Raw genomic sequence first — 57,671 nt, 5'->3', positions numbered from 1 at the left:
ATAGTTAATTTTTCAGGTAGCTCGCAAGCCTGGCTGCAGTCCGTTTTAGCGTGTTACGGAAAGTCCACGATAGTGGGGGCTTTTGAAGAACTGACTATTTTGCCTACTGTTCGCTTGAATATTGTGTTTATAGCAGATCTTTCTGATATTGAACGATTTGAAACCAGACACATGCTGTACTCTGATCATAATAGTCAGGGTGATGTGTTGGCTGATAGCCCTTTTTGTTACGAAACCTTAGCTATTCTTGCTACAGAAGATGCCGCATTGATACTCAAATCACTTAGGTCTGGCATTGATGATGTATTTATTATGTCTCAGCTAGAAACTGATGTGGCGCCATTTACTTTACGGGCTTTACAGGCGCTGCGGCGCTGTCATTTGATAAGTGAGGGACACGAGTATCGGGAAAGTTTAGAAGCAACGTTAAAAGAGCTGCAAGACGACCAGCAAGCCGCTTATCAATTACAAAAGCGTATTTTACCCGAGACCCATCAAAGTATTGATGGTTTCCAATATGATTATGCATTGTTGCCTTCGCTGGTTGCCAGTGGTGATTTTGTAGATATTATCCCTATTGATGATCATCGAACGCTCTTCTATGTTGCCGATGTATCAGGGCATGGCACATCATCAGCGCTGATAACAGTCTTACTTAAAAACCTCACTTTTAGATTACTAAGAAATCATCGTCGGGATTCAAGCCACGATATACTTTCGCCCTTGAGTACTGTTCAGCGTATGAACATTGATTTATGTGCGTTAGAATTAGATAAACATTTAACAATTTTTTGTGGCCTTATTGATTCTCAATCTAACCGCTTAACCTATACCGTAGGCGGCCATCACCCTATGCCCATTCTTAAGACAAAATCTAGTACGCGTTTTTTAGAGGGTAAAGGAATGCCAGTGGGCTTGTTGCCCAGCGCTCATTTTGAAGAGTACTCAATTACCATCGATGATGTTTTTTCATTAACTATCATGTCCGATGGTGTTTTAGAATTGCTTCCTGAAGGTACAATAGAAAAGAAAGAGTCGGATATCCTTAATTGGGTAAAAGCTCATTACCTAACATTGGATGCTTTTAGTGAATTTGTATTTGAAGAAACAGACATTGAAAATGGTTTGCCAGATGATATTACCATCATGTCTGTATCGAGAGTGTAGATGAAAGAGCAAAACGAAGGGGCTATTTTTTATGCAATGCGTGATAGCCACTATGTAATAAAGTTTATTGGTGAAATTCGTCTAACCTTGTGCGGTGCATTAGATCGCCATCTTGAGCGTGTGCTCTCTTCTGGGGAGTGTCAGCATGTATTGGTTGATTTAACAGAGTCTGACTTTTTAGACAGTACTACACTGGGTTTGATTGCCAAGATAGCCATTCGCGCAAAAGAACAGAAATTAGCCGATCCGGTGTTGGTATCTGTTAATGCCGATGTAACACGAACATTACTCAACATGGGTTTTGATCGAATTTTCGTTATCCTAGATTCGCTACCAGAGACCGTAACCGAATTGAAACAAGTGCCTATGGTGCAGGAGTCACTAGAGGCAACTCAGCAGCGCATAATCAACGCGCACAAAGTATTAATGTCTTTAAATGAAACTAATTACCAAGCGTTTTGTAATTTAGTATCTACTCTCGAAGAAAAATAGGAATTTTTCCTATATCCATCATCTCTGATTTCCGTAGAATGTACCAAGTCAGCGAGACAACAAGGAAGTGTCGTCGAAAGGATATTCGCGAGGAATTAGCGGTCTCGGACATGTTGGTTAGGATAACCAGCAGCTTATACGGAAGTAGGGTGTAGGGCTCAAAGCTGGATGCGTAATTGAGCCCTTTCTTCATTTCTCATAGTTTTACATCTTCTCTGCTATTATTTTCATTCCCTTTTAGAAATACTTTGTTCTCCAGTTCTCCAGTTCTCCAGTTCTCCAGTTCTCCAGTTCTCCAGTTCTCCAGTTCTCCAGTTCTCCAGTTCTCCAGTTCTCCAGTTCTCCAGTTCGTATTGAAGAGGATGATTTTTGGAGGCGGGATGGGTCGTATTTTCACTATATGAGTTTTGATTTTTTTGATGGGTTACAGATCAAAATAGGACTTTTTCCTATAGTCTTCATCCGGCAATTCCGTAGAATGGTCCATGTCAGCGAGACAACAAGGAAGTATCGTTCGAAAGGATGTCGCAAGGATATTGACGGTCTCGGACCTACTAATCAGGATGATTAGTAATCTACATGGAAGTAGAATGAAGGGCTCAAAGCAATGGATGCGAACTGAGCCCTTTACTTTTTTACCCGCCTATTTAATCCCTTATACAACAACAGTTATTTTTAGGTGAGCTTTTCTAGAGCGAGCTGTAAGACATCGATGCCGGCGCCTGGCTTGTGAGCATTTTCACTAATAACTCGACGGAATTGTTTACCGCCTCGTTCGCCATGAAATAGCCCGAGTAAGTGCCTTAATATATGATTCAGTGCCACGCCATTACTTAACTGCTGCTCAATGTAAGGGAAGTAAGCTTCCAGTACTTGTGCTCGTGTGAGCACGTCTTTGGGAGCGTTACCGTAAATAACAGTATCAACATCAATTAGCATGTACGGGTTGTGGTAGGCCTCGCGACCAACCATTACACCATCAATATATTTAAGATGTTCAAGACTCGTCTCTAGTGTTTTGATTCCCCCGTTCAGAATAACCTCTAACTCTGGATTGAGCTGTTTAATTGCATAAGCACGCTCATATTGTAACGGTGGAATATCGCGATTATCTTTGGGGCTAAGGCCATCGAGAATGGCTTTGCGAGCATGAATAATAAAGGTTTTGCAGCCAGATTCTTTTACTGTTGAAATAAACCCATGTAAGTGCTCGTCGCTATCAAGATCATCAATACCTAAGCGGTGTTTGACGGTGATCGGAATGCCTACAGCTTGCTGCATTTCGCCAAGACAATCTCGTACGATGGTCGGGTGAGCCATAAGGCATGCACCAATCATGTTGTTCTGGACCCGGTCACTCGGGCAGCCGACATTTAGGTTGACTTCATCGTAACCATAATCCTCTGCCATTTTAGCGCATTCTGCTAATTCTTTAGGGTTGCTTCCTCCTAGCTGCAAAGCAACAGGGTGCTCTCCATCGTTATAGCTAAGGTAGCGATCACGATCCCCATAAATTAATGCACCTGTCGTTACCATTTCGGTATACAGTACAGATTGGTTAGTCATGGTTCGGTGAAACATACGGCAATGGCGATCAGTCCACGCCATCATAGGGGCAACGGAGAAGCGACGATTTAAAGCAGTTTGTGGCAAAAGAAGTACTCGTGAAAATCAATATTAATTCAGGGTGCGCCACTAAGGGCGCAATTGCCCCTTATTATATATGGCTTCGCTTTATTCTGCCTTATTGTTTAGGTATTGGGTGAACAGATGGGCTTGGTCGCTAAAGAGGGTATCAATTCCTGATTGCCATAGTTGAATGGCTTCGTTCAGGTTATTACAAGTATACGCAGCGATTTGGTAGCCTTTCGACTTGATCGCGGTAATTGAGTCTTGCGTTAATTTCGAGTAATGGCAGTGAAGGCTCAATGGCTGGATACGGTGGGCGACGCTTTGCCAGTCTGGTTGTAAATCCTCATATAACATAGCTAGCAGTGCGTCAGGGTCGGCTTTTCGGTAGGCCAGTAATATGTCGTGGTCAAAGCTGCTTATGACGATGGGTTGGCTACTTTTCCAATATTTCTTTATGTGGCTATACGCGCAACGCACAATAGTAGCATGGCTTACATGGGGCTGAGCTTTAAGTTCTAGGTTAAGCCCCATGTGGTAAGTAGATAATAGGCTTAGCATTTCAGCCAGGGTGGGGATTGGCTCAGCAGCAAACTCATGCGAAAACCAGCTTCCTGCATCTAGCCAGGCGAGGTCTTCTCGGTTGATATCTACTAAATGACCTTGGTGTTGCGTGCAGCGTTCTAGGGTGTCGTCGTGAAATATAACTGCAGTGCCATCGCCCAGTAAGCTAAGGTCTATTTCTACCCAGCTAATGCCATGGGAATATGCGGCGTGAATAGCTGCAAAGGTGTTTTCTGGAGCCAGAGCTGATAAACCACGGTGTCCAATTACGGGCGGTAGTCTAACCATTGTTTATCGCTCCTTCGGCTATAGATTAAAAGCTAACATTTGGCACTTGACGCACCGCTTCGGCTTCCGCTGGGTCTAGCTCAAAATAGCTACGCTTTTCAAAGTTAAATTTCTGTGCCACTAAATTAGACGGGAAACTATCAACTAAAATGTTTAAATCACGTGCTGATCCGTTGTAGAAGCGGCGCGCCATTTGTATATGATCTTCTAGTTCTTGCAGTTGCTCTTGTAAATCAAGGAAGTTGGTATTGGCCTTGAGGTCAGGGTAGGCTTCGGCTAAGGCAAATAATTGACGCAGGGCACCGGTCAATTGAGATTCGGCTTGTGCTGCCGCTTCTGGGCTTCCTGTGCCTATTTGGACAGCAGAGTTACGCGCATTGATTACGTTTTCGAGTGTTTCTTGCTCGTGCTTGGCGTAACCTTTTACTGTTTCTACTAGGTTGGGAATAAGGTTGTGCCGACGTTTGAGTTGAACTTCAATGCCGCTCCATGCTTCTTCTGCGCGTGCGCGCTTATCAACGAGTTTATTGTAAAGGCTGATAATATATAGGGCGATTGCGATGATCAGCCCCACGATAATTGAAAATGTAATCACACAACGCTCCTAGGTTTGTTTGTCAGTTTTAAACTCGGTTATATGGCTGTTCTTTACCCGCTGCCTTGTTAATAACGCTAGTTTACCTGCATTGGCTTAAATAGCATGTTAATACAATGTGGTTTATGTGGTTTATATAGCTACCAGCCACCGCCACCACCGCCGCCTCCACCGCCGCCAGAAGAACCGCTGCTGCTAAAGCCGCTGCTTGAGCTAGAACTAGAACTTGGTGGTGTTGATGCAGAAGCGATGGTGCTTTCTAACTGCGAAGCCATCACCGTGGACATCGCCAACGCACGACGGCTTCCGCCAAAACGAGAGCGGCTTGCAGAAGCTGTGGTTAGCTCAGTATTGCTAAGTGTACTTTCAAAAGCCATTCCCCACTCATTTTCAACACCTAACGCTATTGCATAAGGCAGGTATTCTTCAAACAGTCCTAGCGTCATTTCTGGAGGATGTTGAAAGTTAAGCCTATCTTTTTCGGCAACGGATAAATATAGCTTAAACCCTTCAATTTGCTCGACTAGCTTTTGGCCGGCTACCGTGGGAGCTTCTAATAACCATGTAAATAGACCCAATAACGCGGTCGTGCAAAAACTATAAGTGATCATTGCGACTGCAGCAGCGCTTTCAAAGAATCCGAATTGTTGAAAGCTATTGAGCATCACGATTATAAAGAGAACAGGTACGCCGTTGGTTAGTATATTGAGTATCAAAGGTCGTGAGCGCTGAGTGACGGCTTTACGTACAGATTGGCCCAGTATAAAGGTGGCTACAATAGTAAATATGCTGCTAGCAACTGCCTCAATGTTATTACTGAGTAATATCATGGCTAATAAAGGCACGAACGCGATAAATGCCCCAAAGATGGCGTATTGTCGATTGGTAGAAAAATTTGTGCGCCCGTACTCGTTATTGAGCTTAGCTTTAAAAGCCGTAGTGGCTGATTTTAGTGAAGGATTATAAGTGCGGTTTAGTGTGAGTTTGCTATTGAGGCTTGGAAAGAGCCGAGCGGCTAAAATAGCTTCGCCGGGACTTAAGTCTGCAGACTCCTTTATGCGTGTCAGGGTAAAAACGCGTTTGCTACCTTGTTCTATAGATAAATACTCTTTTGCCACCATGTTTGTTAATGCGGCGGCCATGCCCCGTGGTCTGTATTTTCTATCCAAAATTAATTGGCAGGCCGCGGGTGAAAGATCTTTTGGCGGTGTAAAACGCGCAATGATAGTGTCTTTACTGGGATCTCTGCCAACTTTGCTCCACGCAAAATACAAATACAGACCGGTCGCTGCAAAGCCGGCTATGGCAATGAGAATCAGCATGCCATCCTTCCAGGCCCAGCGTAGTTTATCGGCTAATGTCGGCTCGGAAATAACGCCTTTATTCCAAGCAACCGCAAGCGATATACCTTCGTAGGGTGAAAGCGGCTGAGAGCTTTCCACTTCGATTGTATGATTATTTACAGGGGTTAAATTAGCGTTGTGCTCGCGGCTACCTTGACGCCCCGTATAGGCTATTGAATCAGAGATGATGGCATTTTCCGGTAACTGGATACGAGCTTTGGCACGATCAATAGGGAATACAAAGCCGGTACCAATGACATTGAAAAACAGTTCATCGGTGTTATCGCCAAATTGGATCATCCGCTTCATTTGGTAGCGTATTTGGTAGGTATAGCGTGCCGTGGGAAGTATGACATTCTGGCTACCTATATAAATACGGGTGCCATTAGCCTGTGCCTTAGTATGGAAGTTTTCCGGTTGGCCATCACGTGTGACGTCGGTGAGTATAAAGTCTACATGGTGCCTTGAGCCATCTGCATTATCGTAAGTGGTAGGAATATCCCGATAGATACCACGCTTAATTTGCTGGCCCTGCGCTTGGACTTGAATCGTTTCTGTGACTAGTAGGGTGCCGTCTTCTAGAACGGTCACATCTGTTTGATAGTCTAAGATTCGTTCCTGAGCGAAGGCAAACGTCAGCCAGCCGGAAACAAAAAATATAAATAATGTATACAGTGGAAACTTGATAAAGCGTTGCACCCAAAGCCCTTACTGTTTGTTCTATTGAGCTTGCGAGTGTAAGTCGATGGTAAAATAAAAGAAAGGCCAGGAGGGTCAACGGCTGGCCTTAGTGAGTGCATGATGCAATACGCTTAATGACGTTCTATGAATAACGGTTCTATTTGTAAGGGAGTTCCTTGTTGGCTTTTTTCGTAGTCGGGCAATACATCCATGCTGGGCCATAGTCCACTGCTTAATGCATCACAGTAACCTTCAGTAAGCAAACAATCCCGCATGGCTGTCTGGGTTTTTCGATAAGGGTAAGCAAGTCGATGCCACTGAGCATGAACGCCAGTATGGTCTGGCGTTAGGACTAAATACCAGCATTGTGTGGTGCCGTCGTTGGCTGGCATTCCTATTACGCCAGCATTTAGCCAGTAGCCATGGGCTAGGGAGTCTCCAAAAGGTAGGCCGCAATGGCCACCAATAACAACATCTTTGCCTGTGGCTGTTAATTGTTCCTCTTTGATATGGGATGCAGTGCTTTTAAAAACGAATTCGTTTATCTGTGTGGTGCTGCCGTGTACGGTGCGAAAGCTGAGTCCGTTCATCGAAAAGTCGATGGCGCTTGGTAAAGTTTGCATCCAACGGCGGTTAGTATTGGATATGTGTTGGTTGGCAAAAGCATACCAACTAATTGAAAGCAAAGAACAACTGCTACCTTCCGTAAATCCGCAGCCACAGTCAGGTGCTTGTTGAGCGATGGACTCTTCGCAATTCCCCATGACAACCGGAATACCCCATTCACGGATAATAGTGGTAGTTTCTTCTGGATTGGCGCAGTAAGCGACTACATCCCCGGTGCATATAACTCGGTCTGAAGGTATCGATAACCGGCGAGCTTCTTCTTGAATAGCTAACGTTGCTTCAGCATTGCTATAAGGGCCGCCAAAAATGAGCACCGGCCCTGTTAAGTCTCCTAAATCCTGAATCATCGGGAGCGGCCTCCCCACCAGAAACAGAAGCAGCCTAATGCGGGTACTAGCAATGACAACCACAGCAACTTGGTGTATTTGTGGGCTTCACCTAGCAACGTGGAATAGCCAGATGATTCAGTAAAATAGAGTACTGCGGCGGCTATTGCGATTACAAAGCTGGCAACATAACTCCAGACAGGAATGTCGGTGCGTTTGCCCCACAAACTGAACAGGATGACCGGCACAAGATACATAGAGGCGGTGCCACTAACGGCCACTGCGCTGAATAAATCTTTATTTCCCAAAAATACTAATGCTAACCCAAGTAGCATAAACACAGCCATAACGATACGCCCGTTACGGACAGAGGGGGCTGTCACTTTCATATCCATGACCAATAACTTAGCTGAACTGGATAAGGTGCTATCCAGGGTCGACATAGCTGAGATTATTAGTGATGCACTTAATAATAGCATTGGGTAAGTGCCTAATAACCGAGTGAGAGCTTGGTTCATATCTTCGCCTGTCATGGCGTTTGCTCCGGCAATCACCCCTAAAGATCCAAAGGCGACAATGCACAGCATGCTAATCCAACCGGCATGCATAAAGCTGCGTCGAGTCGTGTCACGGTCGGCTAAAAATCCACGGTCCATCATTACCGGGTCATGCATGGGGTAGCTCCAGACCTGCAGTAACGCGACCAGTAATAGAATAGGGCCTGGTTGTGAAATATCGAATGGTTTAAAACTAATAAGATCGAGTGTGTAGTGGCCGCCAAAAGCTACCATCAGAAGTAACAAGCCTAGTACTGCAATAAAGGCGATCATTTGAAACAAGTCGGTGCGTAAGCTGGCATGCAGGCCACCTAGCATGGAGTAGGCTAAGGTGATAACGGCGACCGCTATAATAGCCAAGGTATAAGCTTGGCTGCCCGCTGCGCCAAACAGTATGCCGATAACCAGTAAGTTAGCGAATACCTCGCTGGTTAGCCGTACACCAATAACAAGGTTGTAGCATGATGTTCCCCAGCGCCCAAATCGGTTAGCTAGAAAGGTTTGTACGCTGTCAAAACCTTCTACAAAGCGAACGTGCTCGACGATTTTAGCGCCAGTGAAAAATGATAAATAATAGGCGGTATAGGCGAGAGTCCCCCAGATACCATAATAAAACCCTAATATGGCCGCATTCAGTAGTGATCGAGCAAAGATCCACGTTGTTACCTGAGAAAAAACTAAGGTAATTAAAGAGGGGGCTTGCCCAGAAGCCGACTGGCCTAAAAAGAAGCCGCTTGAATGATTCGACTTTCTCGATAGTAGCAATGAAATGACCGCCACAAGGGCAATCACAGCAGGTAGTTGGTAGTTCATTTTAGACTCCAAGAAATAACTGGGGATTCAAAGCGTGACGGTAAGCGTGATAAATCGTTTGGGGTATCAACATCCCACAGTAATTCGCCTTCCCAGCATGACCACTGCAAATGCTTGAGGCGATTGAGTGTTATGTTAGCAACGGCATCGGTACTCCAGGGGATATCGCTAAATAGGGAAGGGTGCCATTGTTGGATACCTAACAGCGAATAGCCGCCGTCTTCAACGGGATAAATAACCGAGTCATGCTGCTCCAAAGCGGAGGCGGCAGCTAACAAACGTTGAGTGGTTAAGAGTGGGCAATCGGTTCCAGTTAGAATGACGGAGCGACCTTTATCGATGATTCGTTTGGCTGTAGCTGACATTCGTTCTCCTAAATGCCCGTCTACTTGCTGAGTTAATTGAATACGTGAATCAGCTATTAGCGATGACCAATATGGGTGCTCCATATCCGGTGTGACGCATAACTCGATTGATTCAAAGGATGTCGCAAGCGCTTCTTTAACCGCATTTTGAAGCAACAGGTCAGCCAAGTGAGCAGCGCCTTTTTTACCGAGTGCTGGTATGAGGCGAGTCTTGGCTAAACCTGGTTCGGGAGCCTTAGCGAAAATAACCAGTGTGGTGTCGCGTGTAAGGGATGGGGGTTTCATCGGTATTGCTCCGCTAGGGTTTCAGGGCTTTCTCCTCGCCAATAGGACCAACGTAACTTCCACATGAGCGCAATAGTTTTCCAGCTCCCTCGTGAGTCCCAGCGCCGACCTGACGTCGTTACTTTATGCTTAACACAATAGGGAGGGGCGCATTGTTTAAGCTGTTTTGAAATCTCGATGTCTTCCATTAAAGGTTGATCCGGGAAACAGCCAACAATCTCAAACAATGATCGAGACATAAACAGTACTTGATCGCCCGTGGCTATATGCGTCAATCGCGAACGCCAGTTCATCATAAAAGCGATGATTGGCAATAGACGAGATTGCCCTTCAATTTTTACATCAAAGCGCCCCCACGCTAGTGTTTTCTGCGAGAGTAAAGCGACCATAATGTGATCGGCGTTACTTGGTAGGCGTGTATCGGCATGCAGAAATGCTAGGTATTGTGAGCTCGTGGCGCGCGCGCCTGCATTCATTTGCTTAGCGCGGCCAGCGGCCGATGTTATGACCTTACCACCGGCAGATAGAATGGCGGCAGCGGTGCCGTCTCGGCTTCCTCCATCGACGAATAGTACCTCATTACCTCTTTCAGCGTAGGGCTTCAGATGGTTAATAAGGTCATGAATGGCGTTAACCTCATTGAGTACTGGCACTATGATGGCAAGGTTACGGCTTGTCATTGAGCCTCCAATCATAGTCTAAAAACGTGATATCGATTTCACCACTGATAACGCGCCCTTTTTGGTCGTCGGTAAGCCCAAGCGATGTGCGATAATGTGTTAGAAATTCAGCTAACGAGCGTGTGCCTTCCCAGCCTTTTTCGAAGTCTTCACGATACCATTTGAAAATGGATGACACTTCTAAGCGTCCATCGCGCAGGCGGTTGCGGCTCTGATCGGCAAGAAATAACTGTGTTTGTTCTTCTAATTGCGCATCTAACTTATCGGCTGTATAGGCTTCCGCCCTGAGCGCCGGGCAACCAATACTGGCGCAATTTACGGCAAAGTGAATACGTGGATCATTATAGCGAGAGGACCCACGAATCAAGGTATGCTCGATGCTATCTAGCGAGCGAGTTTGCTCTAAAAGCGGTATAAATTCTTGTTTCCAAGGTGATTTAAATAACCCGCCTAGGTCTTTGATTGAATCAAGGTTGGGGTACTGGCTCAAAATTAACTGAACTGTCCACGCGTTGTAAGCATTGATTAAAAAAGCGAGTTGCTGATTGTTTGACCACTGATCAAAATCACTTCGCTTAACAGCAGATAAGTGATCAAGATAGCGTTTTAGCAAAACGGCTTCTTGTTGAATGGCACGGTAATCGACTTGGGTTGCATGGCCATCATGTATGTTAATGACATGTGATTTAAGCAAGCTATTCCAAAGCTGGTGATCAGGCTCAGAGGCTTCAGCGTAAGGAATAACCCAGCTGCTGATCAATAGCGCGATAACGCCAAGTATTGGTTTGCTTGAGGATGAAAGAGTCAGCGTTATAGAGCGCATTATGAACGCCTCCAAGCATGATATTTTTCTAGCCAGTTGAGGATCGTTTGTGGGGCGTGCGCTCGTTTCCATTCGCCGGCAGCATATTTGTTGGCTTCTGCCCAAGTGGGATACGCATGAATGGTGCCTAGGATTTTATTAAGACCTAAGCCATGCTTCATGGCTAGAACAAACTCGGGCAATAAATCGCCCGCATGCGATCCGGCTATGCATACGCCTAAAATTTTATCTTTCCCCGGTTCCGTTAGTACCTTCACGAAGCCATCTGTTTCACTTTCGGTGATGGCGCGATCTAAGTCGTCTAGTTGATAGCGAGTGACTTCCACTTTAATACCTTGCTCAGCGGCCTCGGCTTCACTTAAACCAACGCGGGCTATCTCGGGATCAGTAAAGGTTGTCCAAGGAATGACGCGGTAGTCGGCTTTAAAGCGCTTAAATTGCCCAAACAGCGCGTTAACGGCGGCATACCACGCTTGATGGGCAGCGGTATGCGTAAATTGGTAGGGGCCTGCAACATCACCAACTGCATAAATATTGGGGTAGAGCGTTTCAAGATATTCATTAGTTGTGACTGTGCGCTTGGTATCAATCCCCAGTTCTTCTAGCCCATAGCCAGTTAGGCGAGGTTGGCGGCCGACAGCAATGAGTAGCTCATCAAAGGCGATTGGTAATTCAATACCGTTGTGCTCAACAATCAAGCGTTTCTCGTCGTTAATAACTTCGCAGCGGATAGCATTATGTTGCGTTAAGATTTGTACGCCATCATTAGTCATCGAACGGGCAACTAGCGAGGCAACTTCATGATCTTCGCGCGGTAAAATACGCTCTCCTCGCTCAACTTGAGTAACCTGTGAGCCCAATCGAGCAAAGCTCTGGGAAAGTTCGCAACCGATAGGGCCACCGCCTAGAACGATTAATCGTTTAGGTACTTCATCGCGTTTAGCAAATTCGTCCCATAATGTATCACTGGTCACATAGCCTGTGGTGTCTAAGCCTGGTAGAGGCGGTACAAAAGGTCTAGCTCCTGTGGCAATAACAATGCTGCGGGCGGTTAAGCGTTCTACATTGCCTTCGTGATTCGTGATTTCTACCGTCCAAGGGTCCAGCATTTTTGCATAGCCTTGCTTAACATCTACGCCTAAATCGGTGTAACGCTCAACGCTATCATGCGGCTCGATAGCGCGAATGACGTCATGGATTCTTTTCATGACCGCGCGGAATGAAAATTGAGGTGTGCTGCTTTCTAAACCGTATTTTTCTGCATGCTGGATGGTGTGAGCCAGTTTGGCGCTTTTGATAAGCGCTTTGCTGGGAACGCATCCGAAATTTAAGCAATCTCCGCCCATTTTATGCGCTTCAACCAATGTGACTTTGGCTTTAACCGCTGCCGCGATGTAAGACGACACTAAACCACCGGCACCAGCGCCAATCACAATTAAATTACGGTCAAAAGAGCTAGGTTTATTCCAGTTGGCATAGACACGGCGCTTTTGAAAAAAAGTTGCTATTTTTTTGCCGATCAAGGGAAATACACCCAATAACGCAAAAGAGAATAAAAGAGCAGGGGATAAAATGCCTGATAAAGAGTCAATATTGGCTAACTGTGTGCCTGCATTGACGTAAACAACAGTGCCCGCCAGCATACCTATTTGGCTAACCCAATAAAATTGGGTCGCTTTAATGCGCGTTAAGCCCATCAACAAATTAACGAGGAAAAACGGAAAGATTGGAACCAATCGCAACGTGAAAAGATAGAAAGCACCATCGCGCTCGATACCTTCATTGAGAGTGGATAAGCGTGACCCAAAACGTTTTTGTACCATATCTTGTAAAAGGTACCGAGATACAAGAAAGGCCAATAGTGCCCCAATACTGGAAGCGAACGAGACTAACAACAGACCCGTTGCTAAACCAAATAATGCGCCACCAGCTAAGGTTAAAATGGCGGCTCCAGGTAATGACAGGGCTGTGACTACGACATAGACACCAAAAAAAGCGCCAGCGGTTAATAGAGGGGACTCGTTACGCCATGCTTCAAATTGTGCCAAGCTGCCTTTGAGGCTCTCAAGGGTAAAGAAGTGGTGTAAATCAAAAATAAAAAATAATGCAGCTAGCACCACAATGACGCTAAACAATAAACCTTTCTTCATGGGGAAAATTCCTAAAGTGCGCCGCCGCAGCTGCTGCCTTGTCCTGCGGTGCAGGCGTAACAATGATCAGCGATACGAATGTGTGAGTCGTAGTTATCTTGTGCGAGTAAATCGTTTAAATGCTGACGCTTTCCGCCTAAATTTAGCTCGAGTTGTTGGTTGAAGTCGCAATCGTAGAGATAGCCCTGCCAATCGACACTAATCATGGAACGACACATGACGCCCGGTAAATTAGCGGCTGCAAAGTTATCTTTAAGCAGTTGCATGTAGGGCTCAAATTGACCTTTTGAAATGAGCATAGATCCAAAGCGCTTAATTGGCATATTGGCGATGGCAAACAGCTGATTAAAAACGATGCCAAAGTGAGCCATCAGCTCTCGCTTAAAATCAGCCTCTAGAGCGTTTTGATTAGGCGGTAGTGATGCGCCTTGTGGGTTGTAGACGAGATTTAAGCTAAGCCCAGAATCTGGTTTTCCGTAGCCCAAAGAGTTGAGTAGTTGTAGGCCAGCTATGCTTTTGTCAAATACACCTTTGCCACGTTGTTGATCTACGTTTTCAAGGGAGTAACAAGGAAGAGACGCCACGACTTGGACTTTATGTTGAGCTAAAAACTCGGCGAGACCTGTTTGGTCCTCTTCAAACAACACTGTGAGGTTACAACGGTCGATAACCTGCACGCCCAAAGCAGTAGCGCGAGAGACTAAATCGCGAAAGCGCCAGTGCATTTCTGGCGCGCCACCGGTTAAATCAAGAATTTTTATGTCATGCTTTTGAAGGACTTCTATGATGGTTTCGATGAGTTCATCGGAGACCATCTCTGTTCGATTGGGGCCTGCATTAACATGGCAATGCACGCACGTTTGATTGCACAGATAACCAAGATTGACCTGCAGAGTTTCCAATCTATCGCGTTGTAATGGAGGAAAATCGGTCGCTTCAAGTAATTCTATCGTGCTTAACATATCAAATGGCTCCTATTCAGTAGTCATACATCGAGCCATCAAACAGGCTTTCATGTATTAGTTATAGTAGTTAGTCGCTTGATAGTTGGATTCCTTACAATTTTTTTAAAAAATTTATTCGGCGTCATAACTAAATGAATGAATGAAGCGTTGGTCAATGCTATCTTTCCATCGCCATACCCAACGTCCTGCAACAGTAAATGGCCCCCAAGAGCCAATGGCGTGGCGTCGGCCGCTAGCAAGCAAGAAAAGTGAGTGTCGGCGAGGCTTAAAAGCTTTAAGTGTTAACGGCAGGGCTTTACCCGCAGAGCCCTCAAGCGAAGCCGCATTCGCTTTAATACAAGATAAAAGATTATGCGCGAGTATTGGACCTGCTCTTACGGCATGAACTCCAGACCGTTTAAGGGGAGAGTTAAGGCGACTACAGGTGTCGCCGGCTGCGAATATGGTTGGGTGCGAAAGGCTACGATGATACTCATCAACAGCTATATACCCATTCTCTGCAAGTTGTAGCTTTGTTTGGGTAAGCCAAGGTAGGGCACAGGCACCGGTTGCAGTGAGCACGCAATCTACACCGCGCTGTATTTTGTCATTAACCATCAAACCTTTGTCTGAGGACTTGGCATGGCCTTTCAATACGGTTATTGATTGCTCTCTGAGTTGGCGATGGGTTAGCCAGCGCGTCATCCTAGAAAAGTTAGGCAAGACTCCCTGCTGACCAGTTACCAGTGTCACTTTATTGTTTGGGCTGAGCTGCTTAAGACGAGCATTTGCAGCGAATGCCAGCTCAACACCGGCAGCTCCACCGCCTATGACCGCGAGTTTGATGGCGGTGTTTTTCGTTTGTGCAGTTGTTTCAATAAAAGTGTGCCATTGATCACAAAATCGAGCGAGCGGTTTAATGTTCATAAATTGATAAGCGCTCTGAGCACCATCGGACGCCGGTATAGACCTTACTCCGCTCCCTATATCGATAGATAGTAAATCGTAATGAACCGAGCTTGCATCGCTGAGTTGGATCGTTTTTGCATCTGGGTCGATGCCAACGGCGTCTAATTCTACGAAGCGTATATCAGATCCTTTTAGTAGATTTTTAATATTTATCCGGCACTGGTCTATGGAGTAAATGCCTTCTATCCATCCCGGTATCATCCCTGAGTAGAATTGCCATCGTTGAGGAGAAATAAGAGTCACCTTGCAGATGTCTGGCGTGTTCCGGAGTGTCGATAGTAGTTGCTGTAAAACGAATAAGTGCGCATGGCCTGCGCCAAGGAGAACGAGATGTGTCATGGCTTATTTCAAATTAAAGGTTCCATGGCAGCTTATCACGAAAAACCATTAGCAGGATAAGAGTGGTGGAATGGGCTAGCAAACGTCTGCTGTTAAGAGGTCGCTTGCGATAATAGGTACGTAGCAGCGGTGTGATAGACAAGGATGGGACCAAAAAATAGCCGCACAGATGAGCGGCTAATAGCTATTTAATAATAGTATCGATTACTGCATAGGAGAGAGTAGATCTGGGTTAGTTACTAGGTTACGAACACCGTGAGCGTGATCTTCTTCGAAGGTATTGCCTTCACACCATTTACCTACTGTGTTGATATCCACTTTAGCGACTTTTGGTCTTACGCTCCAAGTGACTTGGAAAGGGGAGCCTGCTTCGTTGTATTTCGGCCCTGTTGTTGAGCCTGCGTACTCAATTGGGGTGCCTGTGTTGTTAGGAATGTTGAGCGCTTGCTGATACCCATTGCTAACACTGTGCTGTGTTAACTCGCCAAAATCCAATGCTTTGTCGTCATTGACCAGAACAAATACTTGAGTTTCAACACGGAATTGAGGATTTTTGATTGAGTCACTAAGGCAGGCACCAAGAGTTGCTCCAGGTGTAACTTGAGCGCTAGAGTGCACATAGTGAACTTCAATCGTATCGCCTGTTTGTAAGCCGCCGTGCTCACTACGACAAACCGCTTGGTTTAACGGCTTAGACTCACTCTTAGTTAACGTCCCCGAATAGACATAACCGGTTTGGTAGCCCATACCATCGCCGTTACCTGCAAATTTAGAAAACTCACCGCCGGCATGCTCTGCATTTTTGTGCATATGGATATTACACAAGTTCATTTGGGTGTAAGCCGGGGCTTTATTGAACACTACAGGGTTTGTGCCTGCGGCCGCTTCAATATTGCGTGGTGATTGTGGGCCAAAACCTTTGCCTTGGGTGTTTTTAGCAAGGTTAGCTCGTTGTTGAGCAACAATATCGTCCGAAACGTTGGTGTGATCATTAGAGAGCGCCATGACATTCATAGATAGAGCCGCCATTGCACCTGAGAGTAAAAAAACTACCTTTTTCATAATTTTCCCTATTTAAATACTAACAAGTTATATTTTTTACTTTTTTTATTCGGAATATGGCTGGTGTAAAAACGAGAATTTAAAACTTGATTTGATAGTCAAGTAAATCCTATAGCTTCTTGATGCAGATAGGCTTTTTTAAATAAAAAGAAAAATCTGGCACATGTTTATCACTTTAAACAACCGTAAACCACTGTGCTAACACGTCCAGTGAATAACACAGGTTATTGATTATCCTAATTTTTTTGTTCTTGTCTAGATATAAATACATTATGTATGGAAGGCGCATAGGTAGGATGTTTGATGATCACGTACTTACACTCAATGGGAAAAGCAACAGGTAATTAAAAAGCTGCGCAATTGAGCAGCTTTTTAAAATAAGTTTCTATCAATGAATTTTTTTCGCTAAATTTGCTCAATGTATTTTTTATTTAATTCTTGTGGAGTATTAACACCCAATAGCCCCAGATCTGTGTGCAGTTCGGATCAAATTATTGAGAGTCATTCATCATAAGACCTCTCTGCGCTTTATTGGCCTGAAATGATAAAGAGCCACCTATTGGGGCAGCTCTTTTTCATCAAATATGATTTAACCAGTGGTTGGGTTAATCATTACTCAGCCGTGTCATAAGCTTCCATAGGCACACACGAGCAGAACAGGTTACGGTCGCCGTATACGTTGTCGATACGGTTTACCGTTGGCCATACTTTACCCATACGTACGAATGGTGCTGGGAATACTGCTTGTTCGCGGGTGTAAGGACGGTTCCAGTCTGAGTCCACTAAATCGTCCATTGTGTGTGGCGCGTGCTTGAGTGGGTTGTTTTCGGCGTCTAGCTCACCGTGTTCGACTTGGGCAATTTCGCTGCGGATTTGTGCCATGGCTTCGATAAAGCGGTCGAGTTCGGCTTTTGATTCGGACTCGGTCGGCTCGATCATGAGTGTGCCCGGTACAGGGAACGACATAGTCGGCGCGTGGAAACCGAAATCCATCAGGCGTTTAGCGACGTCTTCTTCGCTGATACCGGATGCTTCCTTCAATGGGCGCAGGTCGATGATGCACTCGTGCGCTACGCGATCATTACGGCCAGTGTAAAGAACAGGGTAGTGCTCAGCTAATTTTTTAGCTAAGTAGTTAGCATTCAAAATAGCGTATTCAGTCGCTAGGCGTTGGCCCTCGCCACCCATCATTTTGATGTACATCCATGAGATTGGTAGGATACTTGCGCTGCCCCATGGTGCTGCTGAAACGGCACCATTACCGGCTTTCGGGCCACCTGAAATGGTTTGTACGGCGTGGTTCGCAACGAAAGGCGCTAAATGTGCTTTAACACCGATAGGACCCATACCAGGGCCGCCGCCACCGTGTGGGATACAGAAAGTTTTGTGCAGGTTCATGTGTGAGACGTCTGCACCGATTTCACCCGGTTGGGAGATGCCCACTTGCGCGTTTAAGTTTGCGCCGTCCATGTACACTTGGCCACCGTTATCATGGATAATTTGGCAAATGTCGCGGATTCCTTCTTCATAAACACCGTGTGTTGATGGGTAGGTAATCATCAAGCAGCTAAGGTCATCTTTGTGTTGCTCGGCTTTAGCGCGCAGATCGTCGATATCGACGTTACCTTTTTCATCGCAGGCAACAACAATCACTTTCATATCCGCCAATGCAGCAGAAGCAGGGTTTGTGCCGTGTGCTGATGAAGGGATCAAGCAGATGTTGCGATGATGATCGCCATTGGCAAAGTGGAAGTTACGGATGGCTAGCAAGCCTGCGTATTCGCCTTGTGCGCCTGAGTTAGGTTGCATGCAGATGTGATCAAAACCGGTGATCGCTTTTAGCATGTCATCCAGTTCAGACAGCATTTGTTGGTAGCCAGCGGCTTGGTCAAGAGGTGCGAATGGGTGGATATTCGCAAACTCAGGCCATGTAACTGGGATCATCTCCGCTGTCGCGTTTAGCTTCATGGTGCAAGAGCCGAGGGCGATCATGCTATTTGCCAGAGAGATATCTTTATTTTCAAGCTGCTTTAGATAACGCAACATTTCTGTTTCGCTGTGATAGCTGTTGAAAACAGGATGCGTCAGTATGGCTGATTGGCGAACACATTCGGCTGGGATTGAGTCACGAGCTTTATCAAGGGCTTCAACCGATAGGCCATGATCTGCACCAATGATGGTAGCGAATAAGTCTAGGATAAGAGCATCGTCTGTACGCTCGTCAAACGTCATGCCTAGCTGGGTATCATTTACTTTACGTGTATTGATGCCTGCATCCAGTAGCTTGCCGTAAACTGCGTCTCGGTTAGCACCTAAATCGATGGTGAGGGTATCGAACCATGTACTGTTAACCAGCTTGATACCTTTATTTTCTAGGCCGCTTGCCAAAATATCCGTGTAACGGTGGATACGTTGCGCAATGGTTTTAAGGCCTTCAGGTCCGTGGTACGTCGCGTAAAAACCAGCCATGTTAGCTAGCAATACTTGCGCGGTACAGATGTTCGATGTCGCTTTCTCTCGGCGGATATGTTGCTCACGTGTTTGCATGGCCATACGCAATGCTTTTTTGCCACGCGTATCCACTGAGACACCAATAATACGGCCAGGAACAGAGCGCTTGTAGGCATCGCGAGTCGCGAAAAATGCGGCATGTGGACCACCATACCCCATAGGAACACCAAAGCGTTGTGCTGAGCCAAAGACTACATCGGCCCCCATTTCACCAGGTGACTTGAGCATAACTAGGCTCATAATATCCGCGGCAGCACAAAAGAGCGCTTTTTTGTCATGCGTTTTTTCAATGAGGCTGGTTAGGTCGATGACTTGACCGTGAGTGCCGGGGTATTGAGCTACAACACCAAAAGGTTCGTGCTCGTCTAATAAGGTGTTTAAGTCACCAACGATCACGTCATAACCTAGCGGCTCAGCGCGTGTTTGGATAACGTCGATGTTTTGTGGGTGTAGGTTTTCATCAACCAAAAAGAGGTTGCTGCGCTTCGCTTTAGACATGCGTTTGCACAATGTCATCGCTTCGGCCGCGGCGGTTGATTCATCAAGCAAGGAGGCGTTAGCTAAGTCTAAGCCTGTTAAATCTAATACCATCTGTTGGTAGTTTAGGATGGCTTCTAAGCGACCTTGTGATACTTCAGGTTGATAAGGTGTGTACGCTGTGTACCAACCTGGGTTTTCCAATACATTACGTAGAATGACGTTAGGTGTAATGGTGTCAGTGTAGCCCATGCCAATCAAAGAACGATTAATTACATTTTTGCTCGCGACTGCTTTAAGGTAACCCAGTGCTTCAACTTCCGTCCGTGGTGTATCTAGTGGAATAGGGGTTTTCACTCGGATACTACCGGGTACTGTCTGATCAATGAGGGTATCCAGCGTATCTACGCCTAATTCGCTTAACATGGCATCGCGTTCGTCGTGCGATGGGCCTATGTGGCGTTCGATGAAAGCAGATCGGTTCTGCAGGTCAGTTAACGGACGGGAGGTTTCGCTCATGAGTATTGAATCCTGACTGGGTCTGATAGCCGCTGATTAGCGATACGAAATTGGGCCAATGATAGCGCAAAACCGCAGGCGGATGTATGGTAAAAAAGTAGAAATTTCCTATAGGAAACTTTTGTTTCCTGGAATTTTAGAAAGGAAAAATAGATCTGAGTTTGCTTCTAGGTGCCTACTGATTGAATTTAAAGGTTTTTTGCGGCAGTTTTTGAATTATCAGCCGCAAAAAAATAGAAGGTAGTGTAGAGCGTATCTTTTCACTTAATAGGAATAAGAAACGCTAATAGAACCAAAACGTTGTGGTTTTTTCTGAGACCTGAACTCTTTTGTGCGGTGAACATGCGCGTACGATATCTTCCAACGATCATAGATTGCCGACACACCGATGGCCGCGTCGGCTACAAAATACTCTTTGTCAACTGAGTGACTATCCGTGAAGGTATTTCCATCTAAAAAGATGTTGTGTAAAACTGCGCGCGCATCAATCGATACAAAGCCATGAATACCGCGACCTTCATAACGCAGTCGAGGGTCACTGTTTCCCGGTGCGCTGTTATCGCCACCAGGACGCAAGGCTGATGTACCAAAGTCATCAGGGAGGTTCCAACCAATTCGGTATTCAGCGCCTAGGTTGCCGTAGGTTGCAACGTTACCTACACTGCCGCCCGCATGGGTAATAAAGTCGTAGCTGATATCGTTATGCAAAGTGTTTTTGTATAAGCGATGCTTGTGCTCATAAACAACTTGTATGCCTAGCTCGTTACGCAATTGGTTATCCCAACCTTGGAAGGTTTCTATGCCTCTTAGGTCGTGGATAAAATCTTGTGTTTCATGGGCGTAGGAGGCAGGGCCTACTACGCCTAAGTTGACCTCAACTGAGTTCATTTTGTTATCAGTTTTGGCGTGATAACCAAATCCAGCATAAAGCCAACCGGCAAAAGGGCGGTCGTCAGGATCGACTGTTTTGCGTTTTTTATCCGTTGGCGTATACATCTCTTGGCCAATGGTAAAAATGAGCTTTCTTTGGACATTATCTGTGTAGCTTTCTGTAACGGGGTATAGGGGGCTAAATTGTGCGTTGATGCGCCGCAGCCAAAGTGGGATACGCTCATCTAAAAGGTAGTTGTCGAGGTCGGGCGATACCCATGAAAAACGAATGCCGTTGGTATAACTTTGATCAGTACCATCAAATAGGTCGTTTTCAAAGTAGGTATTAAATGTCCATGGATCAGCGGCATAGCTAATCGCAGGTAATATGGCTAATAATCCAGCGCTAATTTGCTTTTTCATAGTCTTCCATCGCTAGGAACTGTATTTAAAACAGTGATACGCGCTGACGAGGACTTCGGAGCACAATTCGCCAGCTGATAATACACAATAGTATAAATAGCAGTAATGTAAGCTGTGGGAGCGATAAACCCAAGAAATTTGTTGTCGTTGGAAGACATTCATTCTGTTCGGTAAAAAAAGCCATCAATCCGGAATTATTGGGTAGTAAACCGAGCCAGGAGTCGAGTTGTAAGCTGCAAGAGTCCGAAGGGGTCGGCATATCCGGTGCGTACCACAGATACCGCCCGGTGAGTAACAAGCCCACGGTGGCAAGCAGGACAGTACAAAAACCCAGTAAGCGTTGGCCAAATTTCCAAGGGTTAATGATAAAGCCCAGTAAGAAAATAAACGTTAAGCACAGCAAGCAAAAGCGAATAGCAATACAAGCAGCGCATTGAATATCGCCAAGCTCATTACTGAGGGAGCTGGCAGCAACGGCAACAGAAGACCCCGACAATACTAAGCCCAAAAAATGTAATTTCCGATACGTAAAAAAGCCGGAATCTTTCTGCTTTGCCATATAAACCTCTTAATTAGTATAGGGCAGATGGAAAAAGTAATTACTGTTTGGTCCAGCGACCGTCGGGTTGTAAAAGGTACTCTCCTGACTCAGCTCTTTGGTAAAGCCGTTGAGCCATACGTTTGGCGATAATATCGGTAGCTACGCCTGCTTTGGTAGCGCTCTCTTGATAAGCCGCTTTACGTTGAGTGTTGATGCTGTCTACCAGCTGCTTAACAGAGCTGTCGGCATTAGCGATCACGGCCGCTATGTATCCTTGTGGGGTTTCCCCTACGAGCCCTTGGCTTTTTGCCGCGTCTAAGCTCAAAGCAAAAGCGGGTAATGAAAGCAGCAAAGATAAGAATAAGGTATTCGCAATGTGTTTTATCTTCATGATGATGCTTCCCTAGAATAGATCTTTTTGATTAGTGAGTAGGGTGTCGACTTCTTTATCAACTTTAACAAGAATCTCGTGCTCAATTTTAACATTGAGGTTGATAGTAATAGGCTCATTAGGGACTTCGACTTGTACCTTAGGTGAGCACCCCGCTGTCAGTAATAGCGAGGTGAGTAAAATGGTTGTAGGCACGCTGTATTTTGGTAATAACATTAGTTAGCTCCGCCGCCTTGTTATTGTTTTTTATGCTGAAGTTGCTCTGCTAATTTGTCAGCAAATTGCAGACTCTTCATAAGCTGTATCAAGTTTTCTTCTATGTTGATCGAGAAGTTAACTGGTTGTCCCTTATTCCAATCAGGGTTGCTACCCGATAGTTGCGTTTGCAGCAACAAATCACCATTGCTCTGATAATTGGCATTGGCGCTTAATGTTGTGTAATTAAAATTAGACAACGCTTTAAGTGCGATCGCCAATCCTTGATTATTTTGCCCCATTTGTCGCACATTATCCGTCGGTTCATAGCGGATATTTCCGGGTTGTACCGCTTTAATATCTCCTGCTTTAACCGCTAGTTTGCCTTGATGGTAGGTTAAGGGAATTCGCCCACTCAATAGGCCTTGACCAGTTAAGCCGGGTTGATTCTCAAGTTGGAGTAGTTGGTTTAACGAAAGTTCACTGACCTCAATATCGGTACGTATATTCATATCGTTAAACGTAGTGTAAAAAGGAGTTGCTGTTAACGTGCCGCCTAATAGCTCAGCTTGTAGGGCGTTAATGTTAATGATGGGGTCTTTAGACGTAAGTTGGTTGATGCGGTATTCGGCGTTTAGTTTTTGCAAAGAATAACCCTGCTCAACCTGTTTCACGGTCAATGTGCCTTGTTCATCGATTCGTTTGTCACGCAAAAAGGTGGTGCTCTTGGCGTTAATGCCTTCGATAGCAACCTTTTGATACATTACATGAAGATCACGCATCAGGTGATTGATCTTTCCATCCAGCGTACCGTCCCACCAACTGAGAGCGCCGTTTTGACTGTAGAACCCCTCGCCAATTTGTATGTCGATAGGCCATTTAAAGGGGAGGTAGTTGCGCCATTTAAGCGGCAGCTCATTGGTTGGTATTTCTTTAAGGTGCCAGTTGGTTTTAAGTAGCTTGTTATTGATCACATATGAAAGGTCACCTGAGAGATCGATATCTAAAGGCTCGTTAACAAAGAAGTAGCTGGTTTTCAGAGTATCTGGTGTAAAGGTGAAAAGACCCTTTGCAAAAAAGGGCGGTATAGGATCTTTACCTAACTGTACTTTAAGCTCTTTTAGAGTGTAGCCCGCGGAGAAAGTTTGCTTGGCGGCGTTAACAGATTGGATATCGAGTTCAATGGGTTCGCTAGCAAGCGTCATTACACCAAATTGAGCATCTTTATAGGCCAGGCTGATGCGAAATGGTGACACGGTAAGTTTATCAAAATAATTCACCGTAATCGGGCTTTGGGTAGTGAAGTCGAGTTTGTCGATATGCCAATCATTGTTGCCTAAGTTGAGTGCTGTTATTTTGCTTTTAGGTGTAACCTGGACTTGCAAGCCTTTGTCATTGGTCAATTGTGTTTCGGTTTCTATGTTGAGGTTCACTACTTTTATCGTTTCTAGCGGAGACAGCGCCACAATATTTGTTTTGCTACTGTCCTCAAAGCTTAATGCTTGCAGCCAGGCGGTTGTATCTTGGGTCAGCGTGCGCTGCAAACTGATTTTTGCTCGGCCCTTGAGGGCGCCGGTAAAACCAGGAATAATTTGAGCAATAGAGCCGGGAATCTGCCATAGCAGCTCGTGAGCTTTAGCTAGATTAGTTTCATGGTTGGCGGCAATCAGAATAGCTTTTTCGTCTTCGACCGCTCTACCTTCTACATCGATAACGGACTGGTTGTCGTGTAATAGCGAAAACGAGAAGCGGTCGTTGGCCGTGAAATGTAGGTCAGCACGGGCCAAAGGTTGAGCATCATAGTAGCCTTCTACACGGCTAAACAGTTGTTGGTTTTGCAGGGCAATGTTACCCACCAGTTTAATGTCTGGGCGCGATCCTAACTGCAAGGTAGTCGTCAATTGGCCAATTAAAATTTCGGCAGCCGGTGTTTGCTCTATCCAAAAAGAGGGTAAGAAGTTTGCTAATTCTACAGCGAATGCAGAAGCTTCAGTATTAGCTATATTTTCCGATTGGTTGAGATCCTTTGTCGAGATGACAAGTGAAGCCTCGGGGATAGTTATCCGCTCAAACGTCCCTGAAAACAGCAGTCTTAAAGGTCTGTAATGTAAGGTGACAGGCCCTGCTTTGAGTGTGGAATGGCGGTCCGGCGTGTTTTTGGTGACTTCTAACTGTTTGATCAGTAGCTCACGATTAGTGGGGTAAGCGACATCGAAATGCGGATCGTCAAATCCTTGTTCGCTTAACCAGCTTTCTACAGCCTTGCTCGCCAAAAAGGGTAAGGCTAAATAGAGCGCCACTGGGATAACTATCAATATTGCCAGGCTTGCTAAAATCCATTTTTTCAACCTGTTACTCCTTACTACTTATATCAACATCATAGGGGTTATTTGTTGGGGATTACCTAAGCTTTCTGACTACGTTCAAGCCATCTCTCACGGTTAAAAATACATTCTCAAAGTCAGGGTCAGCAGCAATAATACGGTTAGTTTCCACTAAGGTGTCATCTATTTCTGATTCAGGTTGTACTACCTTACCTGACCAAAGCACGTTGTCTAAAATGATCAAACCACCCGGTCGTGTCAGCTCTTTAACAGCTAACCAATAATTCAGGTAATTACGTTTGTCGGCGTCAATAAATGTAAAGTCTAATGGGCCTTCAAGTGTGGCTAATGTATCTAAGGCACGGCCGAAAATTACATCGATTTTGTGCCCGTGTTCGCTGCGATCATAAAATGTTTGGGCAAACTCAATAGCGCGAGGGTTAGTCTCGCAGCAAATTAGTTTTCCATCCTCTGGCATGCCTTCGGCAATAGACAGAGCCGAGTAGCCAGTAAACATACCAATCTCTAATGCACGCTTGGGTTGATGTATCGCACTCAGCATCTTTAACGTTCGGCCTACTAGGCGGCCAGAAAGTTTTTGAGGCCAGCCCATATTTTGGTTAGTTGCATCGATTAGCTCTTTTAGTAAAGCGGGCTCTTCGCTTGTGTTTAAAAAGGCATAATCTTCTACGGCTTCGTTAACCAAGTACTCCATTGTTGCGGGATCTCTCTTAACAGTAAGTGACTCGCAAATCAGCTTGGTGCTGAATTGCGTGTTTTGGGTTACGCGGCTGTGCGCGGCTATTGGGTAATATGATACCACTCTAAATTGTTTTAAACGCTAGCTTATCGCACCCTTATGTACGCTATATGAAGACGCATATAGGGTTGAACTGCGTTTTGATCTACAATCACCCGCTTATTCATCAGTTGTTGGAGTTTTCGTTGTGGAACCATTATTTGTTTTTTTGTTTTCGGGCTTCGTTGCAATGTCAGCTGCGCTCAGTGCTCGGGATATTAATAAACTACCTGAAGAACAAAAGACAGGACGATTAGCTAGCCGCAATGCACAGGTTGCGGTTGTATTTGCTGGTAACTTGGCGGCTCTTACGCTGGTGGGGGCGTTAGCTTACGGTATGCGACAGCTGGAGTGGTGGATTCCGCTCGTATGTGTGTTTATCAGCTTTCCGGTTGTGCATTTCGTGTTTTTTCAGCGTTTATGGAGCGATTTGATCAATCTGAGTTTGATGACTTTGCTGGTTATCGTTGCGATCGCTGCTCTCTACTATTACTGGTGAAGACATGACGTTATCGTCATTATTAGCTGATTCTTCTTTGGTGGCGGCACTGATTGTCGGCTTGTGCGTGCTTGTTGTTATGTTACTCATATTGTTAGCGCAGCGTTCGCGTTGGATGGCTGCGCAGCAGACCCTAGAAGAATCATTGCAGCAATATCGATTAAATGAAGTGCGTTACGAAGAACAAGGCCGGCAAGCTGCTAAGTTGGAAGATAAACTCGAACAGCTTGTTTATGAAAATGGTGAACTGCACGAGCAGCTGTCTATTCGACAAACTCAAATGGCTGAAATGGACGCGCGTTATCAAGCTGAGAGGGCAAGTCATGAAGAGAAAATACGCTTGCTGAGTGAGGCGCGTGACCAGCTGCGGCAGGAGTTTCAAAATCTAGCGAACCAGATCTTTGATGAAAAATCGCAGCGTTTCTCTGAAAATAGTCGAAAAGAAATGGGTATGGTACTCACGCCTTTGCGCGAGCAGCTAGGAGATTTTAAGCGCAAAGTAGAAGATGTGTATGTACAAGAGGCCAAGGAGCGCAGGGCGCTGCATGCTGAAATTCATCAGCTAAAGCAGCTGAATCAGCAGATGAGTCAAGATGCGATTAACCTTACACAAGCGCTGCGTGGCGAGAGTAAAACCCAAGGTAATTGGGGTGAGGTTATTCTTGAGCGGGTTTTAGAAGAATCGGGTTTGCGCAAAGGTCATGAATATCAGGTGCAGGTTACCTTAAAGGATCAACATCAACGTTATCAGCCGGATGTGATTGTGCATCTACCTGACGGCAAAGATGTCATTGTTGATGCTAAAGTCTCGCTAACGGCTTACGAACAATATTGCTCCAGTGATGATGAGCAGGTTAGACAGCATCACCTGAAATCGCACCAAGTTTCATTGCGCAATCATGTCAGAGGCCTGAGCAACAAGGCTTATGAAAAACTAGAAGGTGTGCGATCCCTCGATTTTGTGTTGATGTTTGTTCCAGTTGAAGGCGCATTTTTATTGGCTTTAGAAAATGACCCGGAATTATTTCGATTTGCATTTGATCGCAACATTATGTTGGTGAGCCCTGCCACTTTGTTGGTCACTCTTAGAACGATTCAAAACATCTGGCGATATGAGCACCAAAACCAAAATGCGCAAGAGATAGCGAAGCGGGGAGCTGACCTTTACGATAAGTTTGTGATTTTTGTTGAGTCGCTGGAGGATATCGGTAAGCACCTGCATCGCGCCCAAGATTCCTATGAGCAGGCTTATGGTCGATTATCGACGGGGCGCGGCAATTTGGTTCAGCAGGCGATGAAGCTGAATGAGCTGGGGGTTTCCGGTAAAAAAGAGATTCCAAAAAATTTGCAAGATAAGGCAATGGATCACTAGCTGAATATGTTGTTTGGAATATTGATAAAAAGCCGCATTCATGCGGCTTTTTAGTGGGCGTAAGACTGGATCAGCTTACGGTTTTTGAGTGCGGTGTAACTCACGATCGAATTGGTATTTTTTAGAAGTAACGTGCGTTTCCATCGCGCGAATACGTTGATCTATTGAGCTGAGTCGGTCACGTATTTCGTAAATGCGGCTGGTGGCGGCTTCTTTATGGCTAAATACTTTCTGTTTAATATTTTGCGGCCCGTTTGGATTTTTAGGGGGCGTTTCGTGGTTATAAGTCCGTCCAGCATAAGGAGCCTCGGAGCGGCTTGCTATAAGAAACCAAGCTGCAATGTAGGCTAAGAAAGCAAAAGACCCGGTAAACATAAACAGTAGTATCGCTATAATTCGTAAGCCGGTAGGTGACCAGTTCATATTCTCGGCTAAACCACCACATACTCCGGCAATCCAGCGAGAACGTCGACTTCTGAATAGGTCGATATCCCAACCGCGGTTTTTAGCATCAAACATAAAGTACTCCTTTTTCCTAGGCAGAATGGCGATCACGCCAATCAGGCTGCTCGGCATCTAAGATGGTTTCGAGGGTTTGAAGGCGTTCTTCTACGCGATCGAGTTCGTTTAATGTCGCCTCCAGTGTTTGTTTGTCCTCCTCAGAGAGCCCTTTAGAAGCCCGCCATGTAGCGGCATAGTGAAGCACCAGCCATAAAGGGAGCACTAAGCCGAGGAAAATGACCGTCGGAACAAAAAAGAACACAAAACTGGACATTATTGATCACCACTCGTTAGAGGGAGGGAGCAAGCATAACTCCCGCCCATTACCATTAAAGTGAGCCGCATTTATTTTGCTTTTTGGCTCATGCGCGCTTTTAATTGCTCGAGCGCTTGATCGACCTTTTCGTCGCGGGCTAGGTCTTGGATTTCATCGGCTAAGTCTTTGCTGCCTATATCGTAACTTTCGACTTCCGCTTCCATATCGTCCATTTTTCTTTCATAACGTTCAAATTTTTCGAACGCTTCATTCAGTTTGTCACGGTTAAAGCGGCGGCGAATCTCAAGCTTAGATCGCGCTGTTTGTTCGCGAGCTAGCATAGATTTTTGCTTAGCTTTAGCATCGTTTAGCTTTTGTTGTAGCTGCGCAACTTCGCTATTGAGGTCAAGTACATGCGAATCTAACGCAAGCAATTCTTCTTTTGCAATCTCTAAGGTCTCATTTGCAGCTGATTGCTCTGCTAATGCAGCACGCGCTAAATCTTCACGGTCTTTTAGTAAAGCTAAAGCAGCTTTTTCTTCCCAGGTGTCTGCTTCTTTTTCAAGAGCGGCCATGCGGCGTTCTAATGTTTTCTTATCGGCCAATACTTTGGCGGAAGTTGAGCGTACCTCAATCAGTGTTTCTTCCATTTCTTGAATCATGAGGCGGATCATTTTTTCCGGATCTTCAGCGCGATCCAATAAAGAGTTTATGTTCGCGTTAATGATGTCCTGAAAACGAGAAAAGATACCCATGTGAATCTCCTGTGGCTGTTATCGCCTTTTTGGTTAAACACACCCGGCAAAACAGGTGTCGGGGTAGATGTGTTGATGTTAGGTACATAGCTATAACTGTGCCATGTTTTTAAGTTGCTGATTTATATAGATTTTAGTTATTGGCAGGATGTTTTTTTGATTTATGGTTGGTTTTTATGGCTAATTTATAGCTTTTAATGCTAAATTTTAGTTTATGAGGCTAAGTGATAAGACAAAAATATTAGGTGAATCTTCCCTGATGCTTGATCTAATGGACCAAATTTCGCGATTGGCACCATTAAATAAGCCCGTGCTGGTTATTGGAGAGCGGGGAACGGGTAAGGAGTTAGTCGCAGAGCGGATTCATTTTTTGTCGGGACGCTGGGATCAAGCTTTTCTCAAACTCAATTGCGCGGCAATGAATGAGAACTTGCTTGAAAGTGAATTGTTTGGACACGAATCCGGAGCTTTTACAGGAGCCTCTAAGCGTCATGTAGGGCGGTTTGAACGGGCTGAAGGCGGAAGTTTGTTTTTGGATGAGTTAGGTACCAGCTCATTAATGGTACAAGAGAAGTTATTACGTGTTGTTGAATATGGTGAGTTTGAGCGTGTAGGCGGGCAGCAAACTTTGCAGGCCGATGTTCGGTTAATAGCGGCTACCAATGCAGACCTATTAAATATGCGAGAAGAGCAGACTTTTCGAGCGGACCTTTTAGATCGCCTAGCATTTGATGTGATTCATATCCCGCCCTTGCGCCATCGCCAAGATGATATTTTGTTATTGGCTGAGCACTTTGCCCAGCGCATGTGCATTGAGTTAGGGCGCGAGTATTTCCCCGGTTTTTCCGCCGCCGCACAAGATGACCTGTTGAGTTACGCTTGGCCCGGCAATGTAAGAGAGCTAAAAAACGCTGTAGAGCGCAGTGTGTATCGTGAGTCAAATCACGAGCGGGCAATTGAAACCATGGTGATTAACCCCTTTATCGCACCTTGGCATATCTCGTCTGCAGTAGGAGCCGATATTGATTCTTCACAACAGTCGACGGTTATCTCAGCTTCGCCCAACGGGCCGGACGCCACTGAACGTCCCAACTTAAATAAACCTCAGTGGGAGGCGCAAAAGGATGAAGCGGCAGATTTAGAAACTCAGGTTAGGGGATTGGAGCAGCGCTTGCTCATAGAAGCCCTGCAAGTGAGCGGCTATAACCAAAAAATGGCAGCTGATAGGTTGGGTTTGACATATCACCAGCTGAGATCGCAGCTTCGTAAATATAAAATGATACCTTTAAAAAGGTTTATTGAGCGGATGAATAAGCAGGGTGACTAGCGTTTACGCTTGGTTTTTGGTGAGCTATAAAACCCAAAAGTGAATGAGTTTTTGTGAGAGATTTAATCATAATTGGTTTTTGATATTTCCATGAATAATCAAAATCAAATATTGATATTTTATATATTAATCAAAATTAAGTTTTGATATGTACGTTTTTTTCAAAATAGGATTTTGATTTTGGTTAAAAAATAACCGGTGGTTTTTTGGCGGAAGTTTTTAGCTTTTTAGCAAAGTTTGAAAAATAAAGAGATCGCTATCTCATTGAAATAACAATAAAACGTTAAAGTTCTATAAATAATTGCCGATTTAGTATTGGCATATACTGGTGATTTTTTGTACATTTATACTTAATGTAAACGCTGCGGTTTCAGCTGTTTTTAAACACCAGATAGCATATAATTTACAAATTACTTATTACTAACGTACTTTCACGAGTTAATCATCGGTCGCTAAGATGGAAATTGAGCATAATATGATCGTCGCACTTGATATAGGCACTTCAAAAGTGGTGTGTCTAGTTGCGGAGGTATTGGCGGATGGCCAAGTTGAAGTAGTCGGTATCGGCTCTCATCCATCCCGTGGGCTCAAACGAGGTGTCGTTGTTAACATCGAGTCAACAGTTACATCAATTCAGCGGGCAGTAGAAGAAGCTGAATTAATGGCCGGTTGTAAGATCCATTCGGTAACAGTGGGTATCGCTGGTAGTCACATCAGCAGCATGAACTCTCACGGGATTGTTGCCGTTCGTGAACGCGAAGTAACCGAACACGATTTAGAGCGCGTAATTGATGCTGCCAGTGCAGTGGCAATTCCGGCCGATCAGAAAATCCTGCATATATTGCCGCAGGAGTATTTAATCGATCACCAAGAAGGCATTAAAGAGCCGCTTGGTATGTCTGGAGTTCGCCTAGAAGCCAAAGTGCATCTAGTAACAGGCGCGACTAATGCCATTTTGAATATTGAAAAGTGCGTGCGTCGCTGTGGCTTAGAAGTCGATGGTGTTGTGTTGGAACAGCTCGCGTCCAGTTACGCGGTGCTGACCGAAGACGAGAAAGAACTAGGCGTTTGCATGGTTGATATTGGCGGTGGCACTACCGATATCGCGGTATTTACGGCAGGCTCTATTCGGCACACGGGTGTGATTCCTATTGCTGGTGATCAAGTAACTAATGATATCGCCATGGCATTGCGAACACCTGCGCAGCACGCTGAGAAGCTTAAAATTCAGTACGCCTGTGCCTTGGCTCAACTGGCGAATGCAGATGAGACGATTAAAGTCCCTAGCGTAGGTGACAGACCGCCTCGGGATCTATCGCGCCAAGCGCTAGCCGAAGTGGTTGAGCCTCGATATGACGAATTATTTACCCTAATTCAAACTGAGCTACGTCGCAGCGGTTTTGAGGATCTTATACCCTCGGGCATTGTTTTAACTGGCGGCACCGCAAAGATGGAAGGTGTTGTTGAATTAGCAGAAGAAATCTTTCACATGCCCGTTCGTTTGGCAATGCCGCAGGGCGTTCGGGGTATGGATGATATTTTACAAAACCCAATATTTTCAACAGGGATGGGGTTGCTGCATTACGCCGCACAGGGTGGCCAAGCCAACAGTAGTGCGACCACAGCGCATGTCCCGAAAATGAATGACGACCGTTTAACAAATTTAAAAGCCGATACGCCGTCTGAAAAACGAACAGAGAAGGAACGAAAGGTAAAACCGGTTAACGAAGGGCCGGGGTTGCTAAGCCGATGTAAAGATTGGCTGAAAGGGAATTTCTGAGTCAGTAATAGTGCTGGCTTGGATTACATAACTAGAGATAACTCGCGCAGTAGACGTTGTAGGCGCGGACCTGAAGGAGATTAGATCATGTTTGAAGTAGCTGATAGTTTGCCACAAAGCGCTGTCATTAAGGTGATTGGTGTAGGTGGCGGTGGCGGTAACGCCGTGCAACACATGGTAACCGCTGATGTTGAAGGTGTTGAGTTTATCTGTGCTAATACAGACTCTCAAGCACTACAAAATATGCTGTCTAAGGCGGTTATCCAAATTGGTGGAGAGCTGACTAAAGGCTTAGGCGCAGGCGCTAACCCAGAAGTAGGTCGTGAAGCCGCGCTTGAAGACAAAGACCGTATTGCCGAAATGATTACTGGCGCTGATATGGTCTTTATCACAGCAGGTATGGGCGGTGGTACGGGCACAGGTGCTGCCCCAATCGTGGCCGAAGTTGCTAAAGAGCTTGGCATTCTTACAGTAGCGGTTGTTACTAAGCCGTTCCCGTTCGAAGGCCGTAAGCGAATGAAGATCGCTGAAGAGGGGATCAAAGAATTAAAAGAGAATGTTGATTCATTAATCATCATTCCAAACGAAAAACTCATGCAAGTAATGGGTCGTAACTGTAGCCTTATTAACGCATTCAACACAGCAAACGATGTACTGCGTGGTGCGGTTCAAGGTATCGCCGATCTAATTACCCGTCCAGGTATGATCAACGTCGACTTTGCCGATGTTCGCACTGTTATGTCTGAAATGGGCATGGCAATGATGGGTACAGGCGAAGCGCGTGGTGATGATCGCGCGACAATTGCTACGGAAGCGGCGATTAACAGCCCTCTACTTGAAGATGTTGATTTAAAAGGCGCTCGCGGTATTTTGGTTAACATTACAGCTGGCTTAGATTTAAGCTTGGGTGAGTTTTCTGAAGTGGGCAGTATTGTTGAAGAATATGCCTCTGAAAACGCGACGATTGTAGTCGGCACGGTTATTGATGCCGAGCTAAGTGATGAAATTAAAGTCACAGTCGTTGCTACAGGGCTTGGACAGGCGCAAACCGAAGAATTAAAGGTGGTTAATGGTGGAACAACATCGCGTGTTGTTTCCTCTTCGCCATCACATTCTCACTCTGCACCATCGAGCAGCCGTTCAGATTTTAACCAACTGGATCTGCCAACCGTTTTACGTAATCGAGCGGATGAGCGTCAGCGTGCTGCTGCACCAGAGCAAGAGAACGACATGATGCAATCCGGCATGAAGAAAACAGGCACTGACGATATGGATTTCCTAGATATTCCGGCCTTCCTTCGTCGTCAGGCTGACTAATCTACTGGTCTAACGACCTTTCAGGTGCTTTATTTGGGCCACTCTTTGAGTGGCCTTTTTTTGTATATGTCATATAGTCGTCACTCACCCATGGAAAAATAACAGTAAAAAAGGGGGCTCTATGCGCAGTTTGTTTTCAATTTTCTCTATCTTCTTTAGGCTAGGTTGTTGGTCTTTTGGTGGACCTGTAGCGCATTTAGGTTATTTTCAACGCGAATTCGTTGATAAAAGGCAGTGGCTTTCAGAACAAGAATATCTGGAGTTAATTGCTCTCTGTAACTTTTTGCCCGGCCCGGCTAGCTCGCAAACCGGAATGGCGATTGGCTATCAACAACGTGGTGTTCTGGGAAGCTTAGTGGCGTTTGCTGGGTTTACGTTGCCGTCCATGCTACTAATGATCGCCTTTGCATTGTTGATGACTACGCAGCTCAGTAATGACTTAGAGGCCATCTTACACGGCTTTAAACTGCTGGCCGTTGTAGTTGTGGCGGATGCTATTCTAAAAATGCTCAGAGTGTCTATTAAGAGCCATTGGCACAGTGCTTTGGTTGCCGGTACGGCTATAGCGGTCTTGCTATTACCCGGTGCGGCAGCACAGCTGATCATATTGTTATTCGCCGCTTGGCTGGGTTATTTATTTATGCAGCCTAAAATCTACAACCAAACCCACTCTGATCTATCTGAAAAAAGTACTTCTGGCGCTAAAGTGAGCCAGATGGCGGCTATTGCATTTGTGGCTGGATGGGCACTACTTCTGGTTGCTTCATGGTTGCTACCCTCTACGGCCTGGTTAGAAAGCATTTACCGCGTGGGTGCAACTGTATTCGGCGGAGGCCATGTCGTTTTGCCATTGCTCAGTGCCGAGCAAAGTATAACGAGTACTGTTATGGCCAGTGAGCTATTAGCCGGTTACAGCATTGCTCAAGCCATACCAGGGCCTATGTTTACCTTAGCCTCCTATTTAGGCGTTATGTTGGGTAGCGGTGTTTTAGGCGGTGTCATTGCAACAATCCTTATATTTTTACCAGGCTGGTTGTTGTTGCTTGCTGTACTACCTCATTGGGAAAACCTACGCAGTAACCGGACACTTCGCGGCATTTTAGGTGGTGTTCAGTTAGGTGTTATCGGCTTATTAGCAGCTACCTTGTACAGCTTTGTTTGGGTAGGCACGGTAAACGGTGCTATGGATATGGCCGTTGTTGTGGGTCTGTGGTGGTTGCTGTGTTCACTAAAATGGCCTGTGTGGCGAGTTGTTCTAGTGGCTGGTGTTAGCGGATTTGTAGCCTTTGCTGGCTAGCGGATAATCGGTTAAACCCGACCATCGATACAAGGCGCGAAGAGTAGGCGAAAAGTGCTTATTTTATTTGCAGTTAGTAGTCAGTATGCTACTATGCGCGCCTCATAACGGTGAGGTGTCCGAGTGGCCGAAGGAGCACGCCTGGAAAGTGTGTATACCGCAAGGTATCGAGGGTTCGAATCCCTCCCTCACCGCCATATTCTAAAAAATAGACGTCTGAGAGCGTCTTTTTTTATGCCTTCAGTTTGTCAAAATCAATTAGTTATGTACGTAAAGTTCCAGTGTGATTCTACGCCATCTACATTCTAGGTGTAGGTTAGATGGTATACAGTTTTTTTCATCTATCTAACCGCCTACACTTTCGACTAAGGAGGTGCTCATGGTGAACTTAAAGTAAGTTGCCAGCACTCAAGAAGTCATTGGCACAACTGTTCCAGTAATCAGCGCCGTTTTACTGGGCACCTGAATGTGAGCCGTAGTAGGCAGTTCACTTAAAGCAATCAAACTTAGGTCTACACAACATCGGGTTATTGGTGATGTTGTGTAGACCTTTTCATTTCAACAACGCCACATTAGCAAACTTGGTTTACGGTATTTGGTATATTAACACCTAAAGTGTTAAAATCCCTGTCACAATAAACTGCATGGTTTATACTGTTCGTGATATTCATACTTTTGGTGTTAAAATGTCATCTAAGATAAACTGGCTTGTTGCTCATACTTCTCCTGGTGCGCTCGTACTTCAGCAATGGCTGACTGAAAACGGCGTGAGCTACTCGTTGGCTCAAAAGTACGCGCAGAACGGTTGGCTGAAGAAGCTTAGTTCTGGTGTGTACTATCGTCCAAATGCGCAGGGCGATATAAAGCCAACTTGGGTTGATGCCATTCAAGCATTGGATGTGCAATTGGGAGTTTCAGTTCATTTGGCTGGATTGAGCAGCTTAACTCACCAGGGACTGAGTCACTATTTACAGCTGAACAAAGAGCAAGTTTGGATTTGCGTTAAAAACAAGTCGTCCTTACCAAAATGGTTTCGTGATTTCCCTTATCAGAATTGGTTTTACTGTGGAAACCATAAACTTGAATTGAATCCCGAGAAAGATTTGAAAAGAATCACGGTTAAAGAGAAAGAACTAACTGTCAGCTGTGCAGAACTTGCGGCCTATGAAGTGGTAGACGCGATTGGAAAGCTGATTTCATTTGAGCATGTCGCAGAATTATTTCAGGGTTTAGTCAATCTTAGCCCTAGAAAAGTACAAGATATTCTTGAACGAAGCAGCTCTGTTCAGGCAAATCGAATATTTCTATTTCTGGGTCGATACTACGACCACCAGTGGGTCAATCGCGTAGATGAAACAAGAATTAAATTGGGTGCAGGAAAGCGGCAGGTTGTTGAAAAAGGACGTTTTGACGAGCGATATCAAATCACAGTGCCAGAGATATTAAGCGTCAAAAAAGGTGAACAACATAATGGATAAGGATAGCCCATACTACAAACAGGTTTCCTTGCTCATAAGAATGCTGCCTGTGGTAGCAACAGAGACGGTTTTTGCACTTAAAGGTGGCACCGCCATTAATTTATTTGTGAGAGATTTTCCTCGGTTATCAGTAGATATTGATCTTGCTTATCTGCCACTTGAACCAAGAGATGAGGCTTTGATTAATGTCAGGGCTGCATTGCAACGCATTACAGACAGAATCAATACTCAACCAGGTATCCGAGCTGCATTTCAAGATAATAAAGTTGATGAACTGAGAATAGTTGTATCAAGTCCAGTTGCGACAATCAAAATTGAAGTCTCGCCCGTCGCCAGAGGTACATTGCATAATGCAGAGATAATGCCAGTTCAAGAGTCTGTTGAAGACGAGTTTGGTTATGCTGAGGTTCAGGTAGTCAGTCTTCCCGATCTGTATGGTGGGAAATTGTGTGCTGCAATGGACCGCCAACATCCTCGTGACTTATTTGATGTGCGTATGTTACTTGGCAGTGAAGGGATTTCGAGAGAGATTTTAGTGGGTTTTTTAACCTATACATTAAGTCACCCTCGGCCTATTAATGAAGTCATGTCGCCAAACTGGCAGCCTCTGAATGAGAAATTTCAGGCAGAATTTGACGGAATGACTTTTGAAAAAGTTGAATGTGAAGACTTAGCTTCTGTAAGGTCTATGATGTTAACTTCGCTGCAAAAACATTTCACAGAAAGGGATCATGCCTTCCTTATGTCATTCAAAAGAGGGCAACCTGACTGGGCATTGTTTGACTATCCTAATGCAGCAGATTTGCCAGCGATTCGTTGGAAGTTGCAGAACATTAACAAATTGGCAAAGAACCAAGTAAAACATCAAGAGCAATTAGATAAATTGAAGCAAGTGCTTGATGGTTGGCTTGTTAACGCAAAAGCCGAGTAATTCGTTCTTAACAAACTTCTACTTTTAGCGCCAGTTAAAAATGGGAGGATTACCGGTGTTTGCTCATATTTTGCTATTTTATATACTTAAATACCGTATCAAAAATGGAATTGTTCATATGAGTTTGGAACGCTATACCTTGCAAGATCGGTTAATAAGCTTTGTGGCAGGGATGGTTTTCGCGGTTCCGACGGCGGGGTTTATTTGGCTTTTCACAAATACAAAATTAGCCGTGTGGGGGCCAGACGGGGCATTTCTTGGCTCAACGGGTTTTTGGGCTGTGTTGGGAACCTTTGCGATTATTGCTTTGGTTGCTCCAGACTTATTTCCTGATTTTTTAGGAAAGGTATGGCAAACAATATTGAAAGTAGGGCATTGGTGGTAGTTGAAAGCCAGCTATACGTATTCAAACGGATAGCTGGCAAAAAGTGTCATTTAGATTGCATCCCCACAATCCAGCGTTCAGTTTCACTTTACAAGACACGCTCCGAAGAGCGCTTTGATCACTTTAGTGGCTAATCATCCACGGGCGCATGGATGGGAACATCTTGTTGCCATCGGCGGTGTAAAAGAGGTTACTTTTCTTTTTAGGTTGGCATCCGCAGTTGCTGCCGTGTTTGTGTGCGTGCCTTGCTGCTTCTTCTGCTTTTTTCTCTTTATGTTGCGCCATGGTTATGATCTCTGGCGCATGCTGGGCTTTTTCGTTGCGCTCTATGGCTTCACGCTTTTCTTTGAGCATATTCAGAAATTCTGGTGGTAGTGTTAAAACGCGGGCAGAAATTTGGCCGCATTGCGGGCAGGCGCACGGTTGGTCGTAGTCTTCTAGGGTGGCAAGCTCTTCAAATACACCGTGTTTTGCGCATTTATATTCGTACATTGGCATGGTGTGCTCCTTTGTTCCTATTACGGGCAGCCTAGTGATAGGCTGCCTTTTACACGAAGGGTGGGCTTTATTTACTCTTTGTCAGGTGCTAACGGTATGTCGATGCTGCCATCGAGGTGTTTTATTGGGCCGTCGCTGTTGGGTTTGATATCAAAGTCGAAGATATCCGTCGGTAACCATAAGGTTGCACAGGAGTTTGGAATATCAACTACGCCGCTAATGTGGCCCTGCACAGGTGCACAGCCGAGGATGGCGTAGCCTTGAGCGGGAGAGTAGCCAAACTTCGTGAGATAGTTGATCGCATTAAGACAGGCTTGACGATACGCAACGCTAGTATCCAGATAGTGTTGTTTGCCATCTTCATCCACAGAGATGCCTTCAAAGATGAGGTAATCATCGTATTTAGGCACCATTGGGCTTGGTTTGAAGATTGGGTTTTTAACATCATACTTTTTCATGCCGTCTTTGATTAAATTAACGCGCATGTGTATCCAGCCTGCCATTTCGATAGCGCCGCAGAAGGTAATTTCGCCGTCGCCTTGGCTGAAGTGGAGGTCACCTACGGATAAGCCAGCACCGTCTACATAAACAGGGAAGTATACTTTTGCACCGCGAGTTAAGTCTTTAATGTCGCAGTTACCGCCGTGCTCACGAGGAGGGACTGTTCGCGCGCCTTCGCCAGCGGCTTTGGCTTTATCATCACCTTTCATGCGTCCCATATGCGCTGTTTCAGCAAAGGGTAGGCAAGCTAACGCGGGCTCGCGTTCTGGATCGGTATCAAAGAGTTCTTTCTCGCGCGTGTTCCACATCTCTAACATGTCTTTTGAAGGCAGGCAGCCAATTAAGCCAGGATGAAGAATACCGGCAAACTCGACACCGGGAACATGGCGCGATTTTGTAAACATGCCGTTAAAGTCCCAAATCGACTTTTGGGCTTCTGGAAAATGATTGTCGAGGAAGCCACCGCCGTTTTTCTTTGAGAAAAATCCGTTAAAGCCCCACTGTTGTTCTGCGAACGCACCAATGTCGAGGATGTCGACTTCCAACAAATCACCGGGTTCTGCGCCTTCGACGGCTATAGGGCCGGAGAGAAAATGAACTTGAGTGAGGTCTACATCGCGGACGTCGGATGCGTCGTCATCGTTTTTTATTTGCCCGCCGGTCCAGTCGAAGCACTCGACAATAAAATCATCACCGGGTTTTACCGTAGCGACCATTGGGATGTCGGGATGCCAACGGTTGTGCACGTTGTCATGCTCGTAAGCGGATTTGTTCAGGTCGATTTTAATAATTGTATCGGTCATCTTCTTTCTCCTTACGAAGTCATTTTGGCTTCTTTAAAAAGTGGACTTTGGTTCTAATGGTTGATGCGTGTCTGTGGACGTTGCATCGTTTATGGGTAGTAACGTGAAAGTTAAGCGCTCACCGTTTTCGGTAGCGTGATACGTGCTGGCCGCTTCTGGGTAAGGTGGGTTTGTGATCATTGCTTCGGCTAGCGGGATAATGACAAGCTCTCGATAGCGTCGTTTGATTGATCGGGCACCAAACAATGGATCAAATCCATATTGGCGAATAAAAGCGACCGCACTGTCATCAAGCTCAATAGCCACACTTTTGCGGCGTAAACGTTGGTTTGCCGCTGCGGTTTCTAGTGCGATGAGGATATCTAGGTGCTCAGTGCTGAGCGGCTCAAATAAGGCAATGCGGTCAATGCGATTAAGGAATTCAGGATCAAAGTGTGCATGCAGTGCGTCGTGAATTACAGTGTCACGGTTAGGCTGAAAGGGACTTTGGAATATAAAGCGCCGCAAGAACCCCATTTTACCAGCACGCCGTTGTGCGCTGGCCCATGTGCGCGAGCCGATGTTGCTGGTCATGAATATCAGGCTGTTGCAGAAGTCGAGTTGATGGTTACCTGATGCAAGGCGTAAATGCCCGGTATCCAGAATATTCATCAAGCTGCGAGCAACGTCTGGGCTAGCTTTTTCGATTTCATCGAATAAGACAATACCGGGGCGGCTGGCGGTGCCGGCTATTTTGTCGGCATCAAAAAGGCTGGTGCCTTCTTTACTGCCGACGTATCCCGGAGGCGCCCCTGTAATGGCTGCGCTGTAATGGCTTTGGGATAGGGTGTTCATGTCAATGCGGCAAAACTGATTGCAGTCACCATGAATAGCTTTAGCTAATAGGCGAACAATCTCTGTTTTGCCAACGCCAGTATCGCCAATATATAAAGCAACGTAGAGCGGTCGGTCATTATCAGCCAAGTCAGCTTTAATCACTTTTAGCTGCTGATACAAGGACTCAATGACTTTGCGCTGGCCTGCAATGTGGTGCAGTAACAAGGTTTTAATTTCATCTGGGTCAAAGGCAAAACGAGACCGCAACGGCTGGTTTTTCGTTGCATGACTTTGGCTTTGTGCTAGCGGTGTTTGAACCGCTTGGGCTGCCGGGGCAGTATCATGTAGTCGATCAGTAATAAACGGCATCCCGATTCCCCTTATAGGCACGTGTGCTCGTTGCCCCGATAGTCAACATTGCTTAACCCATTTCCTTTTCAGATGCGCCTGCTGGTAAATTACCTACTGGGCAATCGACCACGCCTATGGTGTCGCGCGTCATGGCTTCTACATCAGATTGGGCTTTTTCGGCGTCCATCACCCAAGTGCGATAAAACTCAAATGGGCAGTCAGCAATACCTTTATCGCCGTCGCCTGAGTTGTGCACGCCGGTGTAGCCTCGATGGAGTAATTTGAATAAGTGGTTTTGTGATTGGTCGTTAGCGCGTGCATCCCGTATTTGCGATACCGAGAGTTGGGCGTACTGGATACCCATGTCTTCTTCACCGCACTCGCCAAGTGTGCGTCCGTCAAAACCGACAATGGCTGAGTGTCCAAAATAAGAATACACACCGTCAAAGCCGGCGGCGTTGGCTACCGCAACATAGCAGTTATTGGCCCAAGCCATGGTTTTGGCCATCATGACTTGCTGCTCTTTGGCTGGGTACATATAGCCTTGGCAACGCACGATGAGTTCAGCACCACGCATAGCGCAATCGCGCCAAATTTCCGGGTAGTTACCGTCGTCGCAAATAATTAAGCTGATTTTCATACCCTTTGGGCCGGTTGTTACATAGGTGCGATCACCTGGATACCAGCCTTCGATAGGGCACCAAGGGATGCATTTACGGTATTTTTGAACGATTTCACCCTCGTTATTGATGAGTACTAGCGTGTTGTAGGGTGATTTATGAGGGTGTTCTTCGTGCTGCTCACCGGTGAGTGAAAACACACCCCATGTGTTGGCTTTTTTACATGCCGCAGAGAAGATGGCGGTCTCTTCTCCGGGGATGGTGGTGGCTGTCGCCATCATTTCGTCTTTGTCGTACATGATCCCCATGGTGCTGTATTCGGGAAACACAATAAGATCCATGCCGGGGAGCCCTTGTTTGATACCAATGATCATGTCGGCAATCTGTTCGGCGTTGGCTAAAACGTCGGATTTAGTGTGTAGGCGTGGCATCTTGTAGTTAACTACGGCTACACCAACGGTGTCTGGGCTGCTTGATATATCACCGTGTCGCATGGCGTATTTCCTCTATCTAGTTGAAAAATCGATCATCGTTAAACGGATAAGTAACGTGCAATAGTGTCTGGGTCGGCATCGGCACAGGGCACGTCATGGACGATGTTGCCTTTTTCGATAACAAGAATTCGATCGGCAACATCCATCGCAAAGCTCAGTACCTGCTCGGATACAAGAATGGCGAGGCCGTGTTCGTCACGTATTTTGCGTAAGGTGCGTGCCATTTCTCGGATGATGGAGGGTTGGATGCCTTCGGTCGGCTCATCCAGCAACAATAATGAGGGGTTGCTGGCTAAGGCGCGCGCAATGGCAAGTTGCTGCTGTTGCCCGCCGGATAAGTTGCCTCCACGGCGGTCTTTCATCTCTTTAAGTACGGGAAACAGTTCGTAGAGATGCTCGGGAATACTGTTGCTTTTGGTAGAGGTAAGGCCGGTGCGGATATTCTCTTCAACCGTCATTGTTGAGAAAATCATACGGCCCTGCGGCACAAAGCCCAGCCCAGAGGCGACACGCTGATGGCTTTTCATGCCACTAATTTCAGTGTCTTTTAACGCGACACTGCCGCCAGCCGATGGGATCATTCCGATCAACGATTTCATTAGGGTCGTTTTACCCATGCCGTTACGGCCTAACACGGCAACAATTTCGTTGCTGCCAATGGTTAAGTTCATATCATTGATGACCTTACTTTGGCCGTAAGCGACATCATATTGATTAACAGTTAGCATGTTCGTCTCCTTAGTGGCCTAGATACACTTCAACGACTTTGGGGTCGCTTTTGACATGCTCTAATGAGCCTTCGGACAGTAATTTCCCTTGATGTAGTACGGTTACGCGATGGGCAATGTCTTCTACAAACTGCATGTCGTGCTCAATCACGAGTACGGATCGATCTTGGGTAATCCGGTTGAGTAGTTCAGCTGTTTGTTTACGTTCGGCGATCGACATGCCAGCCACCGGCTCGTCTAGCATCAGTAGGGCGGGATCTTGGATGAGCAACATGCCAATCTCTAACCATTGTTTTTGCCCGTGGCTAAGCAAGTCGGCGCGTTGATAGAGGTGCTCTTTCAAAAAGATCATGTCAGCGATTTCATGAACAGACTCGATAACAGCCTCATCTCGCTTAAACATTAAAGCGCCAAACACACCGTGGCCTTTTGGGTAGGAAAGCTCTAGGTTTTCAAAAACGGTTAAGTCTTCGTATATGGATGGGTTTTGGAATTTACGCCCGACTCCCGCATGAACTATTTCATGCTCTTTCATACGGGTTAGTTCTTGATCACGGAATTTGATAGAGCCATCAGTGGCTTTGGTACGGCCGCAAATTAAATCCAGTACGGTGGTTTTCCCAGCACCGTTAGGTCCGATAATGACGCGTATCTCTCCTTCATCCACATAGAATGAAAGGTCGTTTACCGCTTTAAAGCCATCAAAGGATACGGTTAGGCCTTCTACAGAGAGTACAAAATCTTTCTTAGACATGATTCCGGTCCTCAAGATGGGTTAGCAGGGCTAGCGTTAGGGATTGATGCATCATTGCTTTCGGTTTTTGCCGCGGGGGCTTTGGCCGGTGTTGATGAGCGGCGAGAGGCCAAAAACTTCTCTTTTAGTGTGACGTAAACGCCTGCTAATCCATTAGGGAAGGCCAGTACTACACCAATGAAGAGGGCACCCATGGCGAATAACCATAGTTCTGGGAACGCCTCTGACATAGTTGTCTTAGCGGCATTGACTAATAGCGTTCCGTAAACCGCGCCAATTAATGAAAGACGCCCGCCAACTGCACAAAAGATGACCATTTCGATGGAAGGCACGATGCCAACTAAGGTCGGTGACATAAAGCCTACTTGAAGCGTGAACATAGCTCCGCCAATGGCTGATAGCATGGCAGCAAAGCAGAACACAAAGATCTTAAAGTTGGATACGTCATAGCCTGAAAAGCGCACCCGATCTTCTCGGTCTCGAATGGCTACAAGTAGACGGCCTAGCTTACTTTTCATCACAAATTGCGATAGCAACAGCACAGCAAATAAGCAGCCTACGCATAGAAAGTAGAGGACATATTTGGCGTAATCTGAGCGGATATCCCAACCTGCTAGGGTACGCAGATCTGTTATACCGTTAACTCCACCTGTGTAACCTTGTTGACCAATAATCAGAATGGTAATAATTGCGGCGATAGCTTGTGTGATGATCGCAAAATACACACCACCAACACGGCGCTTAAACATGGCTACGGCAATAATGTAAGCAAACAACGGAGCGATAAATAAGATGGCTAAAACAGTAAAGCCTAACGAGTGGAAGGGCTCCCAAAACCAAGGCAGCTCGGTGAGCTGGTTCCAGTCCATAAAATCCGGGATACCGGGTGTAGACTGAATAGCGGTGGCTTCGGGGGTTGAGGCTTCTAGCTTCAAATACATAGCCATTGCATAGCCGCCTAAGCCGAAAAACACCCCTTGGCCTAAGCTTAGGATCCCGCCGTAACCCCAACAAAGTACAAGGCTAACAGCAACAAAAGCGTACGTAAGGTATTTACCGACCAGGTTGAGTCGAAAGATATCCATGGTCAGTGGAAGAATGACAATCAAAAGTAAAGCTAATAAGCCGTAGTGGAGTATGTCTTTCTTTTGAAAAAACGAATGCGTACTGGCTGAAGTCGTCATAGATAGCTCCTTATTTACGAATCTTCATGGCGAATAAGCCTTGTGGGCGAATCATCAAGATGCCAACAACGAACAAGAGGGTAAGCACTTTGGCCATAGAGCCACTGAGGAAGAACTCCATCGTGGATTGCGCTTGCGAGATTGTGAATGCTGAGGCAATAGTGCCTAGCAAACTGGCAGCGCCACCAAACACTACGACTAAGAAGGTATCAACAATATAGAGCTGCCCAGAGGTTGGGCCTGTTGATCCAATCATTGTAAAAGCACTACCTGCCACACCGGCGATGCCGCAGCCTAGCGCAAAGGTCATGCGGTCTACTTTTTCGGTATTGATACCGACCGCACCCGCCATCGGGCGATTTTGTACAACGGCGCGGACTTGGCCGCCCCAGTTAGAGCGGTACATCAGCAGATATAATGCAAAAGCAATGAGCAGGGTGAGGATCATGACAAACACACCGTTAATGGGTATTTCAATCATGTCAGTTACGGCGAACGAACCCATGAGCCAGTCAGGTAAAGTCACACCCACTTCGCGTGCGCCAAAAATAGAGCGGTAACACTGCTGTAAAATTAGGCTCAAACCCCAGGTCGCTAGAAGGGTATCCAGCGGGCGATGGTATAGCCGTTTAATAATGGCCCATTCCACAACGGCACCGAGGGCACCCGAAGCAAAGAAGGCGATCACCATTGCGATAATGAAATAACTGCCATACAGGCTGGGTAGATAGTTTTCAAAAACCTGGGACGTTAGGTAGGTCATGTACGCGCCCAAAATCATGAACTCGCCATGGGCCATGTTGATTACGCCCATTTGTCCGAAAATGATGGCTAAGCCTAATGCCATCAATACAAAAATAGAGAAGAGACTAAGGCCCGCAAACCCTTGCATTGCAAAGATGGCGCCTAGCTCTGATAGTGAGTATTCAGCAAACATGATGGCGTACTCCACTAACGGTTAACTGAGTGATAACAGAATAAAAAAGTAAAATTTCAGCTGAAAAGCTGCACCTCAAGAGATTGAAGTGCAGCCGATGAAATTACTGATAACCTTCTGGGAATGGGTTAGGTTCGATAAGCTCTGGGCTCTCATAAACCACTTTGTATTGGCCGTCAGGCTCGGCGACACCGATACGTGTTTTAGACCAGAGGTGGTGATTGTCATGAACGCGAACATAGCCTTCTGGAGCGGTTGTTAGCTCAATGCCAGGGGATGCTGCTTTTACTTTATCGATATCGAATGAACCTGCTTTTTCGACAGCGGCTTTCCATAACCATGGCCCGAGGTAGGCGGCCTGAGTGACATCACCAATAACGATGTCATCACCCCAGCGTTCTTTAAAGGCTTTAACAAAGGCTTGGTTGTTCTCGTTAGGTAAGCTTTGGAAATACTTCATTGATGCGTAAATGCCGTCGATGTTTTCGCCGCCAATACCTAAGATTTCATCTTCGGTAACCGAGATTGTTAAGAACAGCGGTTTCTCTTTAGTCATGTCAATACCGGCTGCTTTTAACTGCTTGTAGAAAGCAACGTTAGAGCCACCCACTACTGAGATGAATACTACATCAGGCTTTTTAAGTTTGATTTTGTTGATAACCGAGTTGAATTGAGTATGCCCTAACGGGTAGTACTCTTCCCCAACGGTTTTTAGACCCAATTTTTCAATGTGCTTACGGGCAATTTTGTTAGAGGTACGAGGCCAGATGTAGTCAGACCCTAGGAGGTAAAAAGATTTAGCGCCTTTAGTTTTTGCCGCCCAGTCAATACCCTCTAAAATTTGCTGAGTGGCTTCTTGGCCTGTGTAAACAACGTTAGGTGATTGCTCTAGCCCTTCATAAAAAGTGGGGTAATACAGCATACCGTTGTACTGCTCAAATACCGGTAAAACCGCTTTACGTGAAGCAGATGTCCAGCAACCGAACACGGCGGCGACTTTATCGTTGACTAAGAGTTTTTTCGATTTTTCAGCAAATGTAGGCCAGTCACTAGCACCGTCTTCTTGTACGTACTCAATTTGGCGGCCCAGTACGCCCCCCATAGCATTAATTTGTTCAATGGCTAGCTTTTCTGCCTGCACTGAACCTGTCTCACTAATCGCCATGGTGCCGGTGACTGAGTGAAGAATACCTACTTTAACCGTATCGTCAGTTACGGCTAGACCTGTGGTATTTACGTCTGCGGCCCATGCCATGTTGGATAGCATAATTGCGGCTGGCAGTGCCATTAACCCCTTAATGACACTGCGTCGTAGCTGTCTATTTTTGGAGATGTCTTTACGTTGCTTTCGCATGATAGAGCCCTCTGTACAGTCAATGGAAGTAAGTCGTGCTTGGTATGGATATAGAGTGAAGTTTTTCGTGGCTCAGAGGTATTCGTGAATTGCACTAGCGGGCTACGTCATTTAACGCATATCTGTTTTGTTGCTAATTCAGTATGGTCTTGAACCGATTGGCGCCAGGGCAAATGGGCGATGGTTGATCGCGGGTGGTGTGGAAATTGCTGTATTTATGTCTTTATTAGGAAACAAAATTTGGTGAGTGCCTAGAATCATCAATAATGGTGTCGTAAAAATAGGGGTAGAATTTGGCGCACGATAAAACGGCGAGAACCAAACGCAGCTATAACCGCTGGGTGGCTAACCAAACATTGGAAGACTACGCGCTGCGCTTTACGGCTAAAGATGCTCGTCGTTGGTCAACTGCACGTGTATCTAATACGGCTTTAGGCGCTATTTCTTTTTTAGCGTTAGAAGCCATTGGCGGGTCGTTAACCCTTAGTTACGGGTTTGAAAACGCATTGGCCGCTATTTTAGTCGTATGCGCTATCATCTTTTTAACGGGTTTACCTATTAGTTACTACGCGGCGCGCTATGGCGTGGATATCGACTTACTGACTCGTGGCGCGGGCTTTGGTTATATTGGATCCACTATCACCTCGCTGATTTACGCTTCTTTTACTTTTATATTTTTTGCGTTAGAGGCGGCCATTATGGCCTCAGCGCTCGAAATTTTATTTGATATCCCATTAGGTATTGCTTACGTCATTTGCGCGCTGGTTGTTATCCCTTTAGTGACGCATGGCATCACATTTATCAGCCGGTTTCAGTTATGGACTCAGCCGGTTTGGGTTGTGCTGCAACTGCTACCGTTTGTTTTTATTTTGCAGCATGAGCTATCAGTCATTGATGACTGGACTCAGTATCCACCGCAAGGGGATCCTAACCAAGCCGGTTTAGGATTGAATGTGATCTATTTTGGTGCGGCTTCAGGGATCTTGTTCGCACTAATGGCGCAGATAGGGGAGCAAGTCGATTTTCTTCGGTTTTTACCGGAAAAGACAGAGCAAACAAAGTTCCGCTGGTGGCTAGCTATGCTGTTGTCTGGCCCTGGATGGGTAATTCCCGGTCTGGTTAAGATATTGGCGGGCTCTTTCTTAGCCGTACTTGCGATTAACCACGGAGTCCGTGTGGAGGTCGCGGACGACCCTATGCAAATGTACTTAATTGCATTTTCGTATTTGGGACAGTCCCCGCAAGCTACATTGGCTCTGGCGGGTATTTTTGTCATTGTTTCGCAGCTAAAGATTAACGTAACCAATGCTTATGCTGGCTCGTTAGCATGGTCTAACTTCTTTTCGCGTTTAAGCCATAGCCATCCCGGCCGGGTGGTGTGGTTAGTCTTCAATGTCATTATAGCGCTGTTGATTATGGAGTTAGGTATTTATGAAGCGCTAGAGCAGATCTTAGGGATCTATTCAAATGTAGTGGTTGCGTGGGTTGGTGCTTTGGTCGCCGACTTAATTGTGAATAAGCCGTTGGGGTATAGCCCTAAGCATATCGAGTTTAAACGAGCGCATTTATACGATGTAAACCCTGTAGGTTTTGGCGCTATGTTGATTGCTTCAATAGTCGGCGTTGTATGTTATTTGGGGATGTTGGGGCCCATCGCAAAGGCGTTCGCACCGTTTATTGCGTTACTGTCTGCATTTGTTATTTCCCCCATTATTGCGTTTCTTACTCAAGGCAATTATTACATTGCGCGCTCTTCCATGATGGAGCCCACCACAGCGCAAAAAGGCGAGTGTGTTATTTGTGAGAATTGTTACGAAATAGAGGATCTAACGCAATGTCCTGTGAACGGCGGCATTATTTGTTCGTTATGCTGTACGTTGGATGCGCGTTGTCACGATCAATGTAAGGAGGGCGCGCGCTTTAGTGACCAACTAAGCCGGTTAGTGGTGTTCTTTTTACCTTCGAGAATGGCAGCGCGGTCAGACTCTCGGATTTTACAATTTAGCGGCTTACTATTTTTGATAGCGACTATTGTGGGCAGCTTGTTCTGGCTAGTCTACATGCAATTCCCGTTTGATGATGAAGCGGTGAGAGAAGCGGTTTATACAACGCTGTTACAAGTATTTTTGTTGCTGCTCATTATTAACGGCGTGTTGATTTGGCTGTTTGTATTAGCAAAGGACAGCCAGCAGCTCGCGCTTGAAGAGTCGCAACGTCAGACGGCCTTATTAACTAAAGAAATTGCGGCTCATGAAGAAACTGATCGCGCTTTGCAGCGAGCTAAAGAGCAAGCTGATTCTGCTAACCAAGCTAAAAGCCGCTATTTAACGGGTATTAGCCATGAATTACGGACACCACTCAACTCGCTGCTTGGTTACGCGCAATTACTTGAGCGTGACCGCAACTTTCCGGATGCTTATAAGAGTAAAGTCGGGCTCATTCGAAGAAGCGGCGAGCATTTAGAAGATTTGATCGAAGGCTTATTAGACATATCTCGAATTGAGGCGGGACGCTTAGAACTAAGTAGGGATCAGGTTTTATTACCCGAGCTCATGCAGGAGCTAGTTGAGATGTTTAGTGTTCAAGCTAGGGATAAAGGTATTGAGTTTTCCTATGCCGAGCATAGCGTCTTACCCAAAGTGGTTATTGCGGATGAAAAGCATGTACGGCAAATTCTTATCAACTTACTATCTAACGCCGTCAAATATACCGAAAGGGGTTCGGTTACTTTTAGCGTACGTTACCGCAGCCAGGTTGCTGAATTTTTGATTAAAGATACCGGTGTTGGGATTGAGAAAGAGGATCAAGAAGTTATTTTTAAGCCCTTTGAGCGCATCCGTAAACCCGGCATACCGCAGATATCAGGAACAGGTTTGGGTCTGACCATTTCGCGTTTATTAACGGATATTATGGGCGGAGACTTGTCTGTTGAGTCTATACCCAAGGAAGGTAGCCAGTTTAAGTTATCACTTATGCTGTCTCGCGTGGATAAAGCGCAGATACAAAAAAAGCCGGTTGAACGTCGTATCGAGTCATATAAAGGCGATCAAAAAACAATTATGGTCGTCGATGATGATGCCACTCACCGTGGATTAGTGAGCGAAATTTTATCCCCTTTGGGCTTTGTTGTGTTGGAGTCGCCTAATGCTGAGGTGTGCTTATCAACACTAGAATCGACAACGCCTGATCTATTTTTATTGGATATTTCAATGCCCGGAAAAACGGGGTGGGAGCTGTTAGCAACCTTGCGACAAATTGGCATGATGCAGCCGGTTATTATGGTGTCAGCTAATGCGACAGAGCGTCAGCCCTCAGAGTTAGAAGAAGGTACGCGCGGCTATTCGGCTTATCTTACTAAGCCAATGAAGGATAGCTTGCTGTTGGCCAATATAGCCTCCGCACTCAAGCTGACGTGGCAATATGAACCCCGAACACTACCTAAAAAACCTAGGCTTATTGCGCATCAAAACATCTCCTCTGCAAATGTGATAACACCTGGACAGGCGAAAGAGATTATCTCAATGGCTGAGATTGGCTTTCTTCAAGGCTTAGATCAGCTATTAAAAGAGATAGAACAAACGCATGATAAGCATCCCGATGTCTTAAAAGCGAGGGCCCTCGTTACTCAGTGCCAATTTGCTGAGCTCATAGCTTTGTGTAAACCGCTAATGTCTGAGCAGGTGGCTACATGAGCACGCATCACAATATAAGAGGTAATAAACTTCATGTCTCAAGCTAATGGTGTCATTCTGGTTGTTGATGATTCTGCCGAATCTTTAGGGATGCTCAACACGACATTAGTAATGGAAAATTACACTGTGCTAGTAGCTATGGACGGTGTGCAAGCTATCTCAATTGCTGAGAAAATTCAGCCGGATTTGGTCTTAATGGATGCCATTATGCCTAATATGGATGGGTTTGAGACGTGTAAGGCATTTAAGGCAAATACGGACTTAATGGATATTCCCATTGTGTTTATGACAGGTTTAAGCGAAACCGAACATGTTGTAAAAGCATTTGAAGCGGGTGGGGTAGATTACGTTAACAAACCTATAAAGCTTGAAGAGTTGTTAGCACGCATCAAAGTGCATTTGAATAACTCCCGTTTAACCCGCAGCGCTAGGTCTGCACTCGATGGGTTAAGCCAGGCCGCGTTAGCATGCGATCGGCATGGCACGTTAATGTGGTGTACCCACAGTGCAAGAGTTCTGTTAGATGTTTGGCACTGTGAAGAAAGCGCTAAAGTAAAAGTTGACCCTGATTTACGTAAAATAGATGTATTACCCGACGGCCTTCGCTTGCCCATCAAGCAATGGTTAGATAACGAACCTGAAAAACACAGTTTCTTAACGGTTAAATCATACCAGAATCCGATATCTATTCGGTTTCTAGGGATTGGCCTCCCCGGTGAATATTTACTTAGGTTGGTAGAAGAAGATGAACTCAGTTTACGAAATAGGATTAGGGATAGATTTGAACTAACGGACCGCGAAGCAGAAGTGCTGATGTGGTTATCACGAGGCAAAACCAACCGAGACATTGGTCAAATTTTATCCATGAGCCCAAGAACGGTTAATAAGCACCTCGAGCAAATTTTCAAAAAGTTAGGCGTTGAGAATCGCACATCGGCAGCAGCAGTGAGTTTGCAATTTCAAAGTACGTTGTAGATGGGCAAATTGAGAGTCTTTTATACACCCTAATACGAGCTACTTTTGTGCAGGTGCGTTAATTTTATCGTTATTTCTAATTCTACCAAGTCCCCCAAATAATAGGTTCTACCTAATCATTGTATGCTTTAGAGCAAGTTAAACTATTTATTTTTTGTGCAGCACAGCGTAACTTGATACATAAATTCCAAAATTGTGGCATGGTTTAATAAATGCTAGGTAACTAAACCAATCAAAACTATTTTAAGGTTGCTTAGCCGTTTGATATGAAAGGAGTTTGTATGTATCAGGGGAGTGCTGTACGCCTTCAACCACTTGATGGTGGCCTAGTTGAGTTAGTTTTAGACCTGCAAGGTGAGCCGGTTAACAAGCTAAACCAGTTAACACAAGACGAAATGCAGCAGGCGGTTACCTGGCTTAGCAGTCATGCCAGTGAAGTTAAGGGCTTATTGATATCCAGTGCTAAGTTTTTGTTTATTGCTGGTGCGGATATCACCGAGTTTTCGAGTTTATTTAATCATTCGCATGCTGAAATAGAGAAGTGGGCTTGGAAATATCACAACACGCTTTGTGAACTAGAAGCGCTGCCTTTCCCGACGGTAGCAGCAGTTAATGGTGTCGCATTAGGTGGCGGCTTAGAAACAGCGCTATCGGCAGATTATCGGGTACTGGCTGAAGATGCCAAAATTGGTTTGCCAGAAGTAACCCTAGGTATTTGCCCTGGTTGGGGCGGTTCGGTGAGGCTTACGCGTTTAGTCGGAGCTGAAACGGCTGTCGATTGGTTGCTAAGCGGTAAACCAAAACCAGCCGATGTTGCGAAATCGTTAGGTCTAGCTGATGCGGTAGTCCCGAGTGAATCAGTGCGTGAAGAAGCGTTACTGTTCCTTCAAAAAGTTATCGCCAATGGTGATGATTACCAAGCTAAACGCGACTTTAAACACGCAGCGCAAGCAGACAATGAACAATGGCAACAGACCTGCGAATCGATTAGGGAGCAGTATGGTAAAAAGTTAAGTCCGAACTATCCGGCTCCAATCGCGATACTTTCACTGGCTACTTCCCATCCTGTTCTTTCTTTTAGGGACGCCTTGGCCGCTGAAGCTCAATGTTTTGCAACACTAGCGTTGACCGACGTCGCTAAGAGCTTGACGGGCTTATTCATGAACGATCAAGTTCTCAAGCGTAAGTCTAAAGCTGCAATGAAGCTGGCTCACCGTGTTGATAAGTCTGCCGTGTTGGGTGCCGGTATTATGGGCGGTGGTATCGCTTATCAATCGGCTTCTACAGGTACGCCAATTATAATGAAAGATATCCGTGAAGAGGCGCTAGAGCTGGGATTGAGTACCGCTGGTGGTATTATGGATAAAGCGATTCAGCGAGGTCGTATGGATGAAGCGGGTAAAGATAAAGTATTGAGCAATATCAAACCATCGCTTGCATATGACGGTTTCGAGGGTGTGGGCTACGTAGTTGAAGCGGTCGTTGAAAACCCCAAAGTTAAAGCTGCCGTACTGTCAGAAACTGAAAGCCATATAAGCGACACGACGGTACTGGCCTCAAACACCTCCACCATTTCGATCACCGAGCTGGCTAATAGCCTTAAAAAGCCTGAGCGCTTTTGTGGTATGCATTTCTTTAATCCGGTTCATCAAATGCCTTTAGTGGAAGTTATTCGTGGCGAAAAAACGAATGAGGAAACCATCGCAACGACGGTGGCTTACGCTAATGCAATGCGTAAAACACCGATTATCGTGAATGATTGCCCTGGCTTTTTAGTTAACCGCGTTCTTTTCCCGTACTTTAATGGCTTTAACCGTCTGTTGTTGGACGGCGTTGGTATTGAACGTATTGATCAGGTCATGGAAGGCTTTGGTTGGCCGATGGGACCAGCGTATTTAGCCGATGTAATAGGGTTAGATACGATGGTGCATGCCGATCAAGTGTTGCAAGCAGGTTACCCACAACGGATGACACATGATGGGGATGTCATTATTGAGGTTTTGTTAGCACAGGGCGCGCTGGGGCAGAAAAACGGCACAGGCTTTTATGAGTACGGTAAAAATGAGTCCGGTAAACGTTTCAAAAAAGTCTCACCGGCTGCGCAAGCCATTATTAATGAGCGTGTTGGCTCTGGGATGGATATCAGCGACGAAGATATTATTGCCCGAATGATGATTCCAATGTGTTTGGAGTCGGTGCGTTGCTTAGATGAAGGCATTGTAGAATCTCCGGCTGAGACGGATATGGGCTTGATTCTAGGATTAGGCTTTCCGCGCTTCAGAGGGGGGCCGCTACGCTATATTGATACATTGGGTTTAGATGTATTCGCTAAGCAAGTCAGGAGGTTTGAAGGCCTTGGTGGTTTATATCAATTACCAGAGAGTTATCTTCAGCGATTAGATGCCGGACAGCGCTTTTTTTAAAGCTAGCCCTAAGGTTTTTCCAAGAACGCCTCACTACGAGTACTGGTTAGTGAGGCGATTATCTAAGACTAGCTTACTTTCCCTATTCGGTACTCTTTCACCATATCGCCATAATACTCGAGTTCATTTTGTATGCGTTGAGTAATAACGGTGTCATATGAAATAACGGACTTTAGTGAAAACTCTTTTTGGATCTCACGAAACTTGGGATCGCTCAACATTTTTTGCACTTTATAGTAGAGAGGGCGGTATAAGCTATCGGCCATGTCAGCCGGTGCGAACCACCCATACCAGCCAGAAATATTAGTGCTAGGGATACCTTGTTCGTTAAATGTCTTAACGGCCCCCCAACCTAGGCCTGGGTGACGATATTTACTGGTAACTGCTATTGCGCGTAACTCACCACTTTGGAATTTTTCGATTGCATTTCCGGTAATAACCATCCCTGCTGCTAGCGTGCCGTCCAGTAAATCTTCAATCATCATTGAAGTGCCACGATAGGCTTGCGGCCTAATAGCCACTTGTTTGCCACGTGCAAGAACCAGTTGTGCCATATGGCCTGGTGAACCATATTGAGTAAAACCTACATAACGTGATTCGGGGTTTTCTTCCACCCATTCTACAAAATCATCAATGCTTTTAACGTCCTTTGACACCAAGGGACCTAAAGTGAGGGCGATGGTGTACTCACCCAATATGCCCAAAGGCCGTAGATCTTTTAATGGATCATACGAAATATTACTGTGTATATGCGGTAACATGTTCAACGAAGGTGATTGGGTCTGCAGTATGGTTAAGCCATCAGGCGCTGCTGCTAAAAAGGAGTCCGTTGCATTGAAAGTGCTCCTGCCAGGAACATTTTCGAGTTGGTAAGGATAAATACTGTGTTTTTCAAAAATATCCAGCGCGCTAAGGGCCAGCTTGCTACCAAGTCCTGTTCTTCCATAACCAAAGAGCAGTCGGCCGCCAGCTGCCTCGGCGCTATTGGGAATGAGTGAAGCCGCCAGTAAAGCTGGAGGAATCGCTAAAAACTGTCGTCTATTCATTATAGGTGTACCTTATTTTCAGCCTCGAAGCTCGGTCATGAGTATCTTCCACACTTGCTTAAGCATCTGGTGTGCAATACTTTCGGGCTGTATTTCTAGTTCTATATGACCACGAAGTGCATTCAGTATAGTTGTAGAATCGGCCATTGTGTGATTAACGGTAAATCTAACTTTGTGCTGTGCTACGACAGGTACCGGCTGTCCGCTATCACTGTCATAACTAGCAATGGGCCCCCCAAACTGCGAGCTCAGGCTGATATCTGAGATAAATTCGGTTGCTGACTCTTCAATATCAACCAACTTAAGCGTGTAAACCGGTAGAGAAGGCTCCTCGGGAATAAAACGCGCGATTCGTGTTGGCTGTAGCCTGTTTAACACGTTTTCAGGTAGGTAGGCTGTGGCTAGAAGGGACTGGTTGCTTACAATACGCCCTAATTGATTATCGGGCCTTACCCATTGCAGAGCACCTATTTGCTCGGGAATATCAACAATAATACCGCTAGCTGGTGCTCTCCAAAGTAGTTTCTCGGCACGTTGTGCCAATCCCTCTACGTCCATTTTTGCTTGTATTTGCTGCTGCCTAATAACTACCGACTCGGTTAGTTCTTTAGCGGATCCGCTGATGCGGTTGAGACGCTCAGTGGCGACGTTATATCGCAGTATAGCCTCGGTGGTTTTGTATTCCAGCTCGGGTGAGGAGAAGGCCATGATGATTTGATCGGCAGCGATATAGTCCCCATTTTTAGCATTGATGGATAAAATTTTGGCATTTTCGGGAGGATGAATTGTCGCCAACTGCTCACGGCTCATTATGGAAGGAACCGTGGTAGAGTGGTCGAGCGGTAGTAGTAATAACAAGCTCACCCCTGCGGCGATTATGAGCAAGAATAACCGACGTACAACGCTCATGAGTTGTCTAGCTGCAAACGAATCTTTTATCAGACGGTAAACCGGAGCAACTAAGTAATGGCTGAGGGTGTAGACAAAAAACAAACAGCCGATGGTTTTATCTGCAAAACTATAGACCAAGTAGCTAATGCCCATCATTAGGGAAATTTGATAGAACCAAACAAGCATGCCGTACAGTGAGAAAAGCCAAATTTGGGGTCTGCCCATAGGTTCGGGTTGTTCTAGGGCTTGACCTACAATAAGGCGTCTTATGTACCAGCGTGAGAAGGCAAGGGCGCGAGGCTGCAAGTTTTCTATCTTTAGCCAGTCGCTTAAAAAGTAATAACCGTCAAACCGCGATAAAGGGTTTAAGTTAATTAAAATAGTCGTTAGCCAGCTGGTAGTGCATAAAATAAAAGCGATACTTCGCAGTATGCCCTCGGGCAACAAAGCCCATGCTAAGGTGGCTATGCCTGCAATGAGAGTCTCTGCAGCAACCCCACCGGTAGCTACCCACATTCGTTGATGCGAGTCTCTAATTCGGTTAATGCCAGCAAGTTCGGTGTAAAACATGGGTAATCCCATAAAGAGTGATATCCCCATTTTACCGACACTACCTCCCTTTATATGGGCTACATAGGCGTGTCCTAGTTCGTGTATAAACTTGAGTAGAATCAGTGAAACACCGTACGTTAAAAAACCTTGTACCGAAAATAAATGGGTAAAAGTTGAAACAAAAACATCCCACTGGCGGGTTGTTAGATAAACGCCAAAGAGCGTAATGAATAACCAGATACTAATAAAAACGCGGTGCCCTATAAGCTCAATGCTGGGTTGAAGAAAATGAATAAGAGGTAGCGGGGAAAATAAAGGAAATTGAACAATTTTGGGAGGACTAAAAAGCCTTGCAAGCCCAGTAGGGTTTACTCGCTTGTGTTGTTCTTGCAAATGTCGGTAATTTTTATTACCCGTTGCTTTGGTTAAGTTGTTTTCACTTAAAAAACTTAATAAGCCATCTAACTGTTGAGCATTGAGAGTCTGCCCTGTGCGTTCAAGTGCTGTTTTAAGCTTGTCGACGGTCCCTACTTGCCAAAAGGCTAATAGTTGAATGTCATCACTACAAAGCTGAAAAAAGCGGTGCTGGCAAGGATCATAAATACGCCAACGTTTATTCCCAGCACGATCGTATGAATCGGACTCTAAACGAATATCTTGGCGTAACGGCGGTAGGGCTTGATTATTGTTTAACATTTTTTACACCCCAAGATATTGCCTGACAACGGCGATAGGGCGGCGTAACAGCTGATAAGCTAAGGTCACTTGCTTGCCGTAAAGGCGCGCGGTGCCTCGCGCTCCAATACGTGGAATGTCAGTTACAACATCGAGTCCATTTTGTTCGCCTGATAGTGATGATGGTTCTGCAATGATGCGGTAACTGGTGATGTTGCTTTCTGTCGCTGCTGGGGTGTGGCTAATAGATTTAAGGCTTGCCTCGTAACCTCCCAATGGAGCGCTGTCTAAATAAATGCTGATATCAGCCCCTGTTTCTAGTTCGATCAAGTCTCCAGTGGGTAAGTCGATGCCGAATTGCACACGTAACGGGTTAGCAACTTGTAGGATCTGTTCTCCTACCTGTACTGCACGACCTTCCCAGTCCTTGCGGTCAGTATAAGTAACAAGCCCAGCCACCGGGCTAGTTACTTGCGTTTGAGACAGTAGCTCTTGAGTGTATCGGTATCTCACCTCAGCTAAATTAAGTTCGGCGCGTGCGATAGGTAATTCATAGGCAACATCTGCATCGGAAAAAATTGAAGAGTTCACACGTGATAGCCGAGCTTGGGCTACAGCAAGCTCTTGCTCTGCCAACGTTGACTCGTTTCTGAGCTTTAAATCTTCAAAGGTGACAAGCGGGGTGTTTGCATTTATGTTGGTGTTAGGCGCAACCGCGATAGACTTAATG

General features: G+C 45.7%; 49 protein-coding genes and 1 tRNA gene (2 of these 50 running past the window's edge). 15 read left to right on the top strand and 35 right to left on the bottom strand.

Going from position 1 to position 57,671, the window contains the following annotated elements:
- Together BS617_RS09945 and BS617_RS09940 are read left to right on the top strand one after the other, a co-directional pair.
- Positions 1-1,167: the 3' portion of a PP2C family protein-serine/threonine phosphatase gene (locus tag BS617_RS09945; protein ID WP_075172655.1), read on the top strand. 30 nt of this gene lie to the left of the window's left edge; only the last 1,167 of its 1,197 coding nucleotides appear in the window; the start codon falls outside the window, past its left edge; its stop codon occupies positions 1,165-1,167.
- A complete protein-coding gene (locus BS617_RS09940) occupies positions 1,168-1,659 on the top strand; it encodes an STAS domain-containing protein (RefSeq protein WP_083609992.1) in 492 nt (163 codons plus the stop codon).
- Between the two features lie 675 nt (positions 1,660-2,334).
- On the opposite strand, the gene dusA is transcribed toward BS617_RS09940, so the two are convergent.
- From dusA to BS617_RS09840, 20 genes are all read right to left on the bottom strand, one after another.
- Positions 2,335-3,270: a tRNA dihydrouridine(20/20a) synthase DusA gene (gene dusA / locus BS617_RS09935; protein WP_083610071.1), complete on the bottom strand. Its 936-nt coding sequence runs from the start codon at positions 3,268-3,270 to the stop codon at positions 2,335-2,337.
- A gap of 123 nt (positions 3,271-3,393) precedes the next feature.
- Positions 3,394-4,140 carry a glycerophosphodiester phosphodiesterase family protein gene (locus BS617_RS09930; RefSeq protein WP_075172653.1) on the bottom strand — a complete coding sequence of 249 codons (747 nt, stop codon included), beginning with the start codon at positions 4,138-4,140 and terminating at the stop codon, positions 3,394-3,396.
- Positions 4,141-4,165: 25 nt separating this feature from the next.
- The gene (locus BS617_RS09925) at positions 4,166-4,735 is read right to left on the bottom strand and encodes a LemA family protein (RefSeq protein WP_083609991.1); all 570 of its coding nucleotides are present in this window, start codon (positions 4,733-4,735) and stop codon (positions 4,166-4,168) included.
- 140 nt (positions 4,736-4,875) lie between these two features.
- Complete coding sequence (locus tag BS617_RS09920; RefSeq protein WP_075172652.1) at positions 4,876-6,777, bottom strand: DUF2207 domain-containing protein; 1,902 nt, start codon at positions 6,775-6,777, stop codon at positions 4,876-4,878.
- 113 nt (positions 6,778-6,890) lie between these two features.
- Positions 6,891-7,733, bottom strand: coding sequence for a metallophosphoesterase family protein (locus BS617_RS09915; RefSeq protein ID WP_075172651.1), 843 nt, complete (start codon positions 7,731-7,733; stop codon positions 6,891-6,893).
- The gene (locus BS617_RS09910) at positions 7,730-9,082 is read right to left on the bottom strand and encodes an SLC5/6 family protein (protein WP_075172650.1); all 1,353 of its coding nucleotides are present in this window, start codon (positions 9,080-9,082) and stop codon (positions 7,730-7,732) included. Before BS617_RS09910 ends, BS617_RS09915 begins: the two co-directional genes overlap by 4 nt.
- A complete protein-coding gene (locus BS617_RS09905) occupies positions 9,079-9,732 on the bottom strand; it encodes a TIGR04282 family arsenosugar biosynthesis glycosyltransferase (RefSeq protein ID WP_075172649.1) in 654 nt (217 codons plus the stop codon). The genes BS617_RS09910 and BS617_RS09905 overlap by 4 nt, the downstream gene beginning before the upstream one ends.
- A complete protein-coding gene (locus BS617_RS09900) occupies positions 9,729-10,412 on the bottom strand; it encodes a TIGR04283 family arsenosugar biosynthesis glycosyltransferase (protein ID WP_075172648.1) in 684 nt (227 codons plus the stop codon). The genes BS617_RS09905 and BS617_RS09900 overlap by 4 nt, the downstream gene beginning before the upstream one ends.
- Entirely contained in the window at positions 10,399-11,235 is an 837-nt protein-coding gene (locus tag BS617_RS09895; RefSeq protein WP_075172647.1) for a DUF547 domain-containing protein, read from the bottom strand. The genes BS617_RS09900 and BS617_RS09895 overlap by 14 nt, the downstream gene beginning before the upstream one ends.
- A complete protein-coding gene (locus BS617_RS09890; RefSeq protein ID WP_075172646.1) occupies positions 11,235-13,385 on the bottom strand; it encodes a dihydrolipoyl dehydrogenase family protein in 2,151 nt (716 codons plus the stop codon). The genes BS617_RS09895 and BS617_RS09890 overlap by 1 nt, the downstream gene beginning before the upstream one ends.
- An 11-nt stretch (positions 13,386-13,396) precedes the next feature.
- Entirely contained in the window at positions 13,397-14,347 is a 951-nt protein-coding gene (gene arsS, locus BS617_RS09885; protein ID WP_075172645.1) for an arsenosugar biosynthesis radical SAM (seleno)protein ArsS, read from the bottom strand.
- 114 nt (positions 14,348-14,461) lie between these two features.
- Positions 14,462-15,637, bottom strand: coding sequence for an FAD-dependent oxidoreductase (locus BS617_RS09880; protein WP_075172644.1), 1,176 nt, complete (start codon positions 15,635-15,637; stop codon positions 14,462-14,464).
- A 204-nt stretch (positions 15,638-15,841) separates the two neighbouring features.
- Complete coding sequence (locus tag BS617_RS09875) at positions 15,842-16,699, bottom strand: delta-class carbonic anhydrase (RefSeq protein ID WP_075172643.1); 858 nt, start codon at positions 16,697-16,699, stop codon at positions 15,842-15,844.
- 612 nt (positions 16,700-17,311) lie between these two features.
- The gene (gcvP, locus tag BS617_RS09870; protein ID WP_075172642.1) at positions 17,312-20,206 is read right to left on the bottom strand and encodes an aminomethyl-transferring glycine dehydrogenase; all 2,895 of its coding nucleotides are present in this window, start codon (positions 20,204-20,206) and stop codon (positions 17,312-17,314) included.
- A gap of 264 nt (positions 20,207-20,470) precedes the next feature.
- Entirely contained in the window at positions 20,471-21,499 is a 1,029-nt protein-coding gene (locus BS617_RS09865; RefSeq protein WP_075172641.1) for a lipid A deacylase LpxR family protein, read from the bottom strand.
- A 25-nt stretch (positions 21,500-21,524) separates the two neighbouring features.
- Positions 21,525-22,058 (bottom strand): disulfide bond formation protein B, encoded by a 534-nt coding sequence (locus BS617_RS09860; RefSeq protein WP_075172640.1) that lies wholly within the window; start codon positions 22,056-22,058, stop codon positions 21,525-21,527.
- A gap of 40 nt (positions 22,059-22,098) precedes the next feature.
- A complete protein-coding gene (locus tag BS617_RS09855) occupies positions 22,099-22,431 on the bottom strand; it encodes a YdbL family probable chaperone protein (RefSeq protein WP_075172639.1) in 333 nt (110 codons plus the stop codon).
- Positions 22,432-22,443: 12 nt separating this feature from the next.
- Entirely contained in the window at positions 22,444-22,647 is a 204-nt protein-coding gene (locus tag BS617_RS09850) for a YnbE family lipoprotein (RefSeq protein ID WP_075172638.1), read from the bottom strand.
- A 20-nt stretch (positions 22,648-22,667) separates the two neighbouring features.
- Positions 22,668-24,974, bottom strand: coding sequence for an intermembrane phospholipid transport YdbH family protein (locus BS617_RS09845; RefSeq protein ID WP_075172637.1), 2,307 nt, complete (start codon positions 24,972-24,974; stop codon positions 22,668-22,670).
- A 52-nt stretch (positions 24,975-25,026) separates the two neighbouring features.
- Positions 25,027-25,665: an O-methyltransferase gene (locus BS617_RS09840; protein ID WP_075172636.1), complete on the bottom strand. Its 639-nt coding sequence runs from the start codon at positions 25,663-25,665 to the stop codon at positions 25,027-25,029.
- A gap of 232 nt (positions 25,666-25,897) precedes the next feature.
- Here BS617_RS09840 and BS617_RS09835 point away from each other — a divergent pair, with 232 nt between their 5' ends.
- Positions 25,898-26,248: a hypothetical protein gene (locus BS617_RS09835; protein ID WP_075172635.1), complete on the top strand. Its 351-nt coding sequence runs from the start codon at positions 25,898-25,900 to the stop codon at positions 26,246-26,248.
- Positions 26,249-26,252: 4 nt separating this feature from the next.
- Complete coding sequence (locus BS617_RS09830) at positions 26,253-27,620, top strand: DNA recombination protein RmuC (RefSeq protein WP_075172634.1); 1,368 nt, start codon at positions 26,253-26,255, stop codon at positions 27,618-27,620.
- A gap of 75 nt (positions 27,621-27,695) precedes the next feature.
- Here the strand turns inward: BS617_RS09830 and BS617_RS09825 are convergent, their stop codons facing one another.
- The 3 genes from BS617_RS09825 to pspA all read right to left on the bottom strand — a co-directional run bounded on the left by BS617_RS09825 (position 27,696) and on the right by pspA (position 29,132).
- Positions 27,696-28,139 (bottom strand): PspC domain-containing protein, encoded by a 444-nt coding sequence (locus BS617_RS09825; protein WP_075172633.1) that lies wholly within the window; start codon positions 28,137-28,139, stop codon positions 27,696-27,698.
- Between the two features lie 16 nt (positions 28,140-28,155).
- Positions 28,156-28,395: an envelope stress response membrane protein PspB gene (pspB, locus tag BS617_RS09820; protein WP_075172632.1), complete on the bottom strand. Its 240-nt coding sequence runs from the start codon at positions 28,393-28,395 to the stop codon at positions 28,156-28,158.
- 71 nt (positions 28,396-28,466) lie between these two features.
- Entirely contained in the window at positions 28,467-29,132 is a 666-nt protein-coding gene (pspA, locus tag BS617_RS09815) for a phage shock protein PspA (protein WP_075172631.1), read from the bottom strand.
- Between the two features lie 214 nt (positions 29,133-29,346).
- Between pspA and pspF the strand changes: the two genes are divergently transcribed.
- The 8 genes from pspF to BS617_RS09775 all read left to right on the top strand — a co-directional run bounded on the left by pspF (position 29,347) and on the right by BS617_RS09775 (position 37,647).
- Positions 29,347-30,459, top strand: a complete 1,113-nt coding sequence (gene pspF, locus BS617_RS09810) for a phage shock protein operon transcriptional activator (protein ID WP_075172630.1) — start codon at positions 29,347-29,349, stop codon at positions 30,457-30,459.
- Between the two features lie 457 nt (positions 30,460-30,916).
- Positions 30,917-32,239 (top strand): cell division protein FtsA, encoded by a 1,323-nt coding sequence (gene ftsA, locus BS617_RS09805; RefSeq protein ID WP_075172629.1) that lies wholly within the window; start codon positions 30,917-30,919, stop codon positions 32,237-32,239.
- Between the two features lie 87 nt (positions 32,240-32,326).
- A complete protein-coding gene (gene ftsZ / locus BS617_RS09800) occupies positions 32,327-33,556 on the top strand; it encodes a cell division protein FtsZ (RefSeq protein WP_075172628.1) in 1,230 nt (409 codons plus the stop codon).
- Between the two features lie 121 nt (positions 33,557-33,677).
- Positions 33,678-34,853, top strand: coding sequence for a chromate efflux transporter (gene chrA, locus BS617_RS09795; RefSeq protein WP_083609989.1), 1,176 nt, complete (start codon positions 33,678-33,680; stop codon positions 34,851-34,853).
- A 109-nt stretch (positions 34,854-34,962) separates the two neighbouring features.
- Positions 34,963-35,050, top strand: a tRNA-Ser gene (locus BS617_RS09790).
- A 489-nt stretch (positions 35,051-35,539) separates the two neighbouring features.
- Positions 35,540-36,331: a type IV toxin-antitoxin system AbiEi family antitoxin gene (locus tag BS617_RS09785; RefSeq protein ID WP_075173529.1), complete on the top strand. Its 792-nt coding sequence runs from the start codon at positions 35,540-35,542 to the stop codon at positions 36,329-36,331.
- Positions 36,324-37,262 carry a nucleotidyl transferase AbiEii/AbiGii toxin family protein gene (locus BS617_RS09780; RefSeq protein WP_075172627.1) on the top strand — a complete coding sequence of 313 codons (939 nt, stop codon included), beginning with the start codon at positions 36,324-36,326 and terminating at the stop codon, positions 37,260-37,262. Before BS617_RS09785 ends, BS617_RS09780 begins: the two co-directional genes overlap by 8 nt.
- A 118-nt stretch (positions 37,263-37,380) precedes the next feature.
- Complete coding sequence (locus tag BS617_RS09775) at positions 37,381-37,647, top strand: hypothetical protein (RefSeq protein WP_075173528.1); 267 nt, start codon at positions 37,381-37,383, stop codon at positions 37,645-37,647.
- Positions 37,648-37,770: 123 nt separating this feature from the next.
- Here BS617_RS09775 and BS617_RS09770 read toward each other — a convergent pair whose 3' ends face one another.
- The 9 genes from BS617_RS09770 to urtA all read right to left on the bottom strand — a co-directional run bounded on the left by BS617_RS09770 (position 37,771) and on the right by urtA (position 46,687).
- The gene (locus tag BS617_RS09770; RefSeq protein WP_075172626.1) at positions 37,771-38,145 is read right to left on the bottom strand and encodes an FmdB family zinc ribbon protein; all 375 of its coding nucleotides are present in this window, start codon (positions 38,143-38,145) and stop codon (positions 37,771-37,773) included.
- A gap of 71 nt (positions 38,146-38,216) precedes the next feature.
- Positions 38,217-39,449: a formamidase gene (gene fmdA, locus BS617_RS09765; protein WP_075172625.1), complete on the bottom strand. Its 1,233-nt coding sequence runs from the start codon at positions 39,447-39,449 to the stop codon at positions 38,217-38,219.
- A gap of 33 nt (positions 39,450-39,482) precedes the next feature.
- Positions 39,483-40,634, bottom strand: coding sequence for an AAA family ATPase (locus BS617_RS09760; protein WP_075172624.1), 1,152 nt, complete (start codon positions 40,632-40,634; stop codon positions 39,483-39,485).
- A gap of 52 nt (positions 40,635-40,686) precedes the next feature.
- Positions 40,687-41,730: an aliphatic amidase gene (locus tag BS617_RS09755; RefSeq protein WP_075172623.1), complete on the bottom strand. Its 1,044-nt coding sequence runs from the start codon at positions 41,728-41,730 to the stop codon at positions 40,687-40,689.
- A 38-nt stretch (positions 41,731-41,768) separates the two neighbouring features.
- A complete protein-coding gene (gene urtE, locus BS617_RS09750) occupies positions 41,769-42,458 on the bottom strand; it encodes an urea ABC transporter ATP-binding subunit UrtE (RefSeq protein ID WP_075172622.1) in 690 nt (229 codons plus the stop codon).
- A 10-nt stretch (positions 42,459-42,468) separates the two neighbouring features.
- Complete coding sequence (gene urtD / locus BS617_RS09745; RefSeq protein WP_139303156.1) at positions 42,469-43,212, bottom strand: urea ABC transporter ATP-binding protein UrtD; 744 nt, start codon at positions 43,210-43,212, stop codon at positions 42,469-42,471.
- An 11-nt stretch (positions 43,213-43,223) separates the two neighbouring features.
- Positions 43,224-44,396, bottom strand: coding sequence for an urea ABC transporter permease subunit UrtC (urtC, locus tag BS617_RS09740; protein WP_075172621.1), 1,173 nt, complete (start codon positions 44,394-44,396; stop codon positions 43,224-43,226).
- 10 nt (positions 44,397-44,406) lie between these two features.
- Positions 44,407-45,333, bottom strand: a complete 927-nt coding sequence (gene urtB / locus BS617_RS09735) for an urea ABC transporter permease subunit UrtB (protein WP_075172620.1) — start codon at positions 45,331-45,333, stop codon at positions 44,407-44,409.
- A 103-nt stretch (positions 45,334-45,436) separates the two neighbouring features.
- Positions 45,437-46,687 (bottom strand): urea ABC transporter substrate-binding protein, encoded by a 1,251-nt coding sequence (urtA, locus tag BS617_RS09730; protein WP_075172619.1) that lies wholly within the window; start codon positions 46,685-46,687, stop codon positions 45,437-45,439.
- 293 nt (positions 46,688-46,980) lie between these two features.
- Between urtA and BS617_RS09725 the strand changes: the two genes are divergently transcribed.
- The 3 genes from BS617_RS09725 to fadB all read left to right on the top strand — a co-directional run bounded on the left by BS617_RS09725 (position 46,981) and on the right by fadB (position 53,777).
- Positions 46,981-50,379, top strand: coding sequence for a hybrid sensor histidine kinase/response regulator (locus tag BS617_RS09725; protein WP_075172618.1), 3,399 nt, complete (start codon positions 46,981-46,983; stop codon positions 50,377-50,379).
- Positions 50,380-50,412: 33 nt separating this feature from the next.
- Positions 50,413-51,354, top strand: coding sequence for a response regulator transcription factor (locus BS617_RS09720; RefSeq protein WP_075172617.1), 942 nt, complete (start codon positions 50,413-50,415; stop codon positions 51,352-51,354).
- A 281-nt stretch (positions 51,355-51,635) separates the two neighbouring features.
- Positions 51,636-53,777, top strand: coding sequence for a fatty acid oxidation complex subunit alpha FadB (gene fadB / locus BS617_RS09715; RefSeq protein WP_075172616.1), 2,142 nt, complete (start codon positions 51,636-51,638; stop codon positions 53,775-53,777).
- Between the two features lie 68 nt (positions 53,778-53,845).
- Here the strand turns inward: fadB and BS617_RS09710 are convergent, their stop codons facing one another.
- The 3 genes in view from BS617_RS09710 to BS617_RS09700 are tightly spaced (at most 18 nt apart) and all read right to left on the bottom strand, a layout consistent with a single transcriptional unit that may run on beyond the window.
- Positions 53,846-54,823 carry a Bug family tripartite tricarboxylate transporter substrate binding protein gene (locus BS617_RS09710; RefSeq protein ID WP_075172615.1) on the bottom strand — a complete coding sequence of 326 codons (978 nt, stop codon included), beginning with the start codon at positions 54,821-54,823 and terminating at the stop codon, positions 53,846-53,848.
- A gap of 18 nt (positions 54,824-54,841) precedes the next feature.
- Positions 54,842-56,962 carry a hypothetical protein gene (locus BS617_RS09705; protein ID WP_075172614.1) on the bottom strand — a complete coding sequence of 707 codons (2,121 nt, stop codon included), beginning with the start codon at positions 56,960-56,962 and terminating at the stop codon, positions 54,842-54,844.
- Positions 56,963-56,965: 3 nt separating this feature from the next.
- A protein-coding gene (locus BS617_RS09700) for an efflux RND transporter periplasmic adaptor subunit (RefSeq protein WP_075172613.1) crosses the window boundary here: on the bottom strand, positions 56,966-57,671 show its 3' end. It continues 725 nt past the right edge of the window; the window shows 706 of its 1,431 coding nt (coding positions 726-1,431); the start codon falls outside the window, past its right edge; its stop codon occupies positions 56,966-56,968.

The organism is Neptunomonas phycophila, assembly GCF_001922575.1.
GTDB lineage: Bacteria > Pseudomonadota > Gammaproteobacteria > Pseudomonadales > Balneatricaceae > Neptunomonas > Neptunomonas phycophila.
Note: the sequence above shows the minus strand (reverse complement) of the source record. Positions and strands in the feature narration are given on the sequence as shown.

What these genes read in the sequence shown, in the direction of transcription:
- BS617_RS09940 (WP_083609992.1), top strand. Translation starts at nt 1,168, where the DNA reads ATGAAAGAGCAAAACGAAGGGGCTATTTTTTATGCAATGCGTGATAGC.
- dusA (WP_083610071.1), bottom strand. Translation starts at nt 3,270, where the DNA reads ATGATGGCGTGGACTGATCGCCATTGCCGTATGTTTCACCGAACCATG.
- BS617_RS09930 (WP_075172653.1), bottom strand. Translation starts at nt 4,140, where the DNA reads ATGGTTAGACTACCGCCCGTAATTGGACACCGTGGTTTATCAGCTCTG.
- BS617_RS09915 (WP_075172651.1), bottom strand. Translation starts at nt 7,733, where the DNA reads ATGATTCAGGATTTAGGAGACTTAACAGGGCCGGTGCTCATTTTTGGC.
- BS617_RS09910 (WP_075172650.1), bottom strand. Translation starts at nt 9,082, where the DNA reads ATGAACTACCAACTACCTGCTGTGATTGCCCTTGTGGCGGTCATTTCA.
- BS617_RS09905 (WP_075172649.1), bottom strand. Translation starts at nt 9,732, where the DNA reads ATGAAACCCCCATCCCTTACACGCGACACCACACTGGTTATTTTCGCT.
- BS617_RS09900 (WP_075172648.1), bottom strand. Translation starts at nt 10,412, where the DNA reads ATGACAAGCCGTAACCTTGCCATCATAGTGCCAGTACTCAATGAGGTT.
- BS617_RS09895 (WP_075172647.1), bottom strand. Translation starts at nt 11,235, where the DNA reads ATGCGCTCTATAACGCTGACTCTTTCATCCTCAAGCAAACCAATACTT.
- BS617_RS09890 (WP_075172646.1), bottom strand. Translation starts at nt 13,385, where the DNA reads ATGAAGAAAGGTTTATTGTTTAGCGTCATTGTGGTGCTAGCTGCATTA.
- arsS (WP_075172645.1), bottom strand. Translation starts at nt 14,347, where the DNA reads ATGTTAAGCACGATAGAATTACTTGAAGCGACCGATTTTCCTCCATTA.
- BS617_RS09880 (WP_075172644.1), bottom strand. Translation starts at nt 15,637, where the DNA reads ATGACACATCTCGTTCTCCTTGGCGCAGGCCATGCGCACTTATTCGTT.
- BS617_RS09875 (WP_075172643.1), bottom strand. Translation starts at nt 16,699, where the DNA reads ATGAAAAAGGTAGTTTTTTTACTCTCAGGTGCAATGGCGGCTCTATCT.
- gcvP (WP_075172642.1), bottom strand. Translation starts at nt 20,206, where the DNA reads ATGAGCGAAACCTCCCGTCCGTTAACTGACCTGCAGAACCGATCTGCT.
- BS617_RS09865 (WP_075172641.1), bottom strand. Translation starts at nt 21,499, where the DNA reads ATGAAAAAGCAAATTAGCGCTGGATTATTAGCCATATTACCTGCGATT.
- BS617_RS09860 (WP_075172640.1), bottom strand. Translation starts at nt 22,058, where the DNA reads ATGGCAAAGCAGAAAGATTCCGGCTTTTTTACGTATCGGAAATTACAT.
- BS617_RS09855 (WP_075172639.1), bottom strand. Translation starts at nt 22,431, where the DNA reads ATGAAGATAAAACACATTGCGAATACCTTATTCTTATCTTTGCTGCTT.
- BS617_RS09850 (WP_075172638.1), bottom strand. Translation starts at nt 22,647, where the DNA reads ATGTTATTACCAAAATACAGCGTGCCTACAACCATTTTACTCACCTCG.
- BS617_RS09840 (WP_075172636.1), bottom strand. Translation starts at nt 25,665, where the DNA reads ATGGAGTACTTGGTTAACGAAGCCGTAGAAGATTATGCCTTTTTAAAC.
- BS617_RS09830 (WP_075172634.1), top strand. Translation starts at nt 26,253, where the DNA reads ATGACGTTATCGTCATTATTAGCTGATTCTTCTTTGGTGGCGGCACTG.
- BS617_RS09825 (WP_075172633.1), bottom strand. Translation starts at nt 28,139, where the DNA reads ATGTTTGATGCTAAAAACCGCGGTTGGGATATCGACCTATTCAGAAGT.
- pspB (WP_075172632.1), bottom strand. Translation starts at nt 28,395, where the DNA reads ATGTCCAGTTTTGTGTTCTTTTTTGTTCCGACGGTCATTTTCCTCGGC.
- pspA (WP_075172631.1), bottom strand. Translation starts at nt 29,132, where the DNA reads ATGGGTATCTTTTCTCGTTTTCAGGACATCATTAACGCGAACATAAAC.
- pspF (WP_075172630.1), top strand. Translation starts at nt 29,347, where the DNA reads ATGAGGCTAAGTGATAAGACAAAAATATTAGGTGAATCTTCCCTGATG.
- ftsA (WP_075172629.1), top strand. Translation starts at nt 30,917, where the DNA reads ATGGAAATTGAGCATAATATGATCGTCGCACTTGATATAGGCACTTCA.
- ftsZ (WP_075172628.1), top strand. Translation starts at nt 32,327, where the DNA reads ATGTTTGAAGTAGCTGATAGTTTGCCACAAAGCGCTGTCATTAAGGTG.
- chrA (WP_083609989.1), top strand. Translation starts at nt 33,678, where the DNA reads ATGCGCAGTTTGTTTTCAATTTTCTCTATCTTCTTTAGGCTAGGTTGT.
- BS617_RS09785 (WP_075173529.1), top strand. Translation starts at nt 35,540, where the DNA reads ATGTCATCTAAGATAAACTGGCTTGTTGCTCATACTTCTCCTGGTGCG.
- BS617_RS09780 (WP_075172627.1), top strand. Translation starts at nt 36,324, where the DNA reads ATGGATAAGGATAGCCCATACTACAAACAGGTTTCCTTGCTCATAAGA.
- BS617_RS09775 (WP_075173528.1), top strand. Translation starts at nt 37,381, where the DNA reads ATGAGTTTGGAACGCTATACCTTGCAAGATCGGTTAATAAGCTTTGTG.
- BS617_RS09770 (WP_075172626.1), bottom strand. Translation starts at nt 38,145, where the DNA reads ATGCCAATGTACGAATATAAATGCGCAAAACACGGTGTATTTGAAGAG.
- fmdA (WP_075172625.1), bottom strand. Translation starts at nt 39,449, where the DNA reads ATGACCGATACAATTATTAAAATCGACCTGAACAAATCCGCTTACGAG.
- BS617_RS09760 (WP_075172624.1), bottom strand. Translation starts at nt 40,634, where the DNA reads ATGCCGTTTATTACTGATCGACTACATGATACTGCCCCGGCAGCCCAA.
- BS617_RS09755 (WP_075172623.1), bottom strand. Translation starts at nt 41,730, where the DNA reads ATGCGACACGGTGATATATCAAGCAGCCCAGACACCGTTGGTGTAGCC.
- urtE (WP_075172622.1), bottom strand. Translation starts at nt 42,458, where the DNA reads ATGCTAACTGTTAATCAATATGATGTCGCTTACGGCCAAAGTAAGGTC.
- urtD (WP_139303156.1), bottom strand. Translation starts at nt 43,212, where the DNA reads ATGTCTAAGAAAGATTTTGTACTCTCTGTAGAAGGCCTAACCGTATCC.
- urtC (WP_075172621.1), bottom strand. Translation starts at nt 44,396, where the DNA reads ATGACGACTTCAGCCAGTACGCATTCGTTTTTTCAAAAGAAAGACATA.
- urtB (WP_075172620.1), bottom strand. Translation starts at nt 45,333, where the DNA reads ATGTTTGCTGAATACTCACTATCAGAGCTAGGCGCCATCTTTGCAATG.
- urtA (WP_075172619.1), bottom strand. Translation starts at nt 46,687, where the DNA reads ATGCGAAAGCAACGTAAAGACATCTCCAAAAATAGACAGCTACGACGC.
- BS617_RS09720 (WP_075172617.1), top strand. Translation starts at nt 50,413, where the DNA reads ATGTCTCAAGCTAATGGTGTCATTCTGGTTGTTGATGATTCTGCCGAA.
- fadB (WP_075172616.1), top strand. Translation starts at nt 51,636, where the DNA reads ATGTATCAGGGGAGTGCTGTACGCCTTCAACCACTTGATGGTGGCCTA.
- BS617_RS09710 (WP_075172615.1), bottom strand. Translation starts at nt 54,823, where the DNA reads ATGAATAGACGACAGTTTTTAGCGATTCCTCCAGCTTTACTGGCGGCT.
- BS617_RS09705 (WP_075172614.1), bottom strand. Translation starts at nt 56,962, where the DNA reads ATGTTAAACAATAATCAAGCCCTACCGCCGTTACGCCAAGATATTCGT.